This window comes from Pseudomonas sp. A2 (assembly GCF_023100865.1).
In the GTDB taxonomy this organism is placed as follows: domain Bacteria; phylum Pseudomonadota; class Gammaproteobacteria; order Pseudomonadales; family Pseudomonadaceae; genus Aquipseudomonas; species Aquipseudomonas asiatica.
Genome location: NZ_CP039127.1, coordinates 1,376,330 through 1,431,337 on the forward strand (window position 1 = coordinate 1,376,330; position 55,008 = coordinate 1,431,337).

59 protein-coding genes and 1 riboswitch (2 of these 60 only partly in view) are annotated in these 55,008 nt (G+C 63.5%); of the genes, 39 read left to right on the forward strand and 20 right to left on the reverse strand.

Translation table 11 applies throughout. The features are described 5' to 3' along the window. The 6 genes from ispF to rpoS form a co-directional block, all read left to right on the forward strand. Positions 1-194 carry the end of a 2-C-methyl-D-erythritol 2,4-cyclodiphosphate synthase gene (gene ispF / locus E5221_RS06415; RefSeq protein WP_015269207.1) on the forward strand. Its footprint begins 280 nt before the window's first position, so only the last 194 of its 474 coding nucleotides appear in the window; the start codon falls outside the window, past its left edge; the stop codon is at positions 192-194. After that, positions 191-1,249 (forward strand): tRNA pseudouridine(13) synthase TruD, encoded by a 1,059-nt coding sequence (truD, locus tag E5221_RS06420; RefSeq protein WP_061551302.1) that lies wholly within the window; start codon positions 191-193, stop codon positions 1,247-1,249. The genes ispF and truD overlap by 4 nt, the downstream gene beginning before the upstream one ends. Then, positions 1,237-1,986, forward strand: coding sequence for a 5'/3'-nucleotidase SurE (gene surE / locus E5221_RS06425; RefSeq protein WP_247847018.1), 750 nt, complete (start codon positions 1,237-1,239; stop codon positions 1,984-1,986). The genes truD and surE overlap by 13 nt, the downstream gene beginning before the upstream one ends. 35 nt (positions 1,987-2,021) lie before the next feature. Further along, positions 2,022-2,660, forward strand: a complete 639-nt coding sequence (locus tag E5221_RS06430) for a protein-L-isoaspartate(D-aspartate) O-methyltransferase (RefSeq protein WP_015269209.1) — start codon at positions 2,022-2,024, stop codon at positions 2,658-2,660. Between the two features lie 217 nt (positions 2,661-2,877). Continuing rightward, a complete protein-coding gene (locus E5221_RS06435) occupies positions 2,878-3,735 on the forward strand; it encodes a peptidoglycan DD-metalloendopeptidase family protein (protein ID WP_023662488.1) in 858 nt (285 codons plus the stop codon). Positions 3,736-3,843: 108 nt separating this feature from the next. Further along, positions 3,844-4,851 carry an RNA polymerase sigma factor RpoS gene (gene rpoS, locus E5221_RS06440; RefSeq protein WP_013971277.1) on the forward strand — a complete coding sequence of 336 codons (1,008 nt, stop codon included), beginning with the start codon at positions 3,844-3,846 and terminating at the stop codon, positions 4,849-4,851. A 616-nt stretch (positions 4,852-5,467) separates the two neighbouring features. On the opposite strand, the gene fdxA is transcribed toward rpoS, so the two are convergent. Both fdxA and mutS read right to left on the reverse strand, forming a co-directional pair. Then, the gene (gene fdxA, locus E5221_RS06445; RefSeq protein ID WP_004375459.1) at positions 5,468-5,791 is read right to left on the reverse strand and encodes a ferredoxin FdxA; all 324 of its coding nucleotides are present in this window, start codon (positions 5,789-5,791) and stop codon (positions 5,468-5,470) included. A 140-nt stretch (positions 5,792-5,931) separates the two neighbouring features. Further along, on the reverse strand, positions 5,932-8,505 hold the full coding sequence (gene mutS / locus E5221_RS06450; protein ID WP_061551329.1) for a DNA mismatch repair protein MutS: 2,574 nt from the start codon (positions 8,503-8,505) through the stop codon (positions 5,932-5,934). A 301-nt stretch (positions 8,506-8,806) separates the two neighbouring features. Here mutS and E5221_RS06455 point away from each other — a divergent pair, with 301 nt between their 5' ends. From E5221_RS06455 to recX, 4 genes are all read left to right on the forward strand, one after another. Further along, the gene (locus E5221_RS06455) at positions 8,807-9,460 is read left to right on the forward strand and encodes a hypothetical protein (RefSeq protein WP_247847019.1); all 654 of its coding nucleotides are present in this window, start codon (positions 8,807-8,809) and stop codon (positions 9,458-9,460) included. 385 nt (positions 9,461-9,845) lie between these two features. Continuing rightward, complete coding sequence (locus tag E5221_RS06460; protein ID WP_025337995.1) at positions 9,846-10,328, forward strand: CinA family protein; 483 nt, start codon at positions 9,846-9,848, stop codon at positions 10,326-10,328. A 103-nt stretch (positions 10,329-10,431) separates the two neighbouring features. Next, a complete protein-coding gene (gene recA / locus E5221_RS06465) occupies positions 10,432-11,499 on the forward strand; it encodes a recombinase RecA (protein WP_013971339.1) in 1,068 nt (355 codons plus the stop codon). A 21-nt stretch (positions 11,500-11,520) separates the two neighbouring features. After that, on the forward strand, positions 11,521-11,991 hold the full coding sequence (gene recX / locus E5221_RS06470) for a recombination regulator RecX (RefSeq protein ID WP_182328623.1): 471 nt from the start codon (positions 11,521-11,523) through the stop codon (positions 11,989-11,991). Between the two features lie 49 nt (positions 11,992-12,040). Here recX and E5221_RS06475 read toward each other — a convergent pair whose 3' ends face one another. Continuing rightward, positions 12,041-13,159, reverse strand: a complete 1,119-nt coding sequence (locus tag E5221_RS06475; protein ID WP_004375469.1) for an LOG family protein — start codon at positions 13,157-13,159, stop codon at positions 12,041-12,043. Between the two features lie 162 nt (positions 13,160-13,321). On the opposite strand from E5221_RS06475, the gene E5221_RS06480 reads away from it, so the two are divergent. Next, the gene (locus tag E5221_RS06480; RefSeq protein WP_004375471.1) at positions 13,322-13,531 is read left to right on the forward strand and encodes a hypothetical protein; all 210 of its coding nucleotides are present in this window, start codon (positions 13,322-13,324) and stop codon (positions 13,529-13,531) included. Positions 13,532-13,543: 12 nt separating this feature from the next. On the opposite strand, the gene E5221_RS06485 is transcribed toward E5221_RS06480, so the two are convergent. Next, a complete protein-coding gene (locus E5221_RS06485; RefSeq protein WP_061551300.1) occupies positions 13,544-13,963 on the reverse strand; it encodes a quorum-sensing-regulated virulence factor family protein in 420 nt (139 codons plus the stop codon). Between the two features lie 221 nt (positions 13,964-14,184). On the opposite strand from E5221_RS06485, the gene E5221_RS06490 reads away from it, so the two are divergent. From E5221_RS06490 to E5221_RS06500, 3 genes are all read left to right on the forward strand, one after another. Next, positions 14,185-14,895, forward strand: coding sequence for a tRNA-uridine aminocarboxypropyltransferase (locus E5221_RS06490; protein ID WP_025337999.1), 711 nt, complete (start codon positions 14,185-14,187; stop codon positions 14,893-14,895). Positions 14,896-14,973: 78 nt separating this feature from the next. Then, complete coding sequence (erdR, locus tag E5221_RS06495; protein ID WP_039615079.1) at positions 14,974-15,624, forward strand: response regulator transcription factor ErdR; 651 nt, start codon at positions 14,974-14,976, stop codon at positions 15,622-15,624. A gap of 73 nt (positions 15,625-15,697) precedes the next feature. Continuing rightward, entirely contained in the window at positions 15,698-16,063 is a 366-nt protein-coding gene (locus E5221_RS06500; protein WP_004375479.1) for a diacylglycerol kinase, read from the forward strand. Here E5221_RS06500 and finR read toward each other — a convergent pair. Next, complete coding sequence (gene finR, locus E5221_RS06505) at positions 16,060-16,986, reverse strand: LysR family transcriptional regulator FinR (RefSeq protein WP_004375481.1); 927 nt, start codon at positions 16,984-16,986, stop codon at positions 16,060-16,062. The two genes, E5221_RS06500 and finR, sit on opposite strands and share 4 nt — an antisense overlap. A 121-nt stretch (positions 16,987-17,107) precedes the next feature. On the opposite strand from finR, the gene fpr reads away from it, so the two are divergent. Continuing rightward, positions 17,108-17,887 carry a ferredoxin-NADP reductase gene (gene fpr / locus E5221_RS06510; RefSeq protein WP_004375483.1) on the forward strand — a complete coding sequence of 260 codons (780 nt, stop codon included), beginning with the start codon at positions 17,108-17,110 and terminating at the stop codon, positions 17,885-17,887. A 169-nt stretch (positions 17,888-18,056) separates the two neighbouring features. Here fpr and E5221_RS06515 read toward each other — a convergent pair whose 3' ends face one another. Both E5221_RS06515 and E5221_RS06520 read right to left on the reverse strand, forming a co-directional pair. Further along, positions 18,057-18,551, reverse strand: a complete 495-nt coding sequence (locus tag E5221_RS06515) for a SprT family zinc-dependent metalloprotease (RefSeq protein WP_013971347.1) — start codon at positions 18,549-18,551, stop codon at positions 18,057-18,059. A 132-nt stretch (positions 18,552-18,683) separates the two neighbouring features. Then, positions 18,684-19,283, reverse strand: a complete 600-nt coding sequence (locus tag E5221_RS06520; protein WP_003252385.1) for a Yip1 family protein — start codon at positions 19,281-19,283, stop codon at positions 18,684-18,686. Between the two features lie 262 nt (positions 19,284-19,545). On the opposite strand from E5221_RS06520, the gene ttcA reads away from it, so the two are divergent. After that, positions 19,546-20,370 carry a tRNA 2-thiocytidine(32) synthetase TtcA gene (ttcA, locus tag E5221_RS06525; RefSeq protein ID WP_012270926.1) on the forward strand — a complete coding sequence of 275 codons (825 nt, stop codon included), beginning with the start codon at positions 19,546-19,548 and terminating at the stop codon, positions 20,368-20,370. 4 nt (positions 20,371-20,374) lie between these two features. Then, a complete protein-coding gene (locus tag E5221_RS06530) occupies positions 20,375-21,046 on the forward strand; it encodes a DNA-3-methyladenine glycosylase I (RefSeq protein ID WP_004375485.1) in 672 nt (223 codons plus the stop codon). Between the two features lie 102 nt (positions 21,047-21,148). Here the strand turns inward: E5221_RS06530 and E5221_RS06535 are convergent, their stop codons facing one another. The 3 genes from E5221_RS06535 to arsC are packed head-to-tail and all read right to left on the reverse strand — an operon-like array spanning position 21,149 to position 22,510. Continuing rightward, positions 21,149-21,562 carry a DUF2069 domain-containing protein gene (locus E5221_RS06535; RefSeq protein ID WP_039615077.1) on the reverse strand — a complete coding sequence of 138 codons (414 nt, stop codon included), beginning with the start codon at positions 21,560-21,562 and terminating at the stop codon, positions 21,149-21,151. Then, on the reverse strand, positions 21,555-22,160 hold the full coding sequence (gene wrbA, locus E5221_RS06540) for an NAD(P)H:quinone oxidoreductase (RefSeq protein ID WP_015269222.1): 606 nt from the start codon (positions 22,158-22,160) through the stop codon (positions 21,555-21,557). Before wrbA ends, E5221_RS06535 begins: the two co-directional genes overlap by 8 nt. Continuing rightward, the gene (gene arsC / locus E5221_RS06545; RefSeq protein ID WP_247847020.1) at positions 22,157-22,510 is read right to left on the reverse strand and encodes an arsenate reductase (glutaredoxin); all 354 of its coding nucleotides are present in this window, start codon (positions 22,508-22,510) and stop codon (positions 22,157-22,159) included. The genes wrbA and arsC overlap by 4 nt, the downstream gene beginning before the upstream one ends. Before the next feature lie 85 nt (positions 22,511-22,595). Between arsC and E5221_RS06550 the strand changes: the two genes are divergently transcribed. Beyond that, positions 22,596-23,060, forward strand: coding sequence for a TlpA disulfide reductase family protein (locus tag E5221_RS06550; protein WP_015269224.1), 465 nt, complete (start codon positions 22,596-22,598; stop codon positions 23,058-23,060). Between the two features lie 117 nt (positions 23,061-23,177). Here E5221_RS06550 and E5221_RS06555 read toward each other — a convergent pair whose 3' ends face one another. The 4 genes from E5221_RS06555 to E5221_RS06570 form a co-directional block, all read right to left on the reverse strand. Beyond that, positions 23,178-23,582, reverse strand: coding sequence for an META domain-containing protein (locus E5221_RS06555; RefSeq protein WP_004375489.1), 405 nt, complete (start codon positions 23,580-23,582; stop codon positions 23,178-23,180). After that, a complete protein-coding gene (locus E5221_RS06560) occupies positions 23,579-24,016 on the reverse strand; it encodes a hypothetical protein (protein ID WP_004375491.1) in 438 nt (145 codons plus the stop codon). The genes E5221_RS06555 and E5221_RS06560 overlap by 4 nt, the downstream gene beginning before the upstream one ends. A gap of 31 nt (positions 24,017-24,047) precedes the next feature. Next, positions 24,048-25,037 (reverse strand): 2-hydroxyacid dehydrogenase, encoded by a 990-nt coding sequence (locus E5221_RS06565; protein ID WP_061551298.1) that lies wholly within the window; start codon positions 25,035-25,037, stop codon positions 24,048-24,050. Between the two features lie 196 nt (positions 25,038-25,233). Next, entirely contained in the window at positions 25,234-27,990 is a 2,757-nt protein-coding gene (locus E5221_RS06570; RefSeq protein ID WP_061551297.1) for a response regulator, read from the reverse strand. A gap of 193 nt (positions 27,991-28,183) precedes the next feature. On the opposite strand from E5221_RS06570, the gene E5221_RS06575 reads away from it, so the two are divergent. The 7 genes from E5221_RS06575 to E5221_RS06605 all read left to right on the forward strand — a co-directional run bounded on the left by E5221_RS06575 (position 28,184) and on the right by E5221_RS06605 (position 36,577). Continuing rightward, the gene (locus tag E5221_RS06575; RefSeq protein WP_123084259.1) at positions 28,184-28,903 is read left to right on the forward strand and encodes a response regulator transcription factor; all 720 of its coding nucleotides are present in this window, start codon (positions 28,184-28,186) and stop codon (positions 28,901-28,903) included. 3 nt (positions 28,904-28,906) lie between these two features. Further along, the gene (locus E5221_RS06580; RefSeq protein ID WP_247847021.1) at positions 28,907-30,298 is read left to right on the forward strand and encodes a sensor histidine kinase; all 1,392 of its coding nucleotides are present in this window, start codon (positions 28,907-28,909) and stop codon (positions 30,296-30,298) included. Positions 30,299-30,457: 159 nt separating this feature from the next. Next, the gene (gene cysM, locus E5221_RS06585; RefSeq protein WP_023662461.1) at positions 30,458-31,357 is read left to right on the forward strand and encodes a cysteine synthase CysM; all 900 of its coding nucleotides are present in this window, start codon (positions 30,458-30,460) and stop codon (positions 31,355-31,357) included. Further along, on the forward strand, positions 31,358-32,716 hold the full coding sequence (gene rlmD, locus E5221_RS06590) for a 23S rRNA (uracil(1939)-C(5))-methyltransferase RlmD (RefSeq protein ID WP_247847022.1): 1,359 nt from the start codon (positions 31,358-31,360) through the stop codon (positions 32,714-32,716). A 96-nt stretch (positions 32,717-32,812) separates the two neighbouring features. After that, on the forward strand, positions 32,813-35,053 hold the full coding sequence (gene relA, locus E5221_RS06595) for a GTP diphosphokinase (RefSeq protein ID WP_015269231.1): 2,241 nt from the start codon (positions 32,813-32,815) through the stop codon (positions 35,051-35,053). Between the two features lie 124 nt (positions 35,054-35,177). Then, on the forward strand, positions 35,178-36,011 hold the full coding sequence (gene mazG / locus E5221_RS06600) for a nucleoside triphosphate pyrophosphohydrolase (RefSeq protein WP_015269232.1): 834 nt from the start codon (positions 35,178-35,180) through the stop codon (positions 36,009-36,011). Positions 36,012-36,037: 26 nt separating this feature from the next. Continuing rightward, positions 36,038-36,577 carry a DUF2058 domain-containing protein gene (locus tag E5221_RS06605; protein ID WP_013971362.1) on the forward strand — a complete coding sequence of 180 codons (540 nt, stop codon included), beginning with the start codon at positions 36,038-36,040 and terminating at the stop codon, positions 36,575-36,577. 45 nt (positions 36,578-36,622) lie between these two features. On the opposite strand, the gene E5221_RS06610 is transcribed toward E5221_RS06605, so the two are convergent. From E5221_RS06610 to purM, 4 genes are all read right to left on the reverse strand, one after another. Beyond that, positions 36,623-36,805, reverse strand: a complete 183-nt coding sequence (locus E5221_RS06610) for a hypothetical protein (RefSeq protein WP_003257734.1) — start codon at positions 36,803-36,805, stop codon at positions 36,623-36,625. Positions 36,806-37,127: 322 nt separating this feature from the next. Then, the gene (locus tag E5221_RS06615) at positions 37,128-37,838 is read right to left on the reverse strand and encodes a DUF3108 domain-containing protein (protein ID WP_023662920.1); all 711 of its coding nucleotides are present in this window, start codon (positions 37,836-37,838) and stop codon (positions 37,128-37,130) included. Positions 37,839-37,846: 8 nt separating this feature from the next. After that, positions 37,847-38,500, reverse strand: a complete 654-nt coding sequence (gene purN, locus E5221_RS06620) for a phosphoribosylglycinamide formyltransferase (RefSeq protein WP_039615069.1) — start codon at positions 38,498-38,500, stop codon at positions 37,847-37,849. After that, complete coding sequence (gene purM, locus E5221_RS06625) at positions 38,500-39,558, reverse strand: phosphoribosylformylglycinamidine cyclo-ligase (protein ID WP_013971366.1); 1,059 nt, start codon at positions 39,556-39,558, stop codon at positions 38,500-38,502. The genes purN and purM overlap by 1 nt, the downstream gene beginning before the upstream one ends. Before the next feature lie 617 nt (positions 39,559-40,175). Between purM and E5221_RS06630 the strand changes: the two genes are divergently transcribed. The 5 genes from E5221_RS06630 (at position 40,176) to E5221_RS06650 (ending at position 44,685) form a co-directional block, all read left to right on the forward strand. Further along, on the forward strand, positions 40,176-41,243 hold the full coding sequence (locus tag E5221_RS06630) for a DUF2066 domain-containing protein (RefSeq protein WP_247847023.1): 1,068 nt from the start codon (positions 40,176-40,178) through the stop codon (positions 41,241-41,243). Between the two features lie 12 nt (positions 41,244-41,255). After that, positions 41,256-42,329, forward strand: a complete 1,074-nt coding sequence (locus E5221_RS06635; protein WP_054573073.1) for an AI-2E family transporter — start codon at positions 41,256-41,258, stop codon at positions 42,327-42,329. Between the two features lie 195 nt (positions 42,330-42,524). Next, the gene (gene hda, locus E5221_RS06640; RefSeq protein WP_015269238.1) at positions 42,525-43,232 is read left to right on the forward strand and encodes a DnaA regulatory inactivator Hda; all 708 of its coding nucleotides are present in this window, start codon (positions 42,525-42,527) and stop codon (positions 43,230-43,232) included. A gap of 125 nt (positions 43,233-43,357) precedes the next feature. After that, entirely contained in the window at positions 43,358-44,011 is a 654-nt protein-coding gene (locus E5221_RS06645; protein WP_061551291.1) for an NlpC/P60 family protein, read from the forward strand. A 140-nt stretch (positions 44,012-44,151) separates the two neighbouring features. Continuing rightward, positions 44,152-44,685 (forward strand): C40 family peptidase, encoded by a 534-nt coding sequence (locus E5221_RS06650; RefSeq protein ID WP_013971371.1) that lies wholly within the window; start codon positions 44,152-44,154, stop codon positions 44,683-44,685. Here the strand turns inward: E5221_RS06650 and E5221_RS06655 are convergent. Beyond that, positions 44,651-45,997, reverse strand: coding sequence for a sorbosone dehydrogenase family protein (locus tag E5221_RS06655; RefSeq protein WP_061551290.1), 1,347 nt, complete (start codon positions 45,995-45,997; stop codon positions 44,651-44,653). The genes E5221_RS06650 and E5221_RS06655 overlap by 35 nt on opposite strands. A 698-nt stretch (positions 45,998-46,695) precedes the next feature. On the opposite strand from E5221_RS06655, the gene E5221_RS06660 reads away from it, so the two are divergent. Next, positions 46,696-46,914: a hypothetical protein gene (locus tag E5221_RS06660; RefSeq protein WP_247847024.1), complete on the forward strand. Its 219-nt coding sequence runs from the start codon at positions 46,696-46,698 to the stop codon at positions 46,912-46,914. Positions 46,915-47,479: 565 nt separating this feature from the next. Here the strand turns inward: E5221_RS06660 and E5221_RS06665 are convergent. Continuing rightward, positions 47,480-48,058 (reverse strand): hypothetical protein, encoded by a 579-nt coding sequence (locus E5221_RS06665; RefSeq protein WP_025338022.1) that lies wholly within the window; start codon positions 48,056-48,058, stop codon positions 47,480-47,482. Positions 48,059-48,225: 167 nt separating this feature from the next. Beyond that, positions 48,226-48,446: riboswitch (cobalamin riboswitch) on the forward strand. A 120-nt stretch (positions 48,447-48,566) separates the two neighbouring features. Here E5221_RS06665 and cobO point away from each other — a divergent pair. The 8 genes in view from cobO to cobT are tightly spaced (at most 1 nt apart) and all read left to right on the forward strand, a layout consistent with a single transcriptional unit that may run on beyond the window. Further along, positions 48,567-49,178: a cob(I)yrinic acid a,c-diamide adenosyltransferase gene (gene cobO, locus E5221_RS06670; RefSeq protein ID WP_013971375.1), complete on the forward strand. Its 612-nt coding sequence runs from the start codon at positions 48,567-48,569 to the stop codon at positions 49,176-49,178. Next, positions 49,175-50,470 carry a cobyrinate a,c-diamide synthase gene (locus E5221_RS06675; RefSeq protein WP_061552256.1) on the forward strand — a complete coding sequence of 432 codons (1,296 nt, stop codon included), beginning with the start codon at positions 49,175-49,177 and terminating at the stop codon, positions 50,468-50,470. Before cobO ends, E5221_RS06675 begins: the two co-directional genes overlap by 4 nt. Further along, entirely contained in the window at positions 50,467-51,117 is a 651-nt protein-coding gene (gene bluB, locus E5221_RS06680) for a 5,6-dimethylbenzimidazole synthase (protein ID WP_039615363.1), read from the forward strand. Before E5221_RS06675 ends, bluB begins: the two co-directional genes overlap by 4 nt. After that, positions 51,114-52,022, forward strand: coding sequence for an adenosylcobinamide-phosphate synthase CbiB (gene cbiB, locus E5221_RS06685; protein ID WP_015269245.1), 909 nt, complete (start codon positions 51,114-51,116; stop codon positions 52,020-52,022). The genes bluB and cbiB overlap by 4 nt, the downstream gene beginning before the upstream one ends. Continuing rightward, positions 52,015-53,007 (forward strand): threonine-phosphate decarboxylase CobD, encoded by a 993-nt coding sequence (gene cobD, locus E5221_RS06690; protein ID WP_182328619.1) that lies wholly within the window; start codon positions 52,015-52,017, stop codon positions 53,005-53,007. Before cbiB ends, cobD begins: the two co-directional genes overlap by 8 nt. Next, positions 53,004-54,458: a cobyric acid synthase gene (locus E5221_RS06695; RefSeq protein WP_182328618.1), complete on the forward strand. Its 1,455-nt coding sequence runs from the start codon at positions 53,004-53,006 to the stop codon at positions 54,456-54,458. The genes cobD and E5221_RS06695 overlap by 4 nt, the downstream gene beginning before the upstream one ends. Before the next feature lies 1 nt (position 54,459). Then, complete coding sequence (gene cobU / locus E5221_RS06700) at positions 54,460-54,981, forward strand: bifunctional adenosylcobinamide kinase/adenosylcobinamide-phosphate guanylyltransferase (RefSeq protein WP_013971381.1); 522 nt, start codon at positions 54,460-54,462, stop codon at positions 54,979-54,981. After that, a protein-coding gene (cobT, locus tag E5221_RS06705) for a nicotinate-nucleotide--dimethylbenzimidazole phosphoribosyltransferase (protein ID WP_182328617.1) crosses the window boundary here: on the forward strand, positions 54,978-55,008 show its 5' end (the start). It continues 1,025 nt past the right edge of the window; 31 of the gene's 1,056 nt are visible here — the first part of the coding sequence; it begins with the start codon at positions 54,978-54,980; its stop codon lies beyond the right edge, outside the window. The genes cobU and cobT overlap by 4 nt, the downstream gene beginning before the upstream one ends.

The following is a 55,008-nucleotide window of genomic DNA, read 5'->3' on the forward strand; positions in this document are numbered from 1 at the left end:
TCGACGCCACCATCGTCGCCCAGGCGCCGAAGATGGCCCCGCACATCGAAACCATGCGCAAGCTGATCGCCGAAGATCTGCAGGTTGAACTCGACCAGGTCAACGTCAAGGCTACCACCACCGAGAAACTGGGCTTCACCGGCCGCGAGGAGGGCATCGCCGTGCATTCGGTAGCCCTGCTGCTGCCAGCATGACGGAACTTGAACTGCTGGGCCCGCGTGCATCGGGTGAACCACTGGGTACCGCCGTTCTCAAGGCAGTGGCCGAAGATTTCCAGGTCGACGAAGTACTGGACATCCCGCTGTCGGGACAGGGCGAGCACTTGTGGTTGTGGGTCGAAAAGCGTGACCTGAACACCGAGGAGGCGGCCCGTCGGCTGGCCCGTGCCGCTGGGGTGCCGGTGCGCACGATCAGCTACGCCGGCCTCAAGGACCGCCAGGCCCTGACCCGCCAATGGTTCAGCCTGCACCTGCCCGGCAAGGCCGACCCGGACCTGTCGCGTGCCGAGGATGCCAGCCTGCGTGTGCTCAAGCAGGTGCGCCACCAGCGCAAGCTGCAGCGCGGTGCGCATTCGGCCAACGGCTTCACGCTGCGCCTGACTGCCCTGGCTGCCGATCACCAAGCGGTGGATGCGCGCCTGGAACAGCTCAAGCAGTACGGTGTGCCGAATTATTTCGGCACCCAGCGCTTCGGCCACGGTGGCGGCAACGTTCACGACGCTCTTGATTGGGCCGCACGCAATGCCTTGCCCGAACAGCGCAACGTGCGTTCGCGGTTGCTCTCGGCCGGGCGCAGCTACCTGTTCAACCAGGTGCTGGCAGCCCGTGTTGCCGACGGCAGCTGGGCGCGTGCGCAGGTGGGCGACCTGTTGGCGTTCACCACGAGTCGTAGCTTCTTTCCTGCTGGGGAGTCGGAATGTTCCGATCCTCGGCTCGCGATTCTTGACCTGCATCCGACCGGCCCGCTGTGGGGGGCAGGCGATTCGCCGGCTACGGGGAGTACTGCGCAACAAGAGGATGCGATCGCCGCACAGCAGCCGGCACTTTGCCAGTGGCTGGCCCTGGCGGGCATGGATCACGAACGACGCATTCTGCGGCTCCCTATTGGCGGTCTTACGTGGCATTATCCCGAGCCTGATATCCTGCAACTGGAATTCGTCCTTCCGGCCGGATGTTTCGCCACCGTGGTGGTGCGCGAAATCGTGGATCTGGTGTCGGCGGGGCAGACGGACAGCTCATGCGTATTCTGATTTCGAACGACGACGGTGTTACCGCACCCGGCATCGCCGCGCTGCATGCTGCGCTGGTGGATTACGCCGAGTGCGTGGTTATTGCCCCGGATCAAGACAAGAGCGGCGCCAGCAGTTCGCTGACGCTGGACCGGCCACTGCACCCGCAGACCTTGGCCAATGGCTTCATCAGCCTCAACGGCACGCCGACCGACTGCGTGCACCTGGGGCTCAATGGGCTGTTGCCACAGGCGCCGGACATGGTTGTGTCGGGGATCAACCTCGGTGCCAACCTGGGTGACGATGTGCTCTATTCGGGCACGGTCGCGGCCGCGTTGGAAGGCCGTTTCCTCGGCGGTACCTCGGTGGCGTTTTCGCTGTTGTCGCGCCAGCCGGACAACCTGCCCACCGCGGCCCACATCGCCCGCCGCCTGGTCGAGGCTCAGTCGCGCCTGGCCTTGCCACCGCGCACCGTGCTCAACGTCAATATCCCCAACCTGCCGCTGGAGCACATTCGTGGCATCCAGCTCACCCGCCTCGGTCACCGGGCGCGGGCGGCGGCGCCGACCAAGGTGGTCAACCCACGCGGCAAGGAAGGCTACTGGATCGCTGTCGCCGGGGATGCCGAGGACGGTGGCCCGGGGACCGACTTCCACGCGGTGATGCAAGGCTATGTATCGATCACTCCGCTGCAGCTCGACCGCACCTTCAGTGATGCCTTCGAGCAGCTCGACGGTTGGCTGGAGGGCCTGCTCTGATGCGCGAGGACGATATGCTGCGGCGTGGCATCGGCATGACCTCCCAGCGCACCCGGGAGCGGCTGATCCAGCGCCTGTGCGAGGAGGGCGTTTCGAACACCAAGGTGCTCGACGTCATCCGTCGTACCCCGCGCCACCTGTTTGTCGACGAGGCGCTGGCGCATCGCGCCTACGAAGACACCGCTCTGCCGATCGGCCACAACCAGACGATCTCGCAACCGTTCATGGTTGCCCACATGAGTGAACTGCTGCTCGAGGCCGGGCCGCTGGACAAGGTGCTGGAGATCGGCACCGGCTCGGGCTACCAGACGGCAATCCTGGCCCAGTTGGTCGAGCGGGTGTTCTCGGTGGAACGCATCAAGGTGTTGCAGGACCGGGCCAAGGAGCGCCTGGTGGAACTGAACCTGCGCAACGTGGTGTTCCGCTGGGGGGATGGTTGCGAAGGCTGGCCGGCGCTGGCGCCGTACAACGGCATCATCGTCACCGCCGTAGCGCCGGAAGTGCCGCAGGCACTGCTCGACCAGCTTGCGCCGGGTGGTCGTATGGTGATTCCGGTGGGCCCAGCCGGCGAAACCCAGCAGCTGATGCTGATCGTGCGCGAGGAGCATGGATTCTCCCGCCGCGTGCTGGGGGCCGTGCGCTTCGTACCGCTGCTCAACGGCCCGCTGGCCTGAACACTGCTGGTTCGAGTCGCGCGATATTTTTGCGCCAGCACCGAATTCTTGCTGCAACGCCCTGTCTATCTGGCGGGGTGAAGCGCTAGCGCACAGCGTGTTGCAAGGCTTTGCAGCAGTCTTTCACCAACCCTGCCAATGCGGGCGGGCTTGGTTATAATTGCAATAATATTGCATTTGTTGTCATTTCGTTTTCGGCACCATGAGGGGAGCGCGGGTGGGTCACACAGTCATTCGGCAGCGCAAGGACGGGTCGGGTTTCACGCTTCTGGTGATTGCACTGGCCATGGGCACGCTACTGGTAGGTTGCTCGAGCACCAGCAGCAACAGCGCGCGGGTGGTCGACCGCAACAACACCGTGCCCAAGCGCCCGGCGGTAACCACTGGGCAGTACATCGTCAAACCTGGTGATACGCTGTTCTCCATCGCCTTCCGTTATGGCTGGGACTACAAGGAGCTGGCTGCGCGCAACGGTATCGCGGCGCCTTACACCATTCGCCCGGGGCAAGCGATTCGTTTCAGCAGCGGCTCTACCGGCAGCACCACGGTGGTGTCCAGCCCGTCGTCGTCGAGCAAGACCACGGTCATCCGGCGGCCTGTGGGAAGCACCAGCACACCTCCTGGCAACACCAGCAAACCGGCCACGCCGGCAGCCTCCAGCAGCGCCCCGGTGGTCGCCACGGTGCCTGCCGCGGAGCGCGCGGTAGGTGGCTGGACCTGGCCCGCCAACGGCGTGCTGATTGGAAAATTCGCTTCAAACGGTAGTTTGAATAAAGGCATTGATATCGCCGGTGATTTGGGACAGCCTGTTTTTGCTGCGTCTGATGGTGCAGTGGTGTACGCCGGGAGTGGCTTGAGGGGCTACGGCGAACTGATCATCATCAAGCACAGCGATACCTACGTCAGTGCCTACGGCCATAACCGCAGGCTGTTGGTTCGGGAGGGGCAGCAGGTCAAGGCAGGGCAGTCGATTGCTGAAATGGGGTCCACGGGCACAGATCGGGTGAAGCTGCATTTCGAGATTCGCCGCCAGGGCAAACCCGTCGATCCGCTCCAGTTCCTGCCACGTCGTTGACCGTTGTACCCGGCCTGTTCCTGTGATGTAGAGGGGACAGGCTCCAGCGCTGCCAGGGAGATAGGTGCCGCTCGAGTCTGAGTTCGAACTCAGCAAAGGACTATAACAATGGCTCTCAGTAAAGAAGTGCCGGAGTTTGACATCGACGATGACCTGCTTCTGATGGAGACGGGTATCGTTTTGGAAACGGATGTGGTGTCAGACGAACCTGCTGTATCTTCGGTTCGGACGAGGGCCAAGTCGGGCTCTTCGCTCAAGCAACACAAGTACATCGATTACAGCCGGGCGCTCGATGCCACCCAGTTGTATCTCAACGAGATAGGATTCTCGCCTCTGCTTTCGCCGGAAGAGGAAGTGCACTTTGCGCGCCTGTCGCAAAAGGGCGACCCTGCCGGCCGCAAGCGCATGATCGAAAGCAACCTGCGCCTGGTTGTAAAAATTGCCCGTCGTTACGTGAACCGCGGCCTGTCGCTGCTCGACCTGATCGAGGAGGGCAACCTTGGGCTGATCCGTGCGGTCGAGAAGTTCGACCCGGAGCGTGGTTTCCGGTTCTCGACTTATGCGACCTGGTGGATTCGCCAGACCATCGAACGGGCGATCATGAACCAGACCCGCACCATTCGCCTGCCGATCCACGTGGTCAAGGAACTGAACGTCTACCTGCGCGCTGCGCGCGAGCTGACCCAGAAACTGGACCACGAACCCTCGCCAGAAGAAATCGCCACGCTGCTGGAGAAACCGGTCGCCGAGGTCAAGCGCATGCTCGGCCTGAACGAGCGGGTGTCTTCGGTGGATGTGTCGCTCGGCCCGGACTCGGACAAGACCCTGCTCGATACCCTGACTGACGACCGCCCGACCGACCCATGCGAACTGCTGCAGGATGATGACCTGTCGCAGAGCATCGACCAGTGGCTGGGCGAGTTGACCGACAAGCAGCGTGAAGTGGTGGTGCGCCGCTTTGGCTTGCGCGGGCATGAAAGTAGCACCTTGGAAGATGTCGGACTGGAGATTGGCCTGACCCGCGAACGGGTGCGGCAGATCCAGGTCGAGGGGCTCAAGCGTTTGCGCGAGATTCTCGAGAAGAACGGCCTGTCCAGTGAGTCGTTGTTCCAGTAGCGGAAGCCTGTAACACAAAGCGCCCCGATGATTTCGGGGCGTTTTTGTATGTGGCGATCAGAGGTGTCCCATTCAAAATTGCGGGGGCGCTTTGCGCGCCTTTCGCGACACAAGGCCGCTCCCACAGGTATTTCATCGCCTTTGAATGCACCACTATGCTGTGGGAGCGGCCTTGTGTCGCGAAAGGGCTGCAAAGCAGCCCCAAGACATTATGTACTGCGCTACCCCAGTAACATCGCGTGTAAGCCTTTGCTTACTTGTTCTGTAAGCCTTTTATGTACGCTTCAGTAAATCATTGTCGTATCCAGATCCTGCGTTTTCCCAACTTCTTGAAAATCCTGACTTATTCAGCTGTGAGGAAATGTGTCACCTGCAACACCCTGTGAGGTTTCGCGGTTGCCGGCCAGGCTCAAGTCGCTAGTATTCGAACTGTGCACAGGGACATGCACAGGCCTTCAGGAGGAAAGCCAGGGACATCGCAAGACGCGATTTCATCAGGATGATGTTTGGGACAAGCAGGGACTACGGAAAAAATGTGGGCGGGTCAAACCGCCCCTTTTTTTGCCTGCAGAAAACAAAAAAGGCCCCAAGGGGCCTTTTTAGTGTCCGGACGCTATCAGCGCTCCAGATCTGCAATCTTGCCAGTCTTGCCATCCCATTCCTCAGCGTCCGGCAGGGCGTCCTTACGCTCGGTGATGTTCGGCCAGATTTCCGCCAGTTCGGCGTTCAGCTCGATGAAGTTTTCCATGCCCGCAGGCACTTCGTCTTCCGAGAAGATGGCTTGCGCTGGGCATTCCGGCTCGCACAAGGCGCAGTCGATGCACTCGTCCGGATGGATGACCAGGAAGTTCGGGCCTTCGTAGAAGCAGTCCACCGGACAGACTTCCACGCAGTCGGTGTATTTGCATTTGATGCAGTTGTCGGTGACGACGAAGGTCATTTCTAATTTTCTCCTCAGGCGACGGCGGCGGCCCTTCCTCTCAGGGCCGCGCGGTTTACGGGTATGTGGCTGCAGGCCAGGCTAATAACCTGCAGCACCAGCAAACCGCGGCGGATTCTACCAGCTTGTAGTGGGCGCCGTTATAACAGGTTCTTTAGTTGATATAGCATTTCGATAGCTTGACGCGGGGTCATGTCGTCCAGCTGCAGCTTGCCCAGCTTCTCGATGGCCGGGTGTGGCAGGCTGGCGAACAGGTCGCTCTGGTGCGGGACCTGTGGCACGTCCTTGGCCTTTTGGGCCAGTGGTTGTTCATGCGGCAGGCTGGTGGTTTCCAGCCTCGCCAGGTGTTCACGGGCACGCTGGATGACGGCCGTCGGCACGCCGGCCAGCTGCGCCACGGCCAGGCCGTAGCTCTGGCTGGCAGGACCAGGCAGCACGTGGTGCAGGAATACGATGCGTTCGTTGTGTTCGGTGGCGTTCAGGTGCACGTTGGCCACCAGTGGCTCGCTTTCCGGCAGCACGGTGAGTTCGAAGTAGTGCGTGGCGAACAGCGTGTAGGCGCGCAGCTGGGCCAGGCGCTCTGCGGCGGCCCAGGCCAGCGACAGGCCGTCGAAGGTACTGGTGCCGCGGCCCACTTCATCCATCAGCACCAGGCTGCGGTCGGTGGCATTGTGCAAGATGTTGGCGGTTTCGCTCATCTCGACCATGAAGGTCGAGCGGCCGCCGGCCAGGTCGTCGCTGGAGCCGATGCGGGTGAAGATGCGGTCGACCAGCGACAGCTCGCAGCTGGCAGCCGGCACGAAGCTGCCGATATGCGCCAGCAGCACGATCAGGGCGGTCTGGCGCATGTAGGTGGACTTACCGCCCATGTTCGGGCCGGTGATGATCAGCATGCGCGTGCTGTTGTCCAGGCCCAGGTCGTTGGCCACGAACGGTGTGGTCAGTACCTGTTCCACCACTGGGTGACGGCCCTGCTCGATGCGCAGGCACGGCTCGTCTACGAAGCGTGGGCAGTTCAGGTCGAGGTTCAGTGCGCGTTCGGCCAGGTTGCTGAGCACGTCCAGTTCGGCCAGGGCGGCGGCGCTGTCCTGCAGCGGTGCCAGGTGGCTGATCAGGGTTTCCAGCAGGGCATCGTAGAGCATCTTCTCGCGGGCCAGGGCGCGGCTCTTGGCCGACAGCGCCTTGTCCTCGAACGCCTTCAGCTCCGGGGTGATGAAGCGCTCGGCGCCCTTTAGGGTCTGACGGCGGATGTAGTCACCCGGGGCCTGCTCGGCCTGCTTGGTAGGCAGCTCGATGAAGTAGCCATGCACCCTGTTGTAGCCGACCTTGAGGTTGGCCAGGCCGGTGCGGGCCTTTTCCCGGGCTTCCAGGTCGATCAGGAACTGGCCGGCGTTTTCGCTGATCGCCAGCAGTTCGTCCAGTTCGTTGTCATAGCCGGCCTTGAGCACGCCGCCATCGCGGATCACCGCCGGCGGGTTGTCGATGATCGCCCGCTCCAGCAGGCTGGCCAGTTCGGGGTAGGTGCCGGTAATGGCGGCCAGGCGTGCCAGGTGCGGCGCCTCCAGTTCGGCCATGGCGTTCTGCAGTTCGGGCAGCGCGCCCAGGGCATCGCGCAGGCGTGCCAGGTCGCGTGGGCGGGCGTTGCGCAGGCCGATGCGGGCGAGAATCCGCTCGATATCGCCAATTTCCTTGAGTTGCGGCTGCAGCTTCTCGAAGCGGTAGCCGTCGAGCAGGCAGCGGATCGAGTCCTGGCGCGCCTGCAGCACCTTGAGATCGCGCAACGGACGGTTCAACCAGCGGCTCAGCAAACGGCTGGCCATGGCGGTCTGGCAGCGGTCGACCACCGACTGCAGGGTGTTGTCTCGGCCGCCGGCCAGGTTGATGTCCAGCTCCAGGTTGCGGCGGCTGGCACCGTCGAGAATGACCGTGTCGTCCAGGCGTTCGTGGCGCAGGCTGCGCAGGTGCGGCAGGGCGGTGCGCTGGGTTTCCTTGGCGTAGATCAGCAGGCAACCGGCGGCGCCGATGGCCAGGGTCAGCTTGTCGCAGCCAAAGCCCTTGAGGTCCTTGGTCGCGAACTGCTGGCACAGGGCCTTGCGCGCCGAGTCGCGGTCGAAGTCCCATGGCGCACGGCGACGGGCGCCCGGTCGTTTCTCGGCAGGCAGGTCGCGCGGCCAGTCGTCGGGGATCAACAGCTCGACCGGGTTGAGGCGCTCGAGCTCGGCCAGCAGGTTTTCCCAGCCCTTGATCTCCTGCACGCTGAAGTTGCCACTGGTGATGTCCAGTACGGCCAGGCCGAACAGGCGCTCGTCCCCGAGCAGCGCGGCAATCAGGTTGTCGCGACGCTCGTCGAGCAGGGCCTCGTCGCTGACCGTACCCGGGGTGATGATGCGCACCACCTGGCGTTCCACCGGGCCCTTGCTGGTGGCGGGGTCGCCAATCTGCTCGCAGATCACCACCGATTCGCCGAGCTTGACCAGCTTTGCCAGGTAGCCTTCCAGCGAATGGAACGGAATCCCGCACATGGGGATGGACTGGCCGGCCGACTGACCGCGCGCGGTCAGGGTGATGTCCAGCAGCTTTGCGGCTTTTTTCGCATCTTCGTAGAAGATCTCGTAGAAGTCGCCCATGCGGTAGAACATCAGCTGGTCCGGGTGCTGGTTCTTCAGCTTCCAGTACTGCTGCATCATCGGGGTGTGTGCGGAGAAGTCGGAAATAGCTTTATTCATCAAGGGCTTAGAAAGTAGGTCTCAATATTGTGGGGCAAATTGGGGCGTTCTGTGTTGCATGCGCGACGCCGAGACCCACCGGATTTTCAAGCCGCATAGGTTAACACGGCTACCCGGCGGGCTGTACCTGCAAGTCCGGCGAGTGCACAGGGATGCGCTGAAGGCAGGTTGACATCATGGTGCCTCCATGGAGAATTGCCTGCCTTCGCCCATCAGGGATGGCTTGCCTGACGCATTCGCGGTGGCCCGCGGCCCGGTAAAAAGTTATTGCAACAGGTTGATTAGTGCAGTGAGCGCAATTCGTTTTGATGTAGATGCGGTTTTTTGTATTTCCCTCGACACCCGCGCTGACCGGCGCACGCTGTTCAGCGAAACCATCGGGCGACAGCTCGACAACGAAGTGCTCTTTCATGTCGTCGAGAAAAACAGCGACCCCAAGCGCGGTTGCTACGAGTCCCATCAGCAACTGGCCCGTCATGCGCTGGACAATGGCCTTGATCGAATCCTGATCTTCGAAGACGATGCCAAGGCGTATGAGTTCAAGCCTTCGCGGGTGCGCTGGGTAAACCGCTTCATGCAGAAACGGCCCTTCGAGGCCTTGCACCTGGGTTATTCCATGGGGCGAACCTGGCTGACCTGGTTCCCGTTCATCGCCCGCGGGCGGGTGGTGGCGCTGCATGCCTATGTGCTGTCGCGCGAGGGCTGCCGGATCCTGGCAGAGACGCCCTACGATGGCACCCCGGTGGATGTGGTGGTCAAACACCGGATCCGCCAGCACTGCGTGTTCCCCATGATGTTCCGCCAGCACGCCGCCGCAGTGGCCGGTAGCGACCTGGAACAGGTGGTGCGCAATGAGGACGAGTGGTGGGAGTGCAACTGGACCAAGCATCGTCGTTCACCGATGAAGAACATCTGGCGGACCGTGCTTCGGCTGAATTTCTGATTGGTGTGGGCTTGAGGTGCATGTCTTGAGAGGTTTGGCGCCTGCGAGATCGAGCGCCGCCCGCGCGGCGCTTCGCAGCACAAGGCTGCTCCTACCTCTGTTTCGGGCCAGTAACGCCTGTGCCAGTGCACGCGACCGCCTTGTTTGCCCGGCACGAAATCGAGGTGGACCCCAATGGGCGCGCGCCTTCGCCTCAGGAATAACTGGCCCGAAACAGATGTAGGAGCAGCCTTGTGCTGCGAAGCGCCGCGCGGGCGGCGCTCGATCTTACAGGCGCCAAAAATCCAGAGGCGAACATCCTCGTGCCCAGCACGCCGCCAGACGCCCATCCTCCACCCCCATCCCCAAAGTGCTAGGGTAGAGGCCAGCCTTCAAGGAGCCCGACATGGACCCGATCACCACGCTTGCCACCCGCCTGGGTGAACACCTGCGTCGCTTCAACGCGCAGGTGACCACCGCCGAATCCTGCACCGGTGGCGGCATCGCCGAGGCCATCACCCGCGTGCCCGGCAGCTCGGCCTGGTTCGAGGCTGGGTACGTGACCTATTCCAACACCCAGAAAACCCGTCAGCTGGGAGTGCCCGCGGCGTTGTTCGGCCAGGTTGGCGCGGTCAGCCAGGAAGTGGTCGAAGCGATGGTCCGCGGCGCCCAGGCCGCCAGCGGCGCGCGCTTTGCCGTGGCGGTGAGCGGCGTGGCCGGGCCGGACGGTGGTTCGCCGGCCAAACCGGTGGGCACCGTGTGGCTGGCCTGGGGCGACGGCAACCATGTGTTCAGCGAGCGGCGCCAGTTTGACGGCGACCGCGAGGCGGTGCGCCGACAGACGGTGATCGCCGCGTTAGACGGCTTGTTACAGCTTGGTGCCGAGTAAATCGACGACAGGGGTTTGCGCGAGCGCCTGCCTGTGGAATAATACTGGCTACTTATACAGGTATTCCGGCCGTCAGGGCCAAGTCGAACACGTGAGGATTTCAATGGACGACAACAAGAAGCGCGCCTTGGCTGCGGCCCTGGGTCAGATCGAACGCCAATTCGGCAAGGGCGCCGTCATGCGCATGGGCGACCACGAGCGCCAGGCTATCCCTGCCATCTCCACCGGCTCGCTGGGCCTGGACATCGCCCTGGGCATCGGCGGCCTGCCAAAAGGCCGTATCGTCGAGATCTACGGCCCGGAATCGTCGGGTAAGACCACGCTGACCCTGTCGGTCATCGCCGAAGCCCAGAAAAACGGCGCCACCTGCGCCTTCGTCGACGCCGAACACGCCCTCGACCCCGAGTACGCCGGCAAGCTGGGCGTCAACGTCGACGACCTGCTGGTTTCGCAGCCGGACACCGGCGAACAGGCCCTGGAAATCACCGACATGCTGGTGCGTTCCAACGCTGTTGACGTGATCATCGTCGACTCCGTGGCCGCCCTGGTACCGAAAGCCGAGATCGAAGGCGAAATGGGTGACATGCACGTGGGTCTGCAGGCGCGCCTGATGTCCCAGGCGCTGCGCAAGATCACCGGTAACATCAAGAACGCCAACTGCCTGGTCATCTTCATCAACCAGATCCGTATGAAGATCGGTGTGATGTTCGGCAGCCCGGAAACCACCACCGGTGGTAACGCCCTGAAGTTCTACGCCTCGGTGCGTCTGGATATTCGCCGTACCGGTGCGGTCAAGGAAGGCGACGAGGTGGTCGGTAGCGAAACCCGCGTCAAGATCGTCAAGAACAAGGTTTCGCCGCCCTTCCGTCAGGCCGAGTTCCAGATCCTCTACGGCAAGGGTATCTACCGTAACGGCGAGATCATTGACCTGGGTGTTTCCCAAGGCCTGGTCGAGAAATCCGGGGCCTGGTACGCCTACCAGGGCAACAAGATCGGTCAAGGCAAAGCAAACGCCGCGAAGTACCTTGCTGAGAACCCGGCTATTGGCGCCGAGATCGAGAAGCAGATTCGCGAGAAGCTGCTGACCGCTGGTGCTGTTGCGGCTGCTGGCAAGGCTGCTGCTGCCGAAGCCGATGCCGATGACATGGCCGACGCTGACGCCGGCTATTGATTGCGCGGTAGATAGCCGAACATGTCCGCCGTACTCGACACCCCCGTCGCCATCCGGCGGACAGCCATGGACCTGCTTGCGCGACGTGAGCACGGTCGCGTCGAGTTGACGCGCAAGTTGCGTCAGCGCGGCGCTTCGGACGAGTTGATTGGGCCTGAACTCGATCGGCTCACCGAAGAAGGGTTGCTTAGCGAAGCCCGCTACCTCGAAAGTTTCATCCGGTACCGTTCAAGCTCCGGCTATGGCCCTGCGCGTATTCGCGAAGAGCTAGGCCAGCGCGGTTTGGCGCGTGCTGATATCGAGCAGGCACTACGCGAGAGCGAGGTGGACTGGGGCGGGCGCATGCGTGACATATGGCAGCGCAAGTTTGCCGGGCAGCGCCCGCAAGATCCCCGCGGCCGTGCCCAGCAAACCCGGTTTCTGGCTTACCGGGGTTTCCCCATGGACATGATCGGCCGGCTGCTCAGTGGGCGTGATCGCGACGATTACTGAGGGCTGGGGCCGTTTTGCAGTCCTTTGCGGGAGCGGACCTGTGTCACGATCAACTGACCTTCAACGCCTCCCTGGCCCGCTGGGTCGTATGCATGGGCTGCGGCTTGGCCCAGTTCTCCGGCAGGTTGATGAAATCCACCAGCTCGCGCAGCCTGCCCTGATCCCGGCCATTGAAGGCAAATGACAAACGGGTCAGGTGGTTGAAGTTGCCCACTTCGTGCTCGGCGCTGCTGTCAGGTTGCTGGTGGTACTTGCCACTCAGACGCAAGTCGGCAAAGCCTTCCTGGATGTCATACAGCGCCGCTTCGCTGAGCGGGTGATGCATGCGGATCACGAACTGGCTCTTCAGCCAGCGGCTGGAGTGGTAGTTGCTGTAGAACTGGTTGATTTCCTCCACTGCCTCGTCAGCGCTGTGCACCAGGCGCAGCAGTTTCAGGTCGCTGGGCAAGATGTAGCGGTTTTCCTCCAGTTGCCGGCTGATGAAGTCCAGGCAGTCGCGCCAGAAGCTGCCACCTGGTGAGTCCAGCAGCACCACCGGTACCAGCGGGCTCTTGCCGGTCTGGATCAGGGTCAGCACCTCCAATGCTTCATCCAAAGTACCGAAACCACCCGGGCACAGCACCAGTGCATCGGCCTCCTTGACGAAGAAAAGCTTGCGGATGAAGAAGAAATGGAACGGCAGTAGCTTGTCGGTGCCATCTACCGTGGGGTTGGCGTGTTGTTCGAAGGGTAGGGTGATGTTGAACCCCAGGCTGTGGTCGCTGCCGGCGCCTTCATGGGCGGCTGCCATGATGCCGCCGCCGGCACCAGTTATGACCATCAGGTCAGAGCGCGCCAGGGTTGCGCCCAGTTCGCGGGCCAGGGCGTACATCGGGTGTTCCAGCGGGGTGCGCGCCGAGCCGAACACGGTCACCTTGCGCCGGTCCTTGTAGCGTTCCAGGGTGCGGAACGAATGGTCCAGTTCGCGCAGGGCCTGCAGGGTGATCTTGGCGCTCCAGCGGTCGGTGTCGTCATGGGCCATGCGCAGGATAGTCAGCATCATGTCGCGGTACAGCGGCAGGTTGGGGCTGTTTGGTGCCACTAGTTGCAGTTGTGCGTCGATGTTGCTCAGGTCGATGTTGTTGTCGCGGAAGTGGCTGAACAGCAGTTCACTCGATTGGTAAGGCATGCAACGTCTCCTTCTGCACCTATACCTCTGACCTCAATCTAGACCCTTGCGCTCAATCCTGCCGGGGGTGTTCGCCACAGCCGCCCGTCGGCATGCAGCCACGGGGGATGCGGGTTTGGTTAACTGGGTAAAGCGAAACGTGTCGATGCAGGAGGTGGCGGTATGCATCGCTTGATCATCGAAGTTGACCGGCAGCTTTACCAGCAGCTGGAGAATGCGGCCCAGATGCATCACCTGAGCCTGGAGAACGAGTGCCGGCGCAGGCTGTCGGGGCTGGAATGCCAGTCGCGCTACCTGCAGGCGCTGCTGGCAGAGATGCGCGCCGATGCCGCTGAGGGGCGCTGGTGCGCCCGTGAAGACGAGAAGGCGTAGCGTCCGAGCTGGTTACTTCTTCTTGTTGCCGGCCACGCAGCTGGCATTATCGAACGCCTGGTCCATGATCGGCTGGTTGGTCTTGTATACCGTGAAGCGGTAGACCATCACCGCGCCTTTGGACATCAGGTTACGGAAACCGCTGTTGCGGCAGACGCTATCACCCAGCTGGCTGCGGACCTGTTCGGGGTTGGCCTGCATGCGCGCGGCATGGTCCTGGCGCACGCTCAGGTGGTTGACCAGTGCCTTGCCTTCCACCGTGTAACCCTGGTCGAGGATGTCCTCGTTGATGGCTCGCGGGGTGCCGATACTGCTCTCTTTGGCAACCTTCTGCAGCATGTTGTTCAGGTCGTATTCCTGCTTGGAAGCCGCCTGGGCTGCCAGGGGCAGGGCGAGCAACAGGCTCAGGGCGGGGACGATACGGCGCAGCATGAATCTCTCCTGGTTCGATGACTGGCGCTTTGACATGCGCGGGTCGACGGCGTTCCCTGAAAATCGCGCGGGCGCGAGGCTGGGGTACGGAAAAAACAGCGATTATAAGGTCCGCGCTGCCACCTGCACAGCAATTGCCCCCTGTTCTGGTAGACTGGCGCCCTTAGTTTTCTCCGAGTCATCCTTGTGTCCATTCCCAACCTGTCCAGAGGCCTGCCGGCATGAGCCATGCGGTAGCGCGCCTGCGCGCCGAACGCCTGGCTCGCAGCAACAAGCCCTTTATCGCCCGTGGTTCACGTGCCGAACGCTGCCCCGATTGCCGGGTCATTGCCACTCATTGCCTGTGCGCCTGGAAGCCCCGGGTGCAGGCCGAGTCCGGCGTGTGCCTGCTGATGCATGACACCGAGCCGCTCAAGCCCACCAATACCGGCTGGCTGATCGCCGACCTGATCGAGGACACCTCGGCTTTCGGCTGGCTGCGCACTTCGGTCGACGAACGTTTGCTGGCGTTGCTGGGCGACCCGCGTTGGCAGCCCTACATCGTCTTTCCCGGCGAATTCGTTGCCCAGGAGCGAGTGGTCAGCGAGGTAGTGCGCGAGCCCGGCAAGCGTCCGCTGTTCATCCTGCTGGATGCCACCTGGACCGAAGCGCGCAAGATGTTCCGCAAAAGCCCGTACCTTGATCGCTTCCCGGTGTTGAGCCTGCAGGCCGAGCAGATGTCCCGCTACCGCCTGCGCCGCTCCAAGCGCGATGATCACTTCTGTACCGCGGAAGTCGCGGCCATGTGCCTGGACCTTGCCGGCGATACCCAGGCCTCGCAGGCGCTGGACGCCTACCTGGATGTGTTCAGCCTGCATTACCTGAGCGGCAAGCGTCGCCTGCCGCTGGACGAGCAGGACGACACCCACCAGCGTTTGCATACCTTCCTATAGTCCAAGGGGCACAACCCCTGCTTTGGTTCATAATGACCCTTACCCGAGTGCCCGACACAGAACAGGATCCCCAGATCGATGGCCACTTACGAAATCCTGATTGCCGATGACCACCCGCTGTTCCGTGGCGCCTTGCGCCAGGCCGTTACCCTCGGCCTGGGCCCGGATGTACGCCTGGTAGAAGTTGCCAGCATTGCCGAACTGGAAACCCGTCTGAGCGAAAAAGACGACTGGGACCTGGTGTTGCTGGACTTGAACATGCCGGGTGCCTACGGTTTTTCCGGGCTGGTGCTGCTGCGCGGGCAATACCCGCAGATCCCCGTGGTGATGGTATCGGCGCAGGAAGAGGCTGCAGTGGTGGTCAAGTCCCGCGAATTTGGCGCCAGTGGCTTCATTCCCAAGTCCAGCACCCTGGAAGTGATCCAGGATGCGGTGCGCAAGGTGCTCGATGGTGAGGTCTGGTGGCCGCCGCAGGCGTTCGAAAAGGTCGATGTCTCGGCCGAAGCCAAGGCCGCCAGCGAAGGCCTTGCCAGCCTCACGCCGCAACAGTTCCGGGTGCTGACCATGGTCTGCGAAGGGCTGCTGAACAAGCAGATCGCCTATGAGCTGAACGTGTCGGAAGCGACCATCAAGGCCCATGTGACGGCAATCTTCCGCAAGCTGGGTGTGCGTACTCGCACCCAGGCGGCGTTGTTGCTGCAACAACTTGAATCGGTTGCCAGCAGCTGAGTGGGCGTGGCTTCACGCTTTTTTTACCCGTGCCGGTCTAGTCTGCTGGCCTTTCCGCTGTGAAGTGACTCACATGACATCGCCATTCAAGGGCCAGACTGGCCTCAAACGTATCTTCAACGCCGCCGGCTATTCGCTGGATGGGCTGCGCGCTGCCTTCAAGGGTGAGGCCGCGTTCCGCCAACTGGTGCTGCTCAACGTGCTGCTGGTCCCGATTGCCTTCTGGCTGCCGGTCAGCCGTGCAGAGCGTGCAATCATGATCGCCGTGTGCCTGTTGGGCTTGATCGTCGAATTGTTCAACTCGGCGGTGGAGGCAGCCATCGATCGTATTTCGCTGGAGCGCCACCCGCTGTCGAAAAACGCCAAGGACATGGGCAGCGCCGCGCAACTGGTGGCATTGACCATGGTGGCGCTGGTGTGGGGTGTGATCCTGCTTTAAGCGATCGGTGGCAACACGATCTCGTCACTGCGTGTGAAACCCGCGGTGAAGTTGCGGCAAAGTTCGAGAAATTCGCGCATGGCCGAGGTCTGGTACTTCTGTTTGTGCCAGATGAAGTAGAACTGGCGCATCAGGTCCAGCTCCGGGGTTTCCACCGCTACCAGGCTGCCGCGGCGGAAGGCGTCACGCAGGGCAAGGCGCGAGATGCAGCCGATGCCCAGGCCCGACTCCACCGCGCGCTTGATGGCTTCGGTGTGTTCCAGCTCCAGGCGGATGTTGAGGTTGGTGCGGTGGTGGCGCATGGCCTGGTCGAAGGTCAGGCGCGTGCCTGAGCCCTGTTCGCGCAGGATCCACGCCTCCTGGGACAAGGTCTGTACATCGGCGCGTCCCAGTTTGGCCAGCGGATGCTGTGGCGCGCAGAACACCACAAGTTCGTCCTCGACCCAGGGCTGCACTTCCAGGTCCGGGTGGTTGCAATCGCCTTCGATCAGACCCAGATCAATTTCGTAATGCGCCACCTGTTGCACGATATGCGCGGTGTTCTGCACATGCAGCTTCACCTGGCTTTCCGGGTGCACCTGCATGAAGCTGCCGATCAGCAGGGTGGCCAGGTAGTTGCCGATGGTCAGCGTGGCGCCGACTGCAAGCGAGCCGAAACCGGACTTGCCGTTGAGCAGGTCTTCGATTTCCTTGGCCTGGTCGAGCAGGGCCACTGCCTGCGGCAACAGTTGCTGGCCCAGGGCGTTGAGGCTCAGGCGCTTGCCGGCCCGGTCGAACAGCTGGCAGCTGGACTGTCGCTCAAGCTCGGTGATCGAGGTGCTGGCGGCCGACTGCGACAAGGCCAACACACTGGCGGCGCGGGAAACGCTCTGGTGCTGGGCCACGGCAACGAAGACTTGCAGTTGACGAAGTGTAAATCGCATATCGATATAACCGATAACACATATCTTGATAATCCAGTTAACAGATATTGTCGCTGCCCCTAAACTATCGCGCAACTGCGCGTCTTGCGCGCGCCGCGTCTTTCTTCAGGAGCCCCATTAAATGAGCAACATGAACCACGAACGTGTCCTCAGTGTGCACCACTGGAACGACACCCTGTTCAGCTTCAAGTGCACCCGCGACCCGGGCCTGCGCTTCGAGAACGGTCAGTTCGTGATGATCGGCCTGCAACAAGAAAGCGGCCGTCCGCTCATGCGCGCCTATTCCATCGCCTCGCCGAACTGGGAAGAGCACCTGGAGTTCTTCAGCATCAAGGTGCCGGACGGTCCGCTGACCTCGCAGCTGCAGCACCTGAAGGAAGGCGACGAGATCATCATCAGCAAGAAGCCTACCGGTACCCTGGTACTCGACGACCTGAACCCGGGCAAGCACTTGTACCTGCTGAGCACCGGCACTGGCCTGGCACCGTTCATGAGTGTCATCCAGGACCCGGAAACCTACGAGCGCTTCGAGAAAGTGATCCTGGTGCACGGCGTGCGCTACGTGAACGAAGTGGCCTACCGCGAATTCATCACCGAGCACCTGCCGCAGAACGAGTTCTTCGGTGAGTCGGTTCGCGACAAGCTGATCTACTACCCGACCGTGACCCGTGAACCGTTCGAGAACCAGGGCCGCCTGACCGACCTGATGCGCAGCGGCAAGCTGTTCAGCGACATCGGCCTGCCACCGATCAACCCGCAGGACGACCGCGCGATGATCTGCGGCAGCCCGAGCATGCTCGACGAAACCAGCGAAGTGCTGGACAGCTTCGGCCTGAAGATCTCCCCGCGCATGCGCGAGCCGGGTGACTACCTGATCGAGCGTGCCTTCGTCGAGAAGTAAGGCGCAGGCGGATGCAAAAGAAGGCGACCCTTGGGTCGCCTTTCTTGTGCCTGTGATTCATATATCGCCAGCACTGGCCTCTTCGCGGGTAAACCCGCTCCCACAGGGCAGTGGTACCCCTGTGGGAGCGGGTTTACCCGCGAAGAGGCCGGAACAGGCAAGACACAATCTATTCGACGCGCGTCTCGCCGCTGTACACCAATATCTCCCTGCACCGCTTGCACAGGTAGCGCCGCCCCTGGCGCACCAGCTTGTGCCGCTGCGCGGTAAACGGGAAGTCGCTCTGCGGACACGGGCAGCGGTAGATGTAGCGGGTCACCACGCGCCGTTGCACTTCGTAGTTGTGGCAACGGTTGGGCGGCAGTTCATACACCCCGCGCATGATCAGCTGCCACTCTTCGCCATGGGCCTGGATGCGGTCGCCGAACAGATGGTGGGCCACCAGGTGCGCCACCTCATGGGCCACGGTCTGGCGCAAGAAGTCTTCCTGGTTTTCGCGGTAAAGCTGCAGGTTGAAGCGCAGCAGGTTCTCGTGCAGGTGGGCGACGCCGGCTTTTTGCCCGCGCAGCTTGAAGCTGATTTCCGGGCGTGGGAAGGGGCGTTTGAAGAAGGTTTCAGCTTGCTGGTAACAGGTTTCGACGCGTTGTCTGAGCAGCTCGGGCATGGCGGGGTGGTTCTCCTGACCGGACATTATGCCGCAACCCCGGGCAACCTGCCGAGCCACCGGTCAGCGCACAGCCAGAGGCCGCCTTGCGGCGGCCCCAGGTTTGATGCCCCAGTGTTGGTCGAGTCTGTTCTAGTTGGTGTAGACGGGCCCCACGCCCAGTCCCCAGATGATCACCGTGGCGGCCATGATCGCCACCAGTACCACAAGGCCTACCGCCAGCACCGAGCTGGAGAACAGGAAGCCTTCGTCGGACGGTATGTTCATGAACGTCGGCAAACCGACGTACAACAGGTACACCGTGTAGCAGATGGCGGCCGTGCCGATCAGCATGCCCAGCCACAGGTGCGGGTACAGCGCCGCCAGGCCGCCGATGAACAACGGTGTGGCGGTGTAGGTGGCAAAGGCGATGCACTGTGCCATGGACGGGTTGGCATCGTAGGTGCGGGCCATCCAGTGGATGAACGCCCCCATTACCGCCACCCCGGCAAGCATCGCCAGGTACGACATGATGCTCATCCAGATGGCGCTTTCCATGGTCAGCATAACCGCTGGCCGGTCGCCGATCACCCAGCCGACCTGGGTTGTACCGATGAACGCCGAAACGGCGGGGATCGCAGCCAGGATCAGGGTGTGCGTCAGGTACATGTGGCTGATGGTTTCTTCTTCGCCACGAATTTCCCGCCATTCCTGGTCGGGATGGGTAAACAGCCCCACAACGTGATGAATCATGCCGATCACTCCTCTCAATGTTGCCAAACGCCCCCCAGATGGAGCGCAAGCGGCCCTAGGCCCGAACACCGAAGCAAGCGGTAATGTGGCCTTATGTCGCAGTATAGGAAGCCGTTACCCGCATAAACCGTGCTTTTTAGAGCAAATTGCGCTGTAAGACGCGCTGTTGATTACAATGAAGTCTTTATCGGAATGCCTACAGCGCCGCCGCGTTTGTGCGTAAAATAGCCGGCTTTTGTCACACCTCGCGGATCCAAGCGCTATGGGCACCCTCTCGGTCAACCAGAACAAACTGCAAAAACGCCTGCGTCGTCTCGCCGGCGAAGCCATCACCGACTACAACATGATCGAGGATGGCGACAAGGTCATGGTCTGCCTGTCCGGCGGCAAGGACAGCTACACCATGCTCGACGTTCTGTTGCACCTGCAGAAGGTGGCACCGATCAAGTTCGAGATCGTCGCGGTGAACATGGACCAGAAGCAGCCGGGGTTCCCCGAGCATGTGCTGCCGGCCTACCTGAAGGAACTGGGCGTCGAGTACCACATTGTCGAGAAGGACACCTATTCGGTGGTCAAGGAGCTTGTCCCCGAGGGCAAGACCACCTGCTCGCTGTGTTCACGCCTGCGCCGTGGCACCCTGTACACCTTTGCCGACGAAATTGGCGCGACCAAGATGGCGCTGGGGCACCACCGCGACGATATCGTCGAAACCTTCTTCCTCAACATGTTCTTCAACGGTGCGCTCAAGGGCATGCCGCCGAAGCTGCGCGCCGACGATGGCCGCAACGTGGTGATCCGCCCGCTGGCCTACTGCAGCGAGAAGGATATCCAGGCCTACTCGGACATGAAGGAATTCCCGATCATCCCGTGCAACCTGTGCGGTTCGCAGGAAAACCTGCAGCGCCAGGTGGTCAAGGACATGCTGGTGGAGTGGGAGCGCAAGCACCCGGGGCGTACCGAGAGCATCTTCCGCGCCTTGCAGAACGTGGCACCGTCGCAGTTGGCCGACCGCAACCTGTTCGACTTCACCAGCCTGAAGATCGACGAGAACGCCACCCCACGTTTCCTTGACGTGCTGAACATCTGAGCCCATGCGCGATTACCAGTGGTTGCACGAGTACTGCCTGAACCGCTTCGGCTCGGCCCAGGCCCTGGAGGCCTTCCTGCCGCAGCCGCGCACACCGGCGCAACTGCGTGATATCAGCGACGATCGCTACCTTTCGACCTTGGCCCTGCGCGTGTTCCGCGCCGGGCTCAAGCACAGCCTGGTGGATGCCAAGTGGCCGGCGTTCGAGCAGGTGTTCTTCGGCTTCGACCCGGAGAAGGTGGTATTGATGGGCGCCGAGCACCTCGAGCGGCTGATGCACGACGAGCGCATCATTCGCCACCTGGGCAAGCTCAAGAGCGTGCCGCGCAATGCGCAGATGGTTCTTGACGTGGCCAAGGAGAAGGGCAGTTTCGGCGCCTTCATCGCCGACTGGCCGGTGACTGACATCGTCGGTTTGTGGAAGTACCTGGCCAAGCACGGCAACCAGCTGGGCGGGTTGTCGGCACCGCGCTTCCTGCGAATGGTTGGCAAGGACACGTTCATCCCTACCGATGACATGGCTGCGGCGTTGATTGCGCAGAAGGTGGTCGACAAGCCGCCGACCAGCCAGCGGGACCTGGCCCTGGTGCAGCAGGCGTTCAACCAGTGGCATGCGGAGAGTGGGCGGCCGCTGTGCCAGTTGTCGGTGATGCTGGCGCATACCGTCAACCATTGAGATTTGTGTTGGCCCCTTCGCGGGCATGCCCGCTCCCACAGGTACAGCGCCGACCTCAAGTGTGGCGCGAACCCTGTGGGAGCGGGCAAGCCCGCGAAGAATCTAACTGCCTTCGCCCGCCATGCGCCGCTCATGCTGGAACTTCCAGCGCACATACAGCAGCCCGGCAGTGAACAGCCCCAGGCTCACCAGCACTTCTACCCAGCCAAATACCGCCCGCGCCGGGTCGAACGCCGCCAGTACGCCCTTGATGAAATAGATATTCACCACGAAGCAGGTCCAGGCATGTGCCCGGGCGCTACCTGTCAGCATGCCCGGCAGCAACAGCAGCAACGGCACCAGCTCGATCGCCAGGATCACCTCGACCCGCGCCCCGTGCAGGTTGGCGAACCACAGGTTGTTCGCCACCAGCAGGGCGATCAGGCCGAAGAAGAATGCCAGGCTCAGCGCCCGTGTCAGGCGCAGGCGAGGCGCCAGCCACTCAAGCGGCGGCAATACCTTGGGCTTCTTAGCCACGTGCAGCCTCCAGGGCCTTTGCAGTGGTCGCCAGGCGTTGGCCAAGGGCGCGGCACAGGGCTATCTCGTGCTGGTCGAGCTCGCGCTTGCCATCGGCGCCAGCATGATGGCTGGCGCCATACGGGGTGCCGCCGCCACGGGTTTCGAGCAATGCCGATTCGCTGTACGGCAGGCCCATCACCAGCATGCCGTGGTGCATCAGCGGCAGCATCATCGACAGCAGAGTGGTTTCCTGTCCGCCGTGCAGGCTGGCGGTAGAGGTGAACACGCCTGCCGGCTTGCCGACCAGTTCACCGCCCAGCCACAGGCTGCTGGTGCCATCCAGGAAGTACTTGAGCGGCGCCGCCATGTTGCCGAAGCGGGTCGGGCTGCCCAGTACCAGGCCGGCGCAGTGGCGCAGGTCGTCCAGGGTGGCGTACAGCGCACCGTTGGCCGGGATGTCCGGGGCCACTGCTTCGCACTCGGTGGAAATCGCCGGTACCGTGCGCAGGCGGGCTTCCATGCCGGCCAGCTCGATGCCGCGGGCGATGTGCCGGGCCATCTCACTGGTCGAACCATGGCGGCTGTAATACAGCACCAGGATGTAGGGCTCGCTCACGGCAGGATCTCCAGTACTTTCTCGGGTGGTCGGCCGACCACGGCCTTGTCGCCAGCGACGAGGATCGGCCGCTCGATCAGCTTGGGGTGCCGGGCCATGGCCTCGATCAGTTGCGCGTCGGTAAGCGACGGGTCGGCCAGGTTCAGCTCCTTGTACTCGTCCTCGCCGGTACGCAGCAGCTGGCGCGGGGCGATGCCCAGCTTGCCGAGCAGAGCCGTCAGGGTGGCCGCGTCGGGCGGGGTCTCGAGGTAGCGCACGATTGTCGGCGCCAGGCCGCGAGCTTCGAGCAGTTCCAGAGCGCCGCGGGATTTCGAGCAGCGCGGGTTATGATAGAGCGTGAGGTCGGTCATGTCGGGTCGCATCCAGCAGGGTGTGGCGGCTATTCTAACCGCAGCGACTGACCAATTTGCTTTAAAACTCGAGAAGGATTGACCCATGGCAAGGCGTCTGGCAGCAGTACTGGCCATCACCGCGAGCCTGTTGCTCGGTGGTTGCGGTGCCGATTATGGCGTGGACCAACACGGTAATACGGTTAAGGCCGAACAGATCGACGGGCACTGGCTGGTGCTCAACTACTGGGCCGAATGGTGCGGGCCGTGCCGTACCGAAATCCCTGAACTGAACGCGGCAGCCAAGCAGTGGGCGGCCGATGGTATCAAGGTGGTGGGGGTGAACTTCGATGGCTTGCAAGGGCAGGAGCTGAAGCAGGCTGCCGAAACCCTGGGCATCGCTTTCACCGTATTGGCGCAGGACCCGGCCGAGCGCTATGACCTGCCACGTAGCGAGGCATTGCCGGTGACCTACATCATCGATGACAAGGGCAAGGTGCGGGAGCAACTTATGGGCGAGCAGACCCTGGAAGGGCTGCAGGCCAAGATCAAGGCGCTGAAGGGCGCCTGATGCATTTTGGGGCTGCTTTGCAGCCCATCGCGACACAAGGCCGCTCCTACAGGAGATCGCATCCCATGTAGGAGCGGCCTTGTGCCGCGATGGGCCGCAAAGCGGCCCCGGCAATATTCAGCCTTCCTCAGGCCAGAAGCGCAGCGGCTTGCCTTCGGCCGGCCAGAAACGCATCTGCTCGATAGGCGACACATCCCAGCGCTGCACTGTTTCCAGCGCCTGCAGGAAGCGTTTTTCCTGTTCCATCAACGCCGGCGCGCAGAGCTTGCGGGTCTTGCCGACCTTGCCGAAGCTAAGGTGCTCGCCGTCCAGTGTATATGGCGCGAACCAGTGGTTACAGCCGCCATTGCCATAGGCACGGCCATCGCTGGCCAAGGTCAGGGTCAGGTGGCTGTAGTCGATCAGCGGCCGTTCGCCAATCCACTCCAGCACATAGCTGCGCTCCTGCTGCAGCTTGGAAGGTTCTGCGGCGCAGCCGAGCAGGCCGGTGGCAATCAGCACGCCGGTCAGCAGATTTTTCACTCGGCGCTCTCCTGGCAACGCGGGCACAGGTGTTTTTCGCCACGGCTGGCCCAGCCCAGCTCGGCAACCCGCGCGCTGGCGGCAGGCTGGCGGGCTTTCTTGCCCAGCTTGGCGTCCACCGCGAACTCGAAGTCCAGCACGGCGTCGCAGCTGTCGCACGCGACCTGCCAGGTAAGGATTTCCAGCTCGTTGAACACCGGGCCGCTGGCCACGGCAACCCACTGGCCGCGCGGGTTGATCAGGTGGCGCACGCTCTCCACTGTCAGGCGCATGGACAAATCCTTGCTGCCCTTGAGGGTGACCAGCAGGGTGTCGCCTTTGTGCATCGAGCCGCCGTTGCCGGTGACCTGGTAACGGCCCGGCACCAGGGCGCGGCACTCGATCAGGGTGTGTTGCGGGTTGAAAAGGGTGTAGCGGAAATCGTGCTCGACCATGGGTCCTCCAGAAATGCCGCGTATCCTAGCACTAACCCATCACCAGATTCTGTGGATTGCCTGCCGCCCAGCGGTTGATGTTGTCCAGCGTGGTCGCGGCGATGGCATCCAGTGCCTCGCGGGTAAGGAACGCCTGGTGGGCAGTGATGATCACGTTGGGGAAGGTCAGCAGACGGGCCAGCACGTCGTCCTGCAGCGGCAGGTCGGAGCGGTCCTCGAAGAACAGCTGGGCTTCTTCTTCGTAGACGTCCAGGCCCAGGTAGCCGAGCTGACCGCTCTTCAGCGCGTCGATCAGCGCCGGGGTGTCGACCAGCGCGCCGCGGCCGGTGTTGATCAGCATGGCGCCGGGCTGCAACTGGGCCAGGCTTTGTGCATTGATAAGGTGCCGGGTGTGCTCGGTCAGCGGGCAGTGCAGGCTTATGACGCGGGCTTCACGCAGCAACTCGGGCAATGGCAGGTAGCGCGCGCCCAAGGCCAGCAGCTCGGGGTTGGGGTAAGGGTCATAGGCCAGCAACTGGCAGCCGAAACCGGACATGATGCGGGCAAAGGCGGTGCCGATCTGGCCGGTACCGACCACGCCGACGGTCTTGTCGTGCAGGTCGAAGCCGGTAAGCCCGTGCAGGGTGAAGTCACCCTCGCGGGTGCGGTTGTAGGCCCGGTGCAGGCGCCGGTTCAGGGCCAGGATCAGCGCCACTGCGTGTTCGGCAACGGCGTGCGGCGAGTAGGCCGGCACTCGCACTACGGTCAGGCCCAGGCGCTGGGCGGCGGCCAGGTCGACATGGTTGTAGCCGGCCGAGCGCAGGGCGACCAGGCGCGTGCCGCCCGCGGCCAGGCGCTGCAGTACCTGGGCGTCGAGCTCGTCATTGATGAAGGCGCAGACCACCTCGTAGCCATCGGCCAGGGTAGCGGTGTCGAGGGTCAGGCGGGCAGGCTGGAAGTGCAGGTCCAGTGTGGTGCCGCTGGCGGCACGGGTGAAGCTTTCCTGGTCGTAGTGCTGGCTGCTGAACAACAGGGCGCGCATGGTGGGGCTTCCTTTGCAGTGGTCTGGGGATTGTAGCCAGCGATGTTTGCCCGATATTGATCCGTGCCGGCCAGGTACATTCTTTGTAGGAGCAGCCTTGTGCTGCGAAGAGGCCAGCACAGGCGATACATTAATGGCCGCCTGCACCGGCCTCTTCGCAGCACAAGGCTGCTCCTACAAGTAATGTGCTCGGGCTTCAGGCGCTCAATCTGGCCTGCGCCGCCAGGCGGTTGATTGCCGCATCCAGTTCGTCCAGTGCCAGCTGTGCCAGCGGGTTTTCCTGCTTGAGCAAGGTTTCGCTGCGCTGGCACGCGGCCCGCAACTGCGGCACGCCGCAATAACGCGAGGCGCCGTTCAGGCGGTGCACCTGTTCGATCAGGCGGTTGCGGTCGTCGGCCTCGCGGGCGGCGCGTATGGCTTCGCGGTCGGCTTCCAGCGAGCCCAGCAGCATGCTCAGCATATCGGCCGCCAGGTCCGCTTTGCCGGCGGCCAGGCGCAGGCCTTCCTCAGGGTCCAGCACCTTCAGGTCATCACCGTTGGCCAGTTGCTCGGCCAGGCGTTCCTGCTCTGGCGCACCCAGGCTCAGGCCGGTCCATTTCATTACCACCTGGGCCAGCTGCCGTTCGCTGATTGGCTTGGTCAGGTAGTCGTCCATGCCTCCATGCAGCAACGCGCGTTTCTCGTTGGCCATGGCGTGGGCGGTGAGGGCGACGATCGGCAGCGGGTCGCCGCTTTGGGTGTTTTCCCACAGGCGGATCTGCTCGGTGCAGGCGCGGCCGTCCATGCCGGGCATCTGCACGTCCATCAGCACCAGGTCGAACGGTTCGTTCTGTACCGCCTGTACTGCCGCATAGCCGTTGTCGACGGCCAGCACCTCGGCGCCCAGGTCTTCGAGCAGGGTCTGCACCAGCAGCAGGTTGGCGGGGTTGTCGTCGACGCAGAGGATCTTCGGCTGGCGCTGGCCGTTGATGCTGTTCACCTCGCCCTGCGGGCGGCGCGGTTGCACCAGTTCCAGCAACAGGCGGCGCAGTTTGCGCGTGCAGGTCGGCTTGGACAGCAACTGGCCATGGCCGTTGGGAAGGTACGGGTGGTACAGCGCCTGCTCGGTGGTCGGGCACAGCACCACGCACTGGCAATGGTAGCGCTCGAGCTGCTGATGGTAATGGCCCAGCTGCTCGGGCGACAGGTTGCCAAGGTTGGCCCCGAGCACGGCGAACTCGAACGGCAGGCCGGCCTGGCTGGCGGCTTGCACGCCCTGCAGCAGTTGGTCGAAGGAGGCGAACAGGCTGACGCTGAGGCCGCAGTCTTCCAGCTGGTGCTCCAACGCCTGGCGCGCCAGTTCGTGGCCATCGACGATGGCTGCGCGGCGGCCCAGCAGCGGTTGCAGCGGCAGCTCCTCGACACCATCGTGGGCCTTGGGCAGGTTGAGGCTGATCCAGAACTGCGAACCCTCGCCCGGGGTGCTGTCGACGCCGATTTCGCCGCCCATCTGCTCGATCAGGCGCTTGGAAATTACCAGCCCCAGGCCGGTGCCGCCAGGCTGGCGGGCCAGCGAGTTGTCGGCCTGGCTGAAGGCCTGGAACAGCGTACGCACATCCTGCGGCGACAAGCCGATGCCGGTGTCCTGCACGCTGATGCGCAGCTGCGCACTGTCCTCGTGCTCATCTTCGAGCATGGCGCGTACGACGATGGTGCCCTCGCGGGTGAACTTGATTGCGTTGCTGACCAAGTTGGTAAGGATCTGCTTGAGCCGCAACGGGTCGCCGATCAGCGACGACGGAGTATCGCGGTAGATCAGGCTGAGCAGTTCCAGCTGCTTGGCGTGGGCGGCCGGGGCGAGGATGGTCAGGGTGTCCTGGATCAGGTCGCGCAGGTTGAAGGGGATGCTGTCGAGCACCAGCTTGCCGGCCTCGATCTTGGAGAAGTCGAGGATCTCGTTGATGATCCCGAGCAGGTTGTCGGCAGACTTCTCGATGGTGCTCAGGTAGTCCAGCTGGCGCGGTGTCAGCTCGCTTTTTTGCAGCAGGTGGGTGAAACCGAGGATGCCGTTGAGCGGGGTGCGGATTTCGTGGCTCATGTTGGCCAGGAATTCCGACTTGATGCGGCTGGCCTCCAAGGCTTCCTTGCGCGCCATGTCCAGCTCGATGTTCTGGATCTCGATGGTTTCCAGGTTCTGGCGTACGTCCTCGGTGGCCTGGTCGATGCTGTGCTGCAGCTCTTCGTGGGCGTTGTGCAAGGTTTCGGCCATACGGTTGATGCCGCGCGCCAGCTCGTCAAGCTCGTGGCTGCCCATGGCCGGCAGGCGCTCCTCGAGGTGGCCGTCCTTGAGCTGGTTGACCGCATGCTTGATGCGCTTGATCGGGTCGTTGATGGTGCGGCTCATGCGCAGTGCCAGCAGGCCGCTGAGCACCAGACAGGCGAGAATCAGCAACAGGCTGGTGAACAGGTTGCGGTAGCCGCGCAGCAGGGTGCCGTCGTGGGACAGCTCGATCTCGACCCAGCCCAGCAGGCGTTCGGCTTCGGTCGGCACGGCATCGGTGGCCAGGTCGCGGTGGTGGCCGAACACTGGCATCAGATAGCGGGTGGCGTCATTGCCACTGCGTTGCAGCAGCTGGGTGCCGGTGCCGCCGCTGGGCGGCTGGTTGAGCATGCTCGGGCCGGCATGGGCCAGGCGCGTGCGGTCCGGGGCCAGGAAGGCGACTGCGCGCACATCGGCCTGCTCCAGTGTTTGTGCGGCAATGCGCTCAAGTTGTGCCGGTGCCAGCTTGGCCATGGCGGGCGCGGCCAACGGCGCCAGCTGCTCGGCGATCATCTTGCCGCGTTGCAGCAGCTGGGTGCGCAGGTCGTTCTGTTGCAGCCAGGTGAAGTAACTACCCAGCACCAATGCCATCAGGCCGGCCGGCAGCAGGGCCAGCAGCAGGACCCGGCTGCGAATTCCCAAGCGATCGAGCACACTCGCCTCCTGTCATGTGCCTGGACACCGTCAAGCGATGACGGCCAAGCCGGGAAGTTACTCCGCCTGCCGTGCTATTGCACCTCTTTAGTACGTGTTTTGTGCCCTTGCAGCGGCATTGGTCGCAGGGCGGTTGCCTGGCAGGCGCTGGATACTCAATAATCGCCCAATTGAGAATGCATGGCAGTTGCCAATGAATCCTGTAGCTATTCACAACTCCAATATCCTCGCCATCGAGGATGATCCGGTCCTCGGTGCCTATCTGCACGAAGAGCTGCAGCGCGGCGGCTTCCAGGTGACTTGGTGCCGCAACGGCCTGGAGGGCCTTGAAACGGCGGGACGCCATGCTTTCGACGTGGTGCTCATGGACATCCTGCTGCCCGGGCTAAACGGCCTGGATGCCCTGGCGCAGTTGCGCAAGCGCAGCGCCACGCCGGTGATCCTGATGTCGGCGCTAGGTGCCGAAGCCGACCGCATCAGCGGCTTCCAGCGTGGTGCCGACGACTACCTGCCCAAGCCGTTCAGCATGGCAGAGCTGCGGGTGCGCATCGAGGCTATCCTGCGCCGTGTGGCCCTCGAGCGGCGCCATCAAGCCCCGCAGGTGCAGGAAGGCAGTGGCGAGTTGCAATATGACGAGGCGCTGTGCGACGTGCGCCTGGATGGCCGCCTGGCCGGCCTGACACCCAGCGAATACCGCCTGCTCGACATTCTCAACCGCAACCTCGACGAAGTCCTGAGCAAGCCGTTCCTTTACCAGCAAGTACTGCAGCGAGGCTATTCGCGGCATGACCGCAGCCTGGACATGCACGTCAGCCAGATACGCCGCAAGCTCAAGGGCATCGGCTATCACGAACGGCAGATCCGTACAGTGTGGGGCAAGGGCTACGTGCTCAGCGCCAGCGAGGCGGAGTAACCCATGCTCGACCGCCATTCGCTGTTCTGGAAGCTGGCGATCCTGCTGGTGGGCTTCTGCCTGCTGATGATCGGCCTCAGTTACACCTGGGGTCGGCACATGGAGACCCAGAACGCCTTCCTTTCGGAGCCGGCGCGGCAGGCTTTGCGTGGCTATGCCGCCGAGGCCGAGCAGGCATGGCGCAGTGGTGGGCGGGCAGGGCTGGACCGCTGGGTGGCGGCGATGCACCAGCGCGAACGCGGCTGGGTTGGCGTGCTCGACCTGAACCTGCGGCCGCTCGACAGCGCCAGCCCCGACCCGCAGATCATGCAGCGGTTGACCCGCCTGCGCGGTGTCGACTGGCCGATGAGCCGGCGCAGTGTCGACCAGCCGTGGTTGCGCATACCGTTCCCGGGGGCACCGGAGCAGGGCATGTTGGTGATCGAACTGCCGCAGCGCTTCAACCCCGGCCAGTACCGGATGCTGTGGCGTATCGTCACCAACGGCATCATCCCGGGTCTGTTCACCCTGCTGTTATGTGTTGGCCTTTATCGCATGCTGATCGTGCCGTTGAACCAATTGCGCGAGCAGGCCAATGCCTGGCGCGCCGACCAGTTGTCGGCTCGCCTCGACTCACGCACCATCGCCCGGCATGACGAGCTGGGTGAACTGGCCCGTGCCTTCGACCAGATGGCCGAGCGGCTGCAGGGCACGGTAGCCATGCAGCAGCAGTTGCTGCGTGATCTGTCTCACGAAATGCGTACGCCACTCAGCCGGCTGCGGGTGGCCTGCGATGGTGAAACCGACCTGCAGCGCCTGCGTGAACGCCTGACACGGGAGGTGGACTGCATGCAGCAGCTGGTCGAGGATACCCTGCAACTGGCCTGGCAGGACGCCGAACGTGCGCCAATGAACCTTGAGCCGATCGAGGTGCAGGCGCTGTGGGAGCTGCTGGCCGAGAATGCCAGTTATGAAAGCGGCTGGGCACCGGCGCGGCTGCGCTGCGAAGTGCCGGCGGACTGCTGGGTGCAGGGCAACCTGAACTACCTGGCCCAGGCGCTGGAGAACATGTTGCGCAATGCCATTCGTCACTCGCCGGCCGAGGGTGTGGTGCGCCTCGGTGGGCAGCGTGAAGGCGGGTATTGGCGGTTGTGGCTGGAAGACGAAGGCGGTGGCGTGGCTGAAGAAGACCTGGAGCGGATCTTTGCACCGTTCTCACGGCTGGACGGTTCGCGGCCCGGGGATGGTGGTTTCGGCCTGGGGCTGAGCATCGCCCGCAGTGCCATCCAGCGTCAGGGTGGTACCTTGTGGGCGCAGAATGGCAAACGCGGGCTGCGGTTGTGGATGCGCTTGCCAATACATGTCCCGGCCCCTTCGCGGGTGAACCCGCTCCCACAGGTTCATCACTACTCTTGAGGCTAGTGGAGTCCCTGTGGGAGCGGGTTCACCCGCGAAAGGGCCGGAACAGGCTATCGATATAGCTTGTAGCTATATTCATCACAGATTGCGTGATATGGCCGGGAAGGGTTTGCCGGTATGATAGGCACCCCTGCCGTCCGGATTGTGAAATACGCCATGACCTTGCAGTACCCAACCATCGCCGATTGCGTCGGCAATACGCCCCTGGTTCGCCTGCAGCGTATCGCTGGCGAAACCAGCAACACCCTCCTGCTCAAGCTCGAAGGTAACAATCCCGCCGGCTCGGTGAAGGACCGCCCGGCATTGTCGATGATCACCCGTGCCGAACTGCGCGGCCAGATCAAGCCCGGCGATACCCTGATCGAAGCCACCTCCGGCAACACCGGCATCGCCCTGGCGATGGCTGCGGCGATCAAGGGCTACAAGATGATCCTGATCATGCCCGACAATTCCACCGCCGAGCGCAAAGCCGCCATGACCGCCTACGGCGCCGAGCTGATCCTGGTGACCAAGGAAGAGGGTATGGAGGGCGCCCGTGACCTGGCCGAGAAGCTGCAGGCCGAAGGCCGCGGCCTGGTGCTGGACCAGTTCGCCAACGGCGACAACCCCATCGCCCACTACAACAGCACCGGCCCCGAGATCTGGCAGCAGACCCAGGGCACCATCACCCATTTCGTCAGCTCCATGGGTACCACCGGTACCATCATGGGCTGCTCGCAGTACCTCAAGGAACAAAACCCGGCGGTGCAGATCATTGGCCTGCAACCAATGGAAGGCTCGGCAATTCCGGGCATCCGCCGCTGGCCCGAGGAATACCTGCCGAAAATCTTCGACGCCAGCCGTGTCGACCGCGTGGTCGACATGTCGCAGCAGGAAGCCGAGGAAACCACCCGCCGCCTTGCCCGTGAAGAGGGCATTTTCTGCGGCGTGTCTTCCGGTGGTGCAGTCGCGGCCATGCTGCGCCTGTCCCGCGAGGTGGAAAATGCCACGATGGTCGCGATCATCTGCGACCGCGGCGACCGTTACCTGTCCACCGGCCTGTTCGACCCGAGCTAAATGTCCAAGAAGAAAAGCAACAGCGGCCTGCGCTTCCAGCCGGCCGGCGGCAACCGCAGCCCCCAGGTCCCGGTGGGCAAGAAGCAGCGCCTGGAAATCGAGCGCCTGGCCGGTGACGGCCGGGGCATCGCCTTCCACGAAGGGCGCACCTGGTTCGTCAGCGGCGCCCTGGCCGGTGAGGCCGTCGAGGCGCGGGTGCTCAATGCCCGTGGCAAAGTGGTCGAGGCCCGCCTGGAGCGCCTGCTGCAGGCCAGCCCCGAACGCCGTCAGGCACCGTGCCGGTATTACGAGCGTTGCGGAGGCTGCAACCTGCAGCACCTGCCGCACGAAGCGCAACTGGCGCTCAAGCAGCGCACCCTGGCAGAGCAGCTGCAGCGGGTGGCCGGCGTGCAGCCCGAGGAATGGGCCGCACCGCTGAGTGGGCCGGAGTTCGGCTACCGGCGCCGCGCCCGCGTGGCCGTGCGCTGGGACGCCAAGGCGCGTCAGCTGGAGGTCGGCTTCCGTGCCGAAGCCAGCCAGGACATCATTGCCATCGACGATTGCGCGGTGCTGGTACAGCCCTTGCAGTCGATTCTGCGCCATTTACCGACCGTGCTGCGCTCGCTGAGCAAGCCGCAGGCGCTGGGCCATGTGGAACTGTTCAGCGGTACTGCCGAGGCGCTGCTGGTGCGCCATGTCGCGCCGTTGCCCGCCGAAGACCTGGCCAGGCTGCAGGCGTTCTGCGAACAGGCCAATGCCCAGTTGTGGCTGCAGGGCGAAGGGGAGCCGGCGCCAGTGGACCCGGCCGCGCAGCTGGGCTTTGCCCTGGCGCCCTGGCAGTTGGAACTGGCCTGGCGCCCAGGTGACTTCGTACAGGTGAATGCCCAGGTCAACACGGCGATGATAGAGCAGGCGCTGGCCTGGCTCGCACCGCAGGCCGACGAGCGCGTGCTGGACCTGTTCTGCGGCCTGGGCAACTTCGCCCTGCCACTGGCCCGGCAGGCGCGCGAGGTAGTGGCAGTGGAAGGAGTGCAGGCCATGGTCGATCGGGCCGCGACCAATGCCCGGAACAACAATGTGCATAACGCACGGTTTTTTCAGGCCGATTTATCGCAGCCTTTGGCGGGTGCCGGATGGGCCGCCGAGGGCTTTTCTGCGGTACTCTTGGATCCACCGCGCGACGGTGCTTTCGAGGTGGTGCAAGGCATCGCCCGCCTCAAGGCCAGAAGGCTGGTCTATGTATCGTGCAACCCGGCCACGCTGGCGCGAGACGCGCAGGTGCTGGTCGGCCAGGGGTACCGGTTAAAAAGGGCCGGGATTCTCGACATGTTTCCTCAGACGGCGCATGTCGAGGCCATGGCGTTATTCGAAGCGGGCTAGCTGACTGGCCCCTTGGTGCGGCTTTCATGGAATGGTGGCCGCACGGTGATCGCCAGCGCACCCGTGTGGTGTGCTGTATGGAAAGGTAAAACAAAGATGGTACAGGTGAGAGTGCACCAGCCGGTCAACACCGACGGCAGTATCAATCTCGAAGCATGGTTGGACCATGTGGTAAGCGTCGATTCGGCACTGGATCGCGCAGCGCTGAAAGAGGCCTGCGAGTTTGCCCATGAAGTCGAGAAAAAGGGCAACCCGGCCAAGCATTCCTGGGCGGACGGTACGTCCAGCTTCCAGGCGGGCCTTGAGATCGCGGAAATCCTAGCCGACCTCAAGCTCGACCAGGATTCCCTGGTGGCGGCGGTCATCTACCGCTCGGTGCGCGAGGGCAAGGTGACGCTGGCCGAGGTCAGCCAGCGCTTTGGCCCGGTAGTGTCCAAGCTGATCGACGGTGTGCTGCGCATGGCCGCCATCAGCGCCAGCCTCAGCCCGCGCCAATCGCTGGTGCTGGGCTCGCAGGCGCAGGTCGAGAACCTGCGCAAGATGCTCGTGGCCATGGTCGACGACGTGCGCGTGGCGCTGATCAAGCTGGCCGAGCGCACCTGCGCGATCCGTGCGGTCAAGGCCGCCGACGACGAGAAACGCCTGCGTGTCGCGCGCGAGGTGTTCGATATCTATGCGCCGCTGGCGCACCGCCTGGGTATCGGCCACATCAAGTGGGAGTTGGAAGACCTTTCCTTCCGCTACCTCGAACCCGACCAGTACAAACAGATCGCCAAGCTGCTGCACGAGCGCCGGTTGGACCGCGAGCGGTTCATCAGCGAGGTTATGAACCAGCTGCAGAACGAGCTGCTGGCCACTGGCGTCAAGGCCGACATCAGCGGCCGGGCGAAACATATCTATTCGATCTGGCGCAAGATGCAGCGCAAAGGCCTGGAATTCAGCCAGATCTACGACGTGCGCGCGGTACGCGTGCTGGTGCCGGAAATTCGCGACTGCTACACCGCGTTGGGCATCGTGCATACCCTGTGGCGGCATATCCCCAAGGAGTTCGACGATTACATCGCCAACCCCAAGGAGAACGGCTATCGCTCGCTGCACACTGCGGTGATCGGCCCCGAGGGCAAGGTGCTGGAAGTGCAGATCCGTACCCACGGCATGCACGAGGAAGCCGAGCTTGGGGTATGTGCCCACTGGCGCTACAAGGGCACCGACGTCAAGTCCAGCTCCAACCATTACGAAGAGAAGATCTCCTGGCTGCGCCAAGTGCTGGAGTGGCACGAAGAGCTGGGCGACATCGGTGGCCTGGCCGAGCAGCTGCGGGTCGACATCGAGCCGGACCGGGTCTATGTGTTCACCCCGGACGGCCACGCCATCGACTTGCCAAAGGGTGCCACGCCGCTGGACTTCGCCTACCGCGTGCACACCGAAATCGGCCACAACTGCCGCGGCGCCAAGATCAACGGGCGCATCGTGCCGCTCAACTACAGCCTGCAGACCGGCGAGCAGGTCGAGATCATCACCAGCAAGCACGGCAATCCCAGCCGTGACTGGTTGAACTCCAACCTGGGCTACGTCACTACCTCGCGGGCACGGGCTAAAATCGTGCACTGGTTCAAGCTGCAGGCCCGCGACCAGAACGTCGCTGCCGGCAAGACCTTGCTCGAACGCGAGCTCAGCCGCCTGGGCCTGCCCCAGGTGGATTTCGAGCGCCTGGCCGAGAAGACCAACGTCAAGACCGCCGAGGACATGTTCGCCTCGCTCGGTGCCGGCGACCTGCGCCTGGCGCACCTGGTCAACGCCGCCCAGCAACTGCTTGAGCCCGAGCGCATCGAGCAGATCGAACTGGTACCGCGCAAGCCTACCGGGCCGCGTACCGGCAAGCGTGGCGACATCCAGATCCAGGGTGTCGGCAACCTGCTGACGCAGATGGCCGGTTGCTGCCAGCCGCTGCCGGGCGACGCCATCGTCGGCTACATCACTCAGGGCCGCGGTGTGAGCATCCACCGCCAGGACTGCGCTTCGGTGCTGCAGTTGGCGGGCAAGGAACCGGAGCGCATGATCCAGGTAAGCTGGGGGCCGATCCCGGTGCAGACCTACCCGGTCGACATCGTCATCCGTGCCTACGACCGCCCGGGCTTGCTGCGCGATGTGTCGCAAGTGCTGCTGAACGAAAAGATCAACGTGCTTGCGGTGAACACCCGCTCGAACAAGGAAGACAACACCGCGCTGATGTCGCTGACCATCGAGATTCCAGGCCTGGATGCGCTGGGGCGCCTGCTGGGGCGGATCTCGCAGTTGCCCAACATCATCGAGACGCGGCGTAATCGTACACCTTGAGACCGCGGTGCCTGCTTCGCGGGCTTGCCCGCTCCCACAGGCAAGATGCAGATTTCGAAACCTGCATGCATCCTGTGGGAGCGGGCAAGCCCGCGAAGAAGCCACCACCGAAGGACCTGCCTGAATGACCTACACCCTCGAAGACCTGCTGCACCTCATGGCCCGCCTGCGCGACCCGCAGTACGGCTGCCCGTGGGACCTGAAGCAGAACTACGCGAGCATCGTCCCGCACACCATCGAAGAGGCCTACGAGGTTGCCGATACCATCGAGCGTGGCGACTTCGAGCACCTGCAAGGTGAGCTGGGCGACCTGCTGTTCCAGGTGGTCTACTACAGCCAGCTGGCCCGCGAGGAGGGGCGTTTCGAGTTCGACGGCGTGGTCGACAGCATCACCCGCAAGCTCATTCGCCGTCACCCGCATGTATTCCCCACCGGCGAGCTGTATGCGCCGGTGGACACCCCCAGCCTGGACGAGGCCCAGGTCAAGTCACGCTGGGAAGAAATCAAGGCTGAAGAGCGCGCGGAAAAGAGCCAGCCCGAACAGCTGTCGTTGCTCGACGACGTACCAGCGGCATTGCCGGCGTTGTCGCGGGCAGCCAAACTGCAAAAGCGCGCGGCCACGGTCGGTTTCGACTGGCCTGCGGCATTGCCGGTGCTGGACAAGGTGCGCGAAGAGCTGGACGAAGTACTGCAGGCCATGGCCGACGGCGATGCCGATGCGCTCGAGGATGAAATCGGCGACCTGTTGTTTGCCGCCGTCAACCTGGCCCGCCACCTCAAGCATGACCCGGAACACGCCCTGCGCCGTGCCAATCGCAAGTTCGAGCGGCGTTTCCGCTTCATCGAACAGGCATTGCGCGACAGTGGCCGCCCCATCGAAGATTGTAACCTTGATGAACTGGACGCCCTTTGGGGTGAAGCCAAACGTCAGGAAAAGAACCTGCCCAGCTGCGGCTGAGCTGTTGCATAAGTGAGTGAACATTCATGAGCCTTTCCCTTCGCGACCAACTGCTCAAAGCCGGTCTGGTCAACCAGAAACAGGTTTCCCAGGCCAACAAGGCCGAGAAGAAACAGAAACGCCTGGAGCACAAAGGCCAGGTCGAGGTGGACGACAGCCAGCAGCGCATGGCCAAGGAAGCCATGGCCGAGAAAGCCAAGCGTGACCAGGAACTGAACCGCCAGCAGCAGGAAAAAGCCGAGCAGAAGGCCCGCGCCGCGCAGATCAAGCAGTTGATCGAAGCGACTCGCCTGCCGAAGCTGAGCACCGAGGACTACTACAACTTCGTCGACGACAAGAAGGTCAAGCGCATTGCCGTCAATGCCCTGATGCGGACCAAGCTGAGCAATGGTGCGCTGGCCGTGGTGTCGTTTGCCGGCGGCTATGAGGTGATCCCTCGTGAGGCGGCATTGAAGATCCAGGAGCGCGACCCTGGCCGTGTCCTGCTGCTGAACACCCATGTCGAGGAAGCGGACGAGGACGACCCGTACGCAGCCTACAAGATCCCTGATGATCTGATGTGGTAACTACGAAAAACCCCGCCTTGGCGGGGTTTTTCATTTGAAGATGGGTCATTGCGTGGCGCGCTGGTTTTCCAGGTTTTCCAGCTCTGTGCGGTACTGATGCGCTTCATGTTCGTTGTGGAACATCCCCACCAGTTGGCCCTGTTGGTGCACATCCCAGATCCGCACACCAGCGGCCAGGCCTTCGTGGGACATTTTCGATTCGTCGCGTTCGGTTACTTGGACTGTCATCGTTAAACTCCACTGCTTCAGTTGGCTGCGACACTGTGTCGCACAACCTCTTTATAGGGTTTGTTAGCAGGCTAAGTAAATAAAACCGGCATGAAACAAGTTTCATGATCAGCCTTTGGGCCGGCAGGTGCGCTTTTGTAGGAGCGGCCTTGTGTCGCGATGGGGCGCGCAGCGGCCCCAGGATCTTTGCCTCAACGCAAGATTGCCGGGGCCGCTGCGCGCCCCATCGCGACACAAGGCCGCTCCTACAGGCGTCGGTGCAAGGCAGGCAGAAAAAAGCCCCGCACAAGGCGGGGCTTCGGGTGCTGCTGGCAGCGCTGGCTCAGTTGCCCTTCACCGGCTTGCCATCGACCGTGCCATCCTGCAGCACGATCACGTATTCCTTGCCATCGGTCTCGACCTGGCGCAGTTGCACCAGCAGGTAGTCCCAGTTCTTGGCGAACCACAGCTCGGTGATGCGCTTGCTCTGGCTTGGGTCGCGCACGCGCTCGACCTTCACCGCATCGACCTGGCCAGTCTTGGTAGTGACCTTTTCGGTGCCCAGCACGCGGAAGTCGTAGGTGTCGATCTCGTCACCATCGACCACCTGGTAGGTCATGCTCTTCTTGCCGGCGGCCAAGTCATGTTGCAGGGCCAACTGGTAGGACGACTTGTCCAGCACACCACGGTTCAGCGGCAGGTTGATGGCATCGCCACGGTCGCTGCCGGTGACCTTTTTGCTGTTCCAGTCGAAAGTCAGGTCAACCTTCTTGGCCTTGCCCAGGCCACCACGCTCGAAGTGGTACTTCTGTGGCAGCAGGGTGTCGTTGTCCATGCGCAGGGTGCTTTGCTCGGTCAGGCTGGCGATCATCATGGAAGCCTTGAAATTAAGGTCCCAGGTACCGTTGGCATTCTTGACCAGGCTGCGCTCGGCGGTGCCGCTCATGGGCAGTTGCTTCCAGTCTGCGGTATAGCTGGCCGAGAAAGGCTTCAGATCAGCTGCCTGGAGGGGCAGGGCGAGCACGGCGAGAGCCAAGAGCAGGGCGCGACGCATAAATTCTCCTAGGATCGAATCAAGTGACCGCTGGCCGCCAGGGGCTGGCCATCCAGTAATGCACCCTGTTCGCCAAGGCGCAAGCGCCCTTCTGCGAACCAGCGCACCGCCAGCGGGTAAATCAGGTGTTCCTGGCGGTGTACCCGCTGGGCCAGGCTTTCGACGGTATCGTCAGGCACCACCGGTACCACAGCCTGTACGACCAGAGGGCCGCCATCGAGTTCCTCAGTCACGAAGTGTACGCTGCAGCCGTGCTCGGCGTCGCCTGCCTCCAGCGCCCGACGGTGGGTATGCAGGCCCTTGTACTTGGGCAGCAGCGACGGGTGGATGTTGAGCAGGCGGCCCTGGTAGTGGCGCACGAAGTCGCCACTGAGGATGCGCATGAAACCGGCCAGCACCACCAGGTCGGGGGCGAAACCGTCGATGCGCGCCATCAGCGCGGCATCGAAGGCTTCACGGCCGTCGAACTGGGTGTGCTCGAGCACGACGCTGTCGATGCCGGCCGCCGCGGCGCGTTGCAGGCCGTAGGCATCGGCGCGGTTGGAAACCACTGCACGGATGCGTACCGGGCTGTCCTGGCCTTGGCAGCTGTCGATCAGGGCTTGCAGGTTGCTGCCGGAGCCCGACAGCAGTACCACTACATTGCAGGTCTTGCTTGGCATCAGTGTGCCTTGAGGTTTTGCAGCTCGACCTGGGCAGCGCCTTCGGCGGCTTCGGCGATGTGGCCGATCACCCATGGCTGCTCGCCAGCGGCGCGCAGTTCGTTCAGGGCTGCTTCTACCTGGTCCTGGGCCACGCAGATGACCATGCCGACGCCGCAGTTCAGCACGCGGTGCATTTCATGCTCGTCGACGTTGCCTTTTTCCTGCAGGAAGTCGAACACCGCCGGGCGCTGCCAGCTGGCCACGTCGATGACCGCCTGGGCGTTGGCCGGCAGTACTCGCGGGATGTTGTCCAGCAGGCCGCCACCGGTGATGTGGGCCATGGCCTTGACCGCGCCGGTGTTCTTGATCAGTTGCAGCAGCGGCTTGACGTAGATGCGGGTCGGCGCCATCAGCAGGTCGGTCAGCGGCTTGCCGTCCAGCTGGGTGTTCTCGATGTCGGTGGCGGACACTTCGAGGATCTTGCGGATCAGCGAGTAGCCGTTGGAGTGCGGTCCCGAGGACGGCAGGGCGATCAGTGCGTCGCCGGTGGCAACCTTGGAGCCGTCGATGATCTCGGCCTTTTCCACCACGCCGACGCAGAAGCCGGCCAGGTCGTAGTCTTCGCCTTCGTACATGCCAGGCATTTCGGCGGTTTCACCACCGACCAGCGAGCAGCCGGCCAGTTCGCAACCGGCACCGATGCCGGTGACCACGGTGGCGGCCACGTCGACGTTCAGTTTGCCGGTGGCATAGTAGTCGAGGAAGAACAGCGGCTCGGCGCCGCACACGACCAGGTCGTTGACGCACATGGCGACCAGGTCCTGGCCGATGCTGTCGTGCTTGTTCAGGTTCAGTGCCAGGCGCAGCTTGGTGCCGACGCCGTCGGTGCCGGAGACCAGCACCGGCTGCTTGTAGCCGGCCGGGATCTCGCAGAGGGCGCCGAAGCCGCCCAGGCCACCCATGACTTCAGGGCGTGCGGTGCGTTTTGCCACGCCCTTGATGCGTTCGACCAGTGCTTCGCCGGCGTCGATGTCTACACCGGCGTCCTTGTAGCTCAGGGAGGGTTGCTTGCTCATTGATCCAGGCCTTTAGGAGGGAGGGATTCTTAAAAACGACCATGACGGCCAAGGCCGGCTGGTAAGCGGCGGCTGCCTGAAACGTCAGTGGTCTGTGAAGGCGCGCGATTTTATCAGGGTTGCCGGGCAGCGGCCATCCTCAGGCCGACGGGCAGGGCATGAAAATAGGTAAAAAGTTGGGGGTGTTCGCCACGAGAGGTGTGGCGCCTGTTAGATCGAGCGCCGCCCGCGCGGCGCTTCGCAGCACAAGGCTGCTCCTACATTTGTTTCGGGCCAGTAACGCCTGTGCCAGTGCACGCGACCGCCTTGTTTGTCCGGCACGATATCGAGGTGGACACCAAGGGCCCGTGCGCGTCTGCCCCAGGAATAACTGGCCCGAAACAAATGTAGGAGCAGCCTTGTGCTGCGAAGCGCCGCGCGGGCGGCGCTCGATCTCGCAGGCGCCACAAGGGTTGCGTCATGCACACGCAGGCGCTGAACCTGTTGCGGCGAACACCTGTCAGACCCATCACATTTCCCAGGCAATCTCCGCAACCAATCTTTCATCCTCGCGACTGGTTACCTTTCGCCCCCGTGTATAAGGTATAGGCATTGCGGTAAATGGACAGGAATCCTCCATGCGTCTCTTCAATATTCTGGCAGTCGGTTGCCTGGCCCTGATCTCGGCCAGTGCCCAGGCTGAAAATGTCTCCGGCCTTTACCAGGTGCGCGAGCCGGTCACAGGGCAGGGCGCCGAAGCCCGTGCCGCGGCTACCATCCAGGCTCTCGATACCCTGGTAACGCGCCTGACCGGCGACCCCAAGGCGGCGCAAAGCCCGGCATTGGCCGCTTTGCGCAAGGACCCGCAGCAAATCATCAACCAGGTCGCCAGCGAAGCCGGGCCACCCGAGTCGGTGTTGGTCGAGTTCGACCCTGGCAGTACCGAACGGGCCTTGCGCAAGGCCGGCCTGGCATTGTGGGGCAGCAACCGGCCCTCGATTCTCGGCTGGTGGCTGAACGACAGTGTCGAAGGCAGCAACCTGGTAGGTGATGGCCAGGCCAGCGCCCAGCCCCTGCGTCGTGCCGCCCAGCACCGTGGCCTGCCGTTGCGCCTGCCGCTGGCCGACTTGCAGGAGCAACTGGTGGCCAATGCCGAGCAGATCGAAGGCAGTGACCCTGCGGCGCTGCGCGAAGCCTCAGGGCGCTACGGCGCCGATGCCTTGCTGGCGGTGCATGCCCGGGAAGCCGACGGCAAATGGCAGGGCAAATGGCAGCTTTGGCTGGGCGACCAGCGTGAACATGGCACTGCCGAAGGTGCCGACCCGGCAGCACTGGCCGACGCCGTGATGCTGGCGCTCAGCAGCAGCCTGGCGCCGCGCTACGTCACCCGCCCGGGCGCCAGCAGCCAGTTGCAGTTGCAAGTGCAGGGGATGAACCTGCAGCGCTACGCCGAGCTGGCCCGCGTGCTCGAACCCTTTGGCCCGCGCCTGCAGATGGCCGAAGGCAGCACCCTGACCTACGGTGTGACCGCCAACCGCGAACAGCTGCGCGCCCAGCTTGGCCTGGCCAAGCTGCAGGAAGTACCGGTAGAGCAGGCGCCCGCTGTGCAGCCCCCTCCAGCTCCGGCAGACGCTGCCGGCGCTGGGCAACCAGTGCCGGCCCAGCCAGCACCCAAGCCGTTCGACGGTTTGCGTTTTCGCTGGTAAGGGGAGCACACCGTGACCGACGTACGTCGTTGGATCTGGCTGGGCGTTGCCCTGCTGGTCGCCGTGCTGCTTTACAGCCTGCACAACATTCTTACCCCGTTCCTGGTCGGCGTGCTGCTGGCCTATCTGGCCGACCCGCTGGTCGACCGCCTGGAGCGCCTGGGGCTGTCGCGCACCTGGGGCGTAGTGGTGGTGTTCGGCCTGTTCACCTTGCTGTTGCTGGCCTTGCTGCTGGTTCTGGTGCCGCTGCTGGCCAAGCAGCTGGTGCGCCTGTACGAACTGGCGCCGCAGATGCTCGACTGGCTCGAGCACGTGGCGCTGCCCTGGGTGCAGAGCCGCCTGGGCCTGGCTGACGGCTTCTGGAAGTTCGACAAGATCAAGGCCGCCATCGGCTCGCACATGGGCCAGACCACCGATATCGTCGGTGTGCTGCTGTCCCATGCCACTGCCTCGAGCCTGGCGCTGATGGCCTGGCTGGCCAACATGGTGCTGATCCCGGTGGTGGGTTTCTATCTGCTGCGCGACTGGGACTTGATGATGGCCAAGCTGCGTGGCCTGCTGCCGCGCCAGCGTGAGCCGCAAGTGATGGGCCTTGCAGGCGAATGCCATGAGGTGCTGGGGGCGTTCGTGCGCGGGCAATTGATGGTGATGGTGGCCTTGGGCATCATCTATTCGGCCGGGCTGATGCTGGTGGGGCTGGAACTGGGGCTACTGATCGGCATGCTCGCCGGGTTGGCTGCCATCGTGCCGTACATGGGTTTCATCATCGGGATCGGCGCGGCCTTGGTGGCTGGCCTGTTCCAGTTTGGCGGCGACCTGTACCCGATGCTGGGTATCGTCGCAGTGTTCATGGTCGGCCAGGCGCTGGAAGGCATGGTGCTGACCCCGCTGCTGGTCGGTGACCGCATTGGCCTGCACCCGGTTGCGGTGATTTTCGCGATCCTGGCCGGCGGTGAGCTGTTCGGCTTTACCGGGGTGTTGCTGGCGCTGCCGGTGGCGGCGGTGATCATGGTGCTGCTGCGGCATGTGCATGACTTGTACAAGGAATCGGACATGTATGCCGGGGATATCGACCCGGAGTTGTGACCCCGGGGCCGCCTTAATGCCGGCCAGTTAAGAAAATTGGGGCTGCAAAGCAGCCCCAAAACAGCCAAAAAAAGCGCAACTCGTTGATTTTACTTGTGCTATCTGCTGCCGTGATTGTGCGCCCCGCGCTGCGGGTATAGACTTTGCACATTGTTCACCAAAGGCCCCCTGCGGTCCTGTCGACCGCCCGCGAGCATGAAACCACCGATCCAGTTGCCCCTGGGTGTGCGCCTGCGCGATGACGCCACCTTCATCAACTACTATCCGGGCGCCAATGCTGCGGCATTGGGCTACGTCGAGCGGCTATGCGAAGCCGACGCCGGCTGGACCGAGAGCCTTATCTACCTGTGGGGCAAGCAGGGTGTTGGCCGGACCCACCTGCTACAGGCCGCCACCCACCGCTTTCAGCAACGCGGCGAACCAGCCGTCTACCTGCCGCTGGCGCAATTGCTCGATCGTGGCGTAGAGCTGCTCGACTACCTGGCCCAGTACGAACTGGTATGCATCGACGACCTGCACGTGATCGCCGGCAAGGCTGACTGGGAAGAGGCCATGTTCCACCTGTTCAACCGCCTGCGTGACAGCGGCCGGCGCCTGCTGCTGGCCGCCTCGGCATCGCCGCGCGAACTGCCGATCAAGCTGCCGGACCTGAAGTCGCGGCTGACCCTGGCCCTGGTGTTCCAGATGCGTGGCCTGTCCGATGAAGACAAGCTGCGTGCCCTGCAACTGCGTGCTTCGCGCCGCGGCCTGCACCTTACCGACGAAGTCGGCCACTTCATCCTCACCCGCGGCGCACGCAGCATGAGCGCGTTGTTCGACCTGCTGGAACGCCTCGATCAGGCCTCGTTGCAGGCACAGCGCAAGCTCACCATCCCTTTCCTCAAAGAAACCCTGGGCTGGTAACCCCGAAAACGCTGGGCCAGAGCGGCAAAACGAAAAAGTCACATCTTTTTCGATAAAATTTGCAAATGGCCATGATAGAGGGCATAGTTTCACCCTTCTAAAGGATTACAGACACGGTCGTGCCCATGCTGAAGCGCTTCGCACCCCTCGTGCCACTCGCACTCGTGACCCTGCTTTTTGGCTGCGCGGCCCAAGGCCCAGCTTCTCATTCAGAGCTGCAGCCCCAGGATCACTCCCCGATCGCCGCACAATCGGCGTTCAAGGCCAAAGCCTCGTCCTCGTCGGTATTCGGCGAGCCGGAAGAGCTGGCTACCGAAGATGACCTGGAGGCTTTCTCCAGCAACAAGCCATACCAGTTGCCAGCTCTGGCTGACAGCATTCTCGAGCGCGGCATGTCGCTGATCGGCACCCGCTACCGCTTCGGCGGTACCTCGGAGAAGTCCGGCTTCGACTGCAGTGGTTTCATCGGCTATCTGTTCCGCGAAGAGGCGGGCGTGACCTTGCCGCGTTCCACGCGTGAAATGATCAACGTCGATGCCCCGAAAGTGGCCCGCAACAAGCTCAAGCCAGGTGACCTGCTGTTCTTCAGCACCAATGGTCGCGGCCGTGTCAGCCATGCTGGCATCTACCTGGGTGACAACCAGTTCATCCACTCCAGCAGCCGCCGCAGCGGTGGCGTGCGCATCGACAGCCTCGGTGACCGCTACTGGAGCAAGACCTTCATCGAAGCCAAGCGTGCCTTGGCCATGGCGCCGACCACCAATATCGCGCGCAACTGATGGCAAAATGATGTACCCTGCCGCGGCGGCGATGCTTTGAAAAAAAGCTCGCCGCCGTGCGCATTTATAGAAAACGTCTAATCTAATTTCTCAACTCTTTTCGGCTGCGGCCCAGCGGACTCAGACAGGATGTTCTGGCCATGGTAAAGATGGCGCGCTTCGCATTTCTCTCCTTGGCAGCCTTGCTGGCTGCCTGCTCCAGCCGTGCGCCTGCGCCGGCCCCTGTGGTACAGCCGCAGGTAACCTATAGCCAGCCCAGCCCTTCGCCGATTGCCGATGACGTGCTGATGCGTGCCATCGGCCTGGTGGGCACGCCTTATCGCTGGGGTGGCAATACGCCGGACTCCGGTTTCGATTGCAGTGGCCTGATCAAGTACGTCTATCGTGATGCTGCCGGCATAAGCCTGCCGCGTTCGACGCGTGAGATGATCGTAATGCGCGCGCCAACCGTGGATGCCAAGTCTCTGCAGTCCGGCGACCTGGTGTTCTTCGCCACCAGTGGCGGCTCGCAGGTCAGCCATGCGGGCATCTATGTCGGGGAAGGGCGCTTCGTGCATGCACCTTCCAGCGGTGGCACGGTGCGTCTGGACTACCTGTCCAACAGCTACTGGGCCAAGGCTTACCTACAGGCCAAGCGCGTCATTCCGCAAGGGCATCTGGCGCAGAACCCCTGAGGACAGGCGGGGCTTTGCTCACCCGCCAGACCACGTTGCCGACATCATCGGCTACCAGCACGCCGCCACGCCCGTCGGTGATTACGCCGACCGGGCGCCCTTGGGCCTTGCCATGCTCATCCAGAAAACCGGTAAGCAGGTCTACGGGCTTGCCCGAGGGCTTTCCTGATGGGTCGAACGGCACGAAAATCACCTTGTAGCCACTGTGTGGCTTGCGGTTCCACGACCCGTGCTGGCCCACGAATGCCCCTTGTTCGAAGGGCGGTGGTAGCCCGTTCGGTTCGGCGAATGCCAGCCCCAGCGATGCCGTGTGTGGGCCCACGGCGTAGTCGGGCACCAGTGCCTGGGCTACTTTTTCAGGCGCTGTCGGTTGCACGCGCTCGTCCACGTGGCGGCCGTAGTAGCTGTAGGGCCAACCATAGAAACCGCCGTCCCTCACGGAAGTGATGTAGTCCGGTACAAGATCGCTACCGATCTCGTCACGCTCGTTGACTGCCGTCCACAACGCGCCGCTGTGTGGCTCCCATGCCAGGCCGTTAGGGTTGCGCAGGCCGGTGGCGAACAGGCGGTGCTGGCCGCTGGTGGGGTCCACTTCCCAGATCGCGGCGCGCCCCTGTTCCTTGTCCATACCGTTTTCGCCTACGTTGCTGTTGGAGCCGACCGTCACGAAAAGCTTCTTGCCATCGGGGCTGGCGATGACGTTCTTGGTCCAGTGGTGGTTGAGCGGCCCGCCTGGCAACTCGACCACTGGCTGGCCTTCATTGCGAATTTGCATGGCACCGGGCTCATAGTGAAAGCGCAGCAGCCTGTCGGTGTTGGCGATATACAGGTCCTTGCCGACCAGCGCCATGCCGAACGGAGAGTTGAGCTCTTCGATGAAGGTTGTACGGATTTCAGCCACGCCGTCGTGGTCGGCATCACGTAGCAGGGTAATGCGGTTTGCGCTGGGTACGCCTGCGCCTGCCCGCTTCATCACCTTCTTCATGACCCAGCCGCGCAGGCCCTTGCCATCTTCGGGCTTGGGCGGGGCATTGGTTTCGGCCACCAGGACGTCGCCGTTGGGCAGCAGGTATAGCCAGCGAGGGTGGTCGAGCCCGCTGGCGAACGCTTTCACCTGAGTGCCTGGTGCTGCCTCGGGCTTGGCGTCCTTGGGCCAGCCCACTGCCGGGGCGATATTCACGGTGGGGAGGGTTGTCTTGACCGGAGCAGGCAGCTGGGGGGTTGGACCACTGCCGTCGAGTACATTCAGCAGGGCGGTTTCGCCGCAGGCAGTCAGGCTGGCGGCCAATAACCAAGGCGTCAGGTGTTTCATGGGGCGGCGTCCTCCTAACAGGGCCTATGAATTGAGAGGTCGGTGACATTCGCCAGGTTCCCGGCAACTTTCCAACTGCCGTTGCCGTTGCCGTTGCCGTTGCCGTTGCTTTTGCTTCTAAGCGCGCGATAGTTCAGGCGCCACCGATTGCGACTTCAGGAGGCCGAGCGAAGGGACTGCGGAGGGAGGTGACGGGCATGGATGCCCGTCAAGCGCTGAGGCCCCATGGATGGGGCCTGCAGCGCGTACTCCCGGGAGCAGACCCGTAGCGAGGGGACCCCGGAGCGAAGCGGAGGGGCCGGATGATGGGAGCCAGCGTTTTTTGGTTACTTTTTGTCGCGTTTGACAAAAAGTGACCCGCCGTAAGGGCGGAAAGGTGATTAAGCGCCACCTTCGAAAATGAATGTTGACCTTGTTGTTGATGCCCACGCTTGAAAGCGAAGAGCGAAGAGCGAAGAGCTGAAAAAGTACTGGTCTTGATCGCGCGCATAGTCCATTTACGATGGCGACGCATACTCACCTTTTCGCCCTTACGGCGAGTCACTTTTTGTCAAACGCGACAAAAAGTAACCAAAAAACGCTGCGCTCCCATCATCCGGCCCCTCCGCTACGCTACGGGGTTCCCTCGCGCCGGTCTTGCTCCCGGGAGTACGCGCTGCAGGCCCCATCCATGGGGCCTCAGCGCTTGACGGGCATCCATGCCCGTCACCTCCCTCCGCAAGACCTCTGCTCGGCCTCCTGAAGTCGCGAAGATCAAGATCAAGATCAAGATCAAGAGCAAGAGCAAGAGCAAGAGCAAGGGCAAGGGCAAGGGCAAGGGCAAGGGCAAGGGCAAGGGCAAGGGCAAGAGCAAGAGCAAGGGCAAGAGCAAGAGCAAGGGCAAGAGCAAGAGCAAGAGCATGCAGGTCTGGTGGTGACTCAATGTGCCAGTGAGATGCGCTGCTGTTGCAAAGGTGGCGTCGGGGCGAGACCAAGAATCAGATTTAACACCTTTCTTGTAGGCCGTTTCCCAAAGATACTCTTAACACCTATTCTCCGTTGCGCGTGCCAAATGCGGCCTCTAGTCTCGGCATGTCGTTGACCTTCAATGACCGGGTTAGCCGCCCGAAATCGTCAGACACCGCAGTTGAGCAATACCGAGTAATCGGCATTGACGCCTTATGGCGGCTGTGTGTGGGGCACCTGCGGGTGCGCCGGGTGCCTGACGTCCCGGTCGGCTAACCCACGAACAGCTGCCACCATACTGTTTAGCCGCGGCTGGTGGTCGTTCACTACGACAAGAGCCTCGAATGACCGCCGAGGACTCGAAATACACAGACAGCAAAACCGGAGCCGCATATAACTGAAAGGTTTAGCAGGGGCTCTGTGGGAGCGGGCGCGCCCGCGAACACCGGCGCAGCCGGTGCCAGCCACAGCGTTGGATTCTTCGCGGGCACGCCCGCTCCCATAGAAGCCACGTCGCCCGGCCCGAACCGAAGTGCTTCAAGCCTGCTTGAGCAGCAACGCCACCCCCGGGAAATACTGCCCCAGCTCGTTGTGCAACTTGCGGTAGGCATACGGGAAGTACCAGGCGATGGCACAGGCGGTATGTTTCTGCAGATCGTCGACCAGGTCCTGCAGTTCCTCGGGGCTGGCATGCTGGCCAGCCTTCCACGGGCTGATGAACAGCGCACCAGCTTTCAACTGGCTGGGGTAGGCCACCTGGCGCGCCAGGGCAGCGGTCTGCTGCAGGGCGTCGGCCATGTCCAGCCTCGCGATTCTTGGCCAGCGCTGACTGACACTGAGGTACAGCGCTTCATCGGCACTGCTGATCGACAGGTCGCAGCGCCCTTCGTGTTCACCTTCGTCGCGCTGCTTCTTGCCGGCAAACTGCTGCAGCGCCGCCAGTTCGGCTTGCCAGGCCGCTGCGGCAAGCAGCCCGGTATTGGCGGCGGCGCCATGCCAGTAAGGGGCTTCGGCATCGCCGGCAAACTGGTTGAAGCGGTCGATACAGTCGCCCCATCGCTCCAGCACCGGGGCGAGAAACTCCAGGCGCGGGTTGTTGATGATCTGGCCTCGCATGCTGCGCTCTCCTGTTGTAGTTGTGATCGCGTTCAGCTGAAAGTGATGGCTATGTGATATCACTGTATTCAGTGTGGCACAACAAGGTGAATTGGCCATTACCCAGGCGGAGCCTGTTCGGCTGCAAAGCGGCCCGCTTCGATTGACGCTCCCGGTGCAACCCTCTAACCTTCGCGCGTGTTTCAGGTGCCCTGCCAGCCCCGACTGGGCAGGGTGAAACTGGGAAGCCGGTGGGTGCCAGCATGGCGCGATTCCGGCGCTGCCCCCGCAACGGTAGGTGAGTCGCGGCCGCGCAGGGCCACTGGGTGCAAGCACCCGGGAAGGCGCGCAGGCCTGGGCCAAGGCCCGCTCACAAGCCCGGAGACCGGCCTGATACTGCCAACGGCATCACGGAGGGTGATGCGCGGTGCACCGTTGCCTACGGCCACGGCCCCTGCGCGTTCTCCGTCTGCCCGCCTTTTATCTGTCGCCGCGCGTTGCCGCGGGCGCCAGCCAGCGGAGAACCCTGATGAGCGAATCCACCGAACGCGACGAACGCCACCTGGCGCGCATGCAGCGCAAGAAGGCGATCATCGACGAACGCATCGCCAATTCCCCCAACGAATGCGGCCTGCTGCTGGTACTGACCGGCAATGGCAAGGGCAAGAGCAGCTCGGCCTTCGGTATGCTCGCGCGCGCACTGGGCCATGGCATGCAATGCGGTGTGGTGCAGTTCATCAAAGGCCGCAACAGCACCGGCGAAGAGCTGTTCTTCCGCCGTTTCCCCGAGCAGGTGCGCTACCACGTGATGGGCGAGGGCTTTACCTGGGAAACCCAGGATCGCCAGCGCGACATCGCCGCCGCCGAAGCCGCCTGGGCCGTGTCGCGCCAGTTGCTGCAAGACCCGAGCGTGCAGTTCGTGGTGCTCGATGAACTGAACATCGCCCTCAAGCACGGCTACCTCGACCTTGACCAGGTGCTGTCCGACATCCAGGCCCGCCCACCAATGCAGCATGTGATCGTCACTGGCCGTGCCGCGAAACCCGAGATGATCGAGCTGGCCGACACCGTGACCGAAATGGGCATGCTCAAGCACGCGTTCCAGGCCGGTATCCGTGCACAGAAGGGCGTGGAACTGTGAGCCAGCCGCGCCAGTGCCCTGCCGTGCTGATCGCGGCGCCGGCCTCAGGCCAGGGCAAGACCACTGTCACCGCTGCCTTGGCCCGGCTGCACCGCAACCTCGGGCGCAAGGTCCGGGTGTTCAAGTGCGGGCCCGACTTCCTCGACCCGATGATCCTCGAACGGGCCAGCGGCGCGCCGGTGTACCAGCTCGACCTGTGGATGATCGGCGCCGAGGAAAGCCGCCGCCTGCTGTGGGAAGCCGCCGGCGAGGCCGACCTGATCCTGATCGAAGGGGTGATGGGGCTGTTCGACGGCACGCCGTCCAGCGCCGACCTGGCGCGCCACTTCGGCGTGCCGGTGCTGGCGGTGATCGACGGCACGGCCATGGCCCAGACCTTCGGCGCGCTGGCCCTGGGCCTGGCACGCTACCAGGCGGACCTGCCGTTTGCCGGTGTGTTGGCCAACCGGGTGGGCAGCCTGCGCCACGCGCAACTGCTGGAAGGTAGCCTGACCGAAGGCCTGCGCTGGTATGGCGGCTTGTCCCGCGAGCGCGGTATAGAGCTACCCAGCCGCCACCTGGGGCTGGTCCAGGCCAGCGAGCTGAACGACCTGGACGCTCGCCTGGATGCCGCCGCCGAGGCGCTTGGCGCCAGTTGCGATGCCGCCTTGCCGCCGCCAGTGACCTTTGCCGAACCCGAGCCGCAAGCCAGTGTCGCCTCGTTGACCGGTGTGCGCATTGGCGTGGCGCGGGACGAGGCCTTTGCCTTCACCTATGGCGCCAACCTCGACCTGCTGCGCAACCTGGGCGCGCAGCTGGAGTTTTTCTCGCCGCTGCATGACCGCGAACTACCAGCAGTGGACAGCCTGTATCTGCCGGGCGGTTATCCCGAACTGCACCACCACGCCCTGGCTGCCAACGCGCCGATGAGCGAGGCGATCCGTGCCCATCACGCCCAGGGCAAACCGTTGCTGGCAGAGTGCGGCGGCATGCTGTACCTGCTTGATGCCCTGACCGACGTGGCCGGCGAGCGTGCCGAGCTGCTCGGCCTGCTGCCGGGCGAAGCGACCATGCAGAAGCGCCTGGCTGCCTTGGCCCTGCAGGCGGTGGAACTGCCGGAAGGCACCCTGCGCGGTCACACCTATCACCATTCGTTGACCAGTACCGTACTGGAGCCGATCGCACGTGGCCTGAGCCCCAACGGCGGGCGCGGCAACGAAGCGGTGTACCGCCTGGGTCGGCTGACGGCTTCCTACGTGCACTTCTACTTTCCCTCCAACCCTGATGCGGCGGCGGCGCTGTTGCGACCATGAGCGAACACGCCTACAGCGACGCCGAGCGCGCCGCGATCTATCGGGCCATCGGTGAACGCCGTGACATGCGCCATTTCGCCGGTGGCGAGGTAGCCCCGGAACTGCTGGGCCGCCTGTTGGCTGCCGCGCACCAGGCGCCGAGCGTCGGGTTGATGCAGCCCTGGCGTTTCATCCGCATCACCCGGCGCGATTTGCGTGCGCGCATCCAGGCGTTGGTGGAAGCAGAGCGGGTGCGTACCGCCGAAGCCTTGGGCGAACGCTCCGACGCCTTCATGAAACTGAAGGTGGAAGGCATCAATGACTGCGCCGAGTTGCTGGTGGCCGCCCTGATGGACAACCGCGAGCCGCATATCTTCGGCCGCCGCACCCTGCCGGAAATGGACCTGGCCTCGCTGGCCTGCGCCATCCAGAACCTTTGGCTGGCAGCCCGTGGCGAAGGCCTTGGCATGGGTTGGGTGTCGCTGTTCGACCCGCAGGCGCTGGCGGCGCTGCTGGGTATGCCAACCGGGGCCAAGCCGGTCGCGGTGCTGTGCCTGGGGCCGGTGACCGAGTTCTACCCGGCACCGATGCTGGTGCTGGAAAACTGGGCCGAGGAACGGCCCTTGAGTGAAATGCTCTTTGAGAACCAATGGGGAGAGCGCCAATGAGCGTGGCCTTGCTGACTGTGGCCGGGGTGGCCCTGGATGCCTTGCTGGGCGAACCGCAGCGGCGCCATCCGCTGGTAGCCTTCGGCAACATGGCCAGTAACCTCGAACGCCGCCTGAATGCCGGTGGGCGCGGCTGGCGCAGCCATGGGGTGAGCGCATGGTTCCTGGCCGTGGTGCCGCTTACTCTGGTGGCACTGATCCTCTCCTGGCTGCCGTATATCGGCTGGCTGGTCGACGTGCTGGCGCTGTACTGCGCCGTCGGGCTGCGCAGCCTGGGCGAACATGTGTTGCCGGTGGCCAGTGCCTTGCGCCAGGGTGACCTGCAAGAAGCGCGGCGCCGTGTGGGCTACCTGGTCAGCCGCGAAACCCGCGAACTGGACGAACCTGCGGTTGCCCGGGCGGCCACCGAGTCGGTGCTGGAGAATGGCAGCGATGCGGTATTCGCCGCGCTGTTCTGGTTCGTGGTCGCCGGCGCGCCGGGCGTGGTGCTGTACCGCCTGAGCAACACCCTGGACGCCATGTGGGGCTACCGCAACGAGCGCTTCGAACGCTTCGGCTGGTGTGCGGCGCGTGTCGATGATGTGCTCAACTATATTCCCGCCAGGCTGGTGGCGTTGACCTACGCGCTGCTGGGCAAGACCCGCCTGGCCCTGGCCTGCTGGCGCAAGCAGGGCCCGCTGTGGGACAGCCCCAATGCCGGGCCGGTGATGGCCGCCGGTGCTGGTGCGTTAGGGGTGGAACTCGGTGGCCCGGCGGTGTACCACGGCGAGCTGCATGAGCGGCCACGCCTGGGTGACGGGCCAATGGCCGACGCCGACGCCATCGAGCGCGGCTGGGGCCTGGTGCAGCGCGGCGTATGGCTGTGGCTGCTGGTGATCTGCCTGGGGGCCTATATCAATGCTTGAACACGGAGGCCGCCTGCTGCGGGCGGTACGGCAATACGGCATCGCCCGCGAGCAGTGGCTCGACCTGTCCAGCGGCATTGCGCCATGGCCTTTCCCGATTCCACCGATCCCCATGGAGGCCTGGGCGCGCCTGCCGGAGACCGAGGACGGCCTGGAGGACGCCGCGCGTGCGTATTACGGCGCCCGCCAATTGCTGGCGGTGGCCGGTTCCCAGGCCGCGATCCAGGCCTTGCCGCTGTTGCGCGCAGCCGGCCGGGTAGGGGTGTTGACGCCATGCTATGCCGAGCATCCATACGCCTGGCAACGGGCGGGGCACCAGTTGCTGGAGCTGGATGAAGCGCAGGTCGAGGCGACGCTCGACAGCCTCGACGTACTGGTGCTGGTGAACCCCAACAACCCTACCGGCCGCCGGTTGCCGCGTGAACGCCTGCTGGATTGGCACATGCGCCTGGCCGCCCGTGGTGGCTGGCTGCTGGTCGATGAAGCGTTCATGGACAACACCCCGGCAGAAAGCGTGGTCGATTGTGCCGAGCGCCCGGGGCTGATCGTGCTGCGCTCGTTCGGCAAGTTTTTCGGCCTGGCCGGCGTGCGCCTGGGGTTCGTTGCCGCCGAACGCAGCCTGCTGCAGCGCCTGGCCGAGTTGCTCGGCCCGTGGACTGTCAACGGCCCGACCCGGGTGCTGGCCCAGGCCAGCCTGGCCGACCACGCCGCCCAGCGTGTGCAGGTCGAACGCTGCGCTGCCGCCAGCCAGCGGCTGGTTATGCTGTTGCGCAGCGCTGGCCTGGCGCCCAGCGGTGGTTGCGGTCTGTTCCAGTACGTACGCAGCGAGCACGCTGCGCAACTGCATGACTTTCTCGCCCGCCGCGGCATCTTGGTGCGGCTGTTCGAGCAGCCGCAGGCGATACGCCTGGGGCTGCCAGCCTGTGCGGCGGACGAACAGCGCCTGGCCCAAGCCCTGGCGGCCTATCAGAAGGAAACGGCATGACCACCCTCATGGTGCAAGGCACCACCTCCGACGCCGGCAAGAGCACGCTGGTGACCGCACTGTGCCGCTGGCTGTTGCGCCAGGGCGTCGGCGTGGTGCCGTTCAAGCCGCAGAACATGGCGCTGAACAGCGCGGTGACCGCCGATGGCGGTGAAATCGGCCGGGCCCAGGCGGTGCAGGCCCAGGCCTGCCGGCTGCAACCACACACCGACATGAACCCGGTGCTGCTCAAGCCCAACAGCGACACCGGCGCCCAGGTGATCATCCATGGCCGTGCCGTCACCAGCATGAACGCGGTGGCCTACCACGACTACAAGGCCATCGCCATGCAGGCGGTGCTGGCTTCGCACCAGCGTCTGAGTGCTGCCTGGCCGGTGGTCATGGTCGAAGGCGCGGGCTCGCCGGCAGAGATCAACCTGCGTGCCGGTGACATTGCCAACATGGGCTTTGCCGAAGCGGTGGACTGCCCGGTGATCCTGGTTGCCGACATCAATCGTGGTGGTGTGTTCGCCCATCTCGTCGGCACCCTGGAACTGCTGTCGCCCAGTGAGCAGGCGCGGGTAAAGGGCTTTGTCATAAACCGCTTCCGCGGCGACATCGCCTTGCTGCAGCCGGGACTGGACTGGCTGGAACAGCGCACCGGCAAACCGGTACTGGGCGTGCTGCCGTATGTAAACGACCTGCATCTGGAAGCCGAAGACGGCATCGATGCACGCCAGGGGGCAAAGGCCGAGCGCGTGCTCAAGGTGATCGTCCCGGTGCTGCCGCGTATCAGCAACCACACCGACTTCGACCCACTGCGCCTGCACCCCCAGGTGGACCTGCAGTTCATCGGCGCGGGCCAGCCGATCCCGGCCGCCGACCTGATCATCCTGCCGGGTTCCAAGAGTGTGCGCGGCGACCTGGCGCAACTGCGTGAGCGCGGTTGGGACAAGGCCATCGACCGGCACCTGCGCTATGGCGGCAAGCTGATCGGGATCTGCGGCGGCCTGCAGATGCTGGGCCGCGAAGTGCATGACCCGCTTGGTCTCGAAGGGGCCGCCGGCTCCAGCCCGGGGCTTGGCCTGCTCGATTACGCCACGGTGCTCGAAGCTGAGAAGCAACTGCGCAACATTGCCGGCACGCTGAACCTGGAAGCAGTCCCGGTTGCCGGTTATGAAATCCATGCCGGCGTCACCACAGGGCCTGCCCTGGAGCAGCCAGCCGTGCAACTTGCCGATGGCCGTTGCGATGGTGCTGTCAGCGCTGATGGCCAGATACTTGTCACCTACCTGCACGGCCTGTTTGAAGGCAGCCAGTCGTGCGCGGCGCTGCTGCGCTGGGCTGGGCTGGATGATGTGCAGGCCGTCGATTACCAGGCCCTGCGCGAACGCGATATCGAGCGCCTGGCCGACCTGGTGGAAAAGCACCTGGACACCGCGCGCCTGCGCCAGCTCTGTGGGGTGGCCTGACATGCTCAACCTGATCCTCGGCGGCGCCCGCTCGGGCAAGAGCCGCCTGGCCGAACAGCTGGCCAGCGCCAGTGGCCTGCCGGTGACCTACATCGCCACCAGCCAGCCGCTGGATGGTGAAATGAACGAACGCGTGCTGCTGCATCGCCAGCGTCGCCCCGATGACTGGGGGTTGATCGAGGAACCCCTGGCCCTGGCCGCGGTACTGCGCGCCGAAGCAGCCGAAGGGCGCTGCCTGCTGGTGGATTGCCTGACCCTGTGGCTGACCAACCTGCTGATGCTCGAAGACGACCAGCGCCTGGCCGAGGAGCGTGATGCGCTGCTGGCCTGCCTGGAACAGTTGCCGGGCACGGTCATCCTGGTCAGTAATGAAACCGGCCTGGGCGTCGTGCCCATGGGCGAGCTGACTCGTCGCTATGTCGACCTGGCCGGCTGGTTGCACCAGGCCGTGGCCGAACGCTGTCAGCGCGTGGTGCTGACTGTGGCCGGCCTGCCCCTAATGCTCAAAGGACCTGCACTATGACCCAAGCCTGGTGGCGTGACGCCTGCC

Coding starts and splice junctions, on each gene's coding strand:
- E5221_RS06630 (WP_247847023.1), top strand. CDS start 40,176: ATGCGTCTCTTCAATATTCTGGCAGTCGGTTGCCTGGCCCTGATCTCG.
- E5221_RS06580 (WP_247847021.1), top strand. CDS start 28,907: ATGCTCGACCGCCATTCGCTGTTCTGGAAGCTGGCGATCCTGCTGGTG.
- E5221_RS06575 (WP_123084259.1), top strand. CDS start 28,184: ATGAATCCTGTAGCTATTCACAACTCCAATATCCTCGCCATCGAGGAT.
- E5221_RS06645 (WP_061551291.1), top strand. CDS start 43,358: ATGCTGAAGCGCTTCGCACCCCTCGTGCCACTCGCACTCGTGACCCTG.
- cysM (WP_023662461.1), top strand. CDS start 30,458: ATGACCTTGCAGTACCCAACCATCGCCGATTGCGTCGGCAATACGCCC.
- recA (WP_013971339.1), top strand. CDS start 10,432: ATGGACGACAACAAGAAGCGCGCCTTGGCTGCGGCCCTGGGTCAGATC.
- truD (WP_061551302.1), top strand. CDS start 191: ATGACGGAACTTGAACTGCTGGGCCCGCGTGCATCGGGTGAACCACTG.
- recX (WP_182328623.1), top strand. CDS start 11,521: ATGTCCGCCGTACTCGACACCCCCGTCGCCATCCGGCGGACAGCCATG.
- cbiB (WP_015269245.1), top strand. CDS start 51,114: ATGAGCGTGGCCTTGCTGACTGTGGCCGGGGTGGCCCTGGATGCCTTG.
- E5221_RS06515 (WP_013971347.1), bottom strand. CDS start 18,551: ATGCCCGAGCTGCTCAGACAACGCGTCGAAACCTGTTACCAGCAAGCT.
- E5221_RS06485 (WP_061551300.1), bottom strand. CDS start 13,963: ATGCTGCGCCGTATCGTCCCCGCCCTGAGCCTGTTGCTCGCCCTGCCC.
- cobU (WP_013971381.1), top strand. CDS start 54,460: ATGCTCAACCTGATCCTCGGCGGCGCCCGCTCGGGCAAGAGCCGCCTG.
- purM (WP_013971366.1), bottom strand. CDS start 39,558: ATGAGCAAGCAACCCTCCCTGAGCTACAAGGACGCCGGTGTAGACATC.
- E5221_RS06530 (WP_004375485.1), top strand. CDS start 20,375: ATGCGCGATTACCAGTGGTTGCACGAGTACTGCCTGAACCGCTTCGGC.
- E5221_RS06610 (WP_003257734.1), bottom strand. CDS start 36,805: ATGACAGTCCAAGTAACCGAACGCGACGAATCGAAAATGTCCCACGAA.
- E5221_RS06475 (WP_004375469.1), bottom strand. CDS start 13,159: ATGCCTTACCAATCGAGTGAACTGCTGTTCAGCCACTTCCGCGACAAC.
- E5221_RS06695 (WP_182328618.1), top strand. CDS start 53,004: ATGACCACCCTCATGGTGCAAGGCACCACCTCCGACGCCGGCAAGAGC.
- E5221_RS06460 (WP_025337995.1), top strand. CDS start 9,846: ATGGACCCGATCACCACGCTTGCCACCCGCCTGGGTGAACACCTGCGT.
- E5221_RS06550 (WP_015269224.1), top strand. CDS start 22,596: ATGGCAAGGCGTCTGGCAGCAGTACTGGCCATCACCGCGAGCCTGTTG.
- E5221_RS06490 (WP_025337999.1), top strand. CDS start 14,185: ATGAGCCATGCGGTAGCGCGCCTGCGCGCCGAACGCCTGGCTCGCAGC.
- fdxA (WP_004375459.1), bottom strand. CDS start 5,791: ATGACCTTCGTCGTCACCGACAACTGCATCAAATGCAAATACACCGAC.
- E5221_RS06605 (WP_013971362.1), top strand. CDS start 36,038: ATGAGCCTTTCCCTTCGCGACCAACTGCTCAAAGCCGGTCTGGTCAAC.
- bluB (WP_039615363.1), top strand. CDS start 50,467: ATGAGCGAACACGCCTACAGCGACGCCGAGCGCGCCGCGATCTATCGG.
- E5221_RS06520 (WP_003252385.1), bottom strand. CDS start 19,283: ATGATTCATCACGTTGTGGGGCTGTTTACCCATCCCGACCAGGAATGG.
- purN (WP_039615069.1), bottom strand. CDS start 38,500: ATGCCAAGCAAGACCTGCAATGTAGTGGTACTGCTGTCGGGCTCCGGC.
- E5221_RS06660 (WP_247847024.1), top strand. CDS start 46,696: ATGCCCGTCACCTCCCTCCGCAAGACCTCTGCTCGGCCTCCTGAAGTC.
- cobO (WP_013971375.1), top strand. CDS start 48,567: ATGAGCGAATCCACCGAACGCGACGAACGCCACCTGGCGCGCATGCAG.
- surE (WP_247847018.1), top strand. CDS start 1,237: ATGCGTATTCTGATTTCGAACGACGACGGTGTTACCGCACCCGGCATC.
- rlmD (WP_247847022.1), top strand. CDS start 31,358: ATGTCCAAGAAGAAAAGCAACAGCGGCCTGCGCTTCCAGCCGGCCGGC.
- cobD (WP_182328619.1), top strand. CDS start 52,015: ATGCTTGAACACGGAGGCCGCCTGCTGCGGGCGGTACGGCAATACGGC.
- rpoS (WP_013971277.1), top strand. CDS start 3,844: ATGGCTCTCAGTAAAGAAGTGCCGGAGTTTGACATCGACGATGACCTG.
- E5221_RS06500 (WP_004375479.1), top strand. CDS start 15,698: ATGACATCGCCATTCAAGGGCCAGACTGGCCTCAAACGTATCTTCAAC.
- hda (WP_015269238.1), top strand. CDS start 42,525: ATGAAACCACCGATCCAGTTGCCCCTGGGTGTGCGCCTGCGCGATGAC.
- E5221_RS06565 (WP_061551298.1), bottom strand. CDS start 25,037: ATGCGCGCCCTGTTGTTCAGCAGCCAGCACTACGACCAGGAAAGCTTC.
- arsC (WP_247847020.1), bottom strand. CDS start 22,510: ATGACCGACCTCACGCTCTATCATAACCCGCGCTGCTCGAAATCCCGC.
- E5221_RS06560 (WP_004375491.1), bottom strand. CDS start 24,016: ATGGTCGAGCACGATTTCCGCTACACCCTTTTCAACCCGCAACACACC.
- E5221_RS06430 (WP_015269209.1), top strand. CDS start 2,022: ATGACCTCCCAGCGCACCCGGGAGCGGCTGATCCAGCGCCTGTGCGAG.
- E5221_RS06650 (WP_013971371.1), top strand. CDS start 44,152: ATGGTAAAGATGGCGCGCTTCGCATTTCTCTCCTTGGCAGCCTTGCTG.
- finR (WP_004375481.1), bottom strand. CDS start 16,986: ATGCGATTTACACTTCGTCAACTGCAAGTCTTCGTTGCCGTGGCCCAG.
- mazG (WP_015269232.1), top strand. CDS start 35,178: ATGACCTACACCCTCGAAGACCTGCTGCACCTCATGGCCCGCCTGCGC.
- relA (WP_015269231.1), top strand. CDS start 32,813: ATGGTACAGGTGAGAGTGCACCAGCCGGTCAACACCGACGGCAGTATC.
- E5221_RS06615 (WP_023662920.1), bottom strand. CDS start 37,838: ATGCGTCGCGCCCTGCTCTTGGCTCTCGCCGTGCTCGCCCTGCCCCTC.
- E5221_RS06665 (WP_025338022.1), bottom strand. CDS start 48,058: ATGCGAGGCCAGATCATCAACAACCCGCGCCTGGAGTTTCTCGCCCCG.
- E5221_RS06480 (WP_004375471.1), top strand. CDS start 13,322: ATGCATCGCTTGATCATCGAAGTTGACCGGCAGCTTTACCAGCAGCTG.
- erdR (WP_039615079.1), top strand. CDS start 14,974: ATGGCCACTTACGAAATCCTGATTGCCGATGACCACCCGCTGTTCCGT.
- fpr (WP_004375483.1), top strand. CDS start 17,108: ATGAGCAACATGAACCACGAACGTGTCCTCAGTGTGCACCACTGGAAC.
- E5221_RS06655 (WP_061551290.1), bottom strand. CDS start 45,997: ATGAAACACCTGACGCCTTGGTTATTGGCCGCCAGCCTGACTGCCTGC.
- ttcA (WP_012270926.1), top strand. CDS start 19,546: ATGGGCACCCTCTCGGTCAACCAGAACAAACTGCAAAAACGCCTGCGT.